The sequence below is a fragment of the Ruegeria sp. L11 genome, assembly GCF_056531755.1.
This window is the reverse complement of the sequence record NZ_JBQFMI010000001.1, coordinates 796,966-852,694: the sequence shown is the minus strand read 5'-3', so window position 1 is coordinate 852,694 and position 55,729 is coordinate 796,966. Positions and strand designations below refer to the sequence as shown.

Here is a 55,729-nt window from a genome sequence, read left to right as displayed (position 1 = left end):
GGCGCCAGTGCCGAAGGGTTGCTCGTGCAGGACTTGTCGCCTGAGGATCTGGCCAGGCTGGATTATTACGAAGGGTCTTTCGACTATGATCTGAAGCCTTTGAAAGTCGAATTAGAAGACGGGACCGAGGCCGAAGCGCAGGTCTTTTTTCCGGCACCCGATGCATGGAGACCGGGTGATTTGTGGTCGCTTCAGAACTGGGCGGACAGATTGGGCGAACTCACAACGCTCGCGGCTGAGGAAGAGATGGCCTATTTCGGGAAGGTCGCCCCCCGGGTCATGGCCCGCAGTATTCGCGCCACTCAAACGCGTGCCTGGTCGAAGATTATGGCCGGGCAGCGGCGAACCGGTGATCCGCGGGACATTGCAAATGACGTGATCGTGCATCGCCATGACCGGGTGTATCTCGATTATTTCGGGATGGAGGAAATCGATCTGCAACACCGGCGGCATGACGGCAGCATGGGTCCGGTGCTGCGCCGTGGAAGCTTGTTGCAGGGCAGTGCGGTCGGCGTTCTGCCCTATGATCCGGTCCGTGATACCGTTTTGATCGTGGAACAGTTCAGACCGCCGGTTTTCCTGAACAACGATCCGGAACCCTGGCTTTGGGAAGCGGTGGCCGGGATGATTGATCCGGGCGAGACACCCGAACAGGCCGCGCATCGCGAGGCGATGGAGGAGGCGGGTATTCGTTTTGACAGGCTGGAATATGCCGGCGGGGCCTATACCTCGAGCGGATCTTCCACCGGGTTCATGTATCTTTATGTTGGTCTGGGTGAGTTGACACACACCACAATCACTGGCGGCCTGGACACAGAAGGTGAAGACATCCGCAGTCAAATCTTACCGTTCGACGAATTCATAGACATGACGGATCGCCATGTTTTTAAGGATCTACAATTGGTGTCTCTGGCTTATTGGCTGGCCCGCCATCGGGACAGATTGCGCGGGTGACTATCCCGCTTGTGGTCGCGGCGGTGCGGCTGTAAATCTTCGATGGTACAAAACGACAAGGGGCCATCATGCGCATTGCACGAGATCTTGCTGACGCAGTAGGAAAAACACCGCTGATCCGGCTGCGCCGCATCAGTGAAGAAACTGGTTGCGAAATTCTCGGCAAAGCCGAATTCATGAACCCCGGTCAATCCGTCAAGGACCGTGCTGCACTCTATATTATCCGTGATGCCATTGCGCGGGGCGATTTGAAGCCCGGTGGCACCATTGTGGAAGGCACCGCCGGCAATACCGGTATTGGTCTGGCGCTGGTGGGGGCGTCAATGGGGTTCAAGACCGTGATTGTGATCCCGGAAACCCAGTCGGAAGAAAAGAAAGACATGCTGCGGCTGGCCGGTGCACAACTGGTTCAAGTTCCGGCTGCACCTTATCGCAATCCCAACAATTTCGTGCATTATTCCCGGCGTTTGGCCGAGGAATTGGCGCAGACGGAACCCAATGGGGCAATCTGGGCCAACCAGTTTGACAACGTGGCGAACCGTCAGGCCCATGTTGAAACCACTGGACCCGAAATCTGGGAACAAACAGACGGTAAGGTCGACGGGTTTATCTGTGCTGTCGGGTCGGGCGGTACGTTGGCCGGGGTTGCCGAAGCGTTGCAGCCCAAGAGTGTGAAAATTGGTCTGGCCGATCCTATGGGTGCGGGTCTCTACTCCTACTACACCACCGGTGAAATCGCGATGGAGGGCGGATCGATTGCCGAAGGTATCGGACAGGTGCGGATAACAAAGAATCTGGAAGGGTTCACGCCGGATCATTCCTATCAGATCACTGACACCGAGGCGTTGCCGTATATCTTTGACCTGCTCCGTGAGGAGGGGCTGGTTATGGGCGGGTCGACCGCGATCAACATGGCGGGCGCCGTGCGTCTGGCCAAGGAAATGGGGCCGGGCCACACGATTGTGACTGTCCTTTGCGACTATGGCACACGGTATCAGTCCAAGCTGTTCAACCCGGATTTCCTGCGCGAAAAAGACCTGCCGGTACCGAATTGGATGACCGAAGCACCGCGCAGCATTCCTGGCGTTTTTGAGGACGTGTGATGCCCAAGCAGGTTCGCCTGTTTCTGACACTGGTTTTCCTGTGTCTTGTCGGGGTCGCAGGCGGCGCTGTTGCGCAGCTGACCGACAGGCAAAGTGAGTATTACCGGGGCTGGATAAAAACTGCGGACCGTGCCGAGTCCGTGATTGAAGCGAACCGTGCGTCAAACGCTGCGTTCGAGAATTTGCGTTCTGAAATAAACGGTTACCGAGAGGACTTTAACAAGGCGCGCAGCGCCAACACGGATCGTATCGCAACGCTGGAAAGCCAGATCAAGGCGCTTGGTCCGAAACCCGAAGGGGACGCGACCGAACCTGAAGACATCGCCAAATTGCGAACTCATCTTAATGATCAGCTCAACAGTTTGCGCGTGCCCCGCATCATTTCCGAAGAAGCGTATAGCCGCGCAAACGGATTGATCAGTGAAATTGACCAGATTATCCGGACACGGCAGACAAAGGAGTTCTTCCAGCGCGGCCCGTCGCCAATCAACCCCGTATATTGGGGACCCGCATGGCAGGATGTAAAAGAAGCGTTTCTGAGCCTGGCGAATGAAACACTTGCCAACCTGCGTTCGGACGTCGTCAAAGAGAATATCCGTGATCGCGGTTTAGCTATTCTGTTTCTCGTGAGCCTGGCGGCGGTTTTACTGGTCTTCGGCAAGCGTTGGTCCGAGCGGGGCGGCGATTATCTCAGGACGCTGGGCGGAGCGGGGACCGGGGCCTGGTCCTTCATCATTTCGCTGTTGCGAATACTGTTGCCCTGGATTGGTGTCGTTGCCGCCATCACTGCGATCAGCCTGTCGGGTGTTCCCGGCCTGCGCGGCAGCTTGTTGCTAGAGAATATCTCGTATTGGGCGGCAATCGCCTTGTTCTACGACTGGATCGGCCGACAGATTTACCTGATTGGCGCCTCACAGGGCTTCAAGCGCCTGTCTGCCGCGCGGATCACCGAATTGCGCATCTACATCGATCTGTTGGCTTTGATGTTGATCCTGCACGAATTGGCGCTCCTGTTTCAGCAGATCGAAAATATTTCGGATGCGACCCGTGCGGTTATCAGCTTTCCAGTGATTGTCGGAACGGCATTGCTTTTGCTCCGCGTGCGGCAAATCCGAACGAACGACCGCCTGCTGGACCAGACGGCGTCTACCCGGGCCGCTGGATTCAGCCAATTGGTAGAATTCCTGCGCAAGGCCATGTTCCTGCTGGGGATCGCAACACCCGTACTGGCACTGGTTGGCTATACTAATGCGGCCGAAGCGATTGTGTTTCCGGCGGTAAAAACACTGGTTCTGATTGCCGCACTGGCAATTTTTCAACGGTTTGTCAGTCAGATATACGGATGGATCACAGGGCAGGGCGACGCTGCGCGCGACTCTCTTTTTTCAGTCTTGGTGGGCTTTGCACTGGCCATCGTCGCGCTGCCTGTTCTGGCGATATACTGGGGCGCGCGCGAAACGGACCTACTTGAAGTATGGTCACGTCTGTTGCTTGGCTTTGACATCGGTGGTGTCACGATCTCACCCAGCAATTTCCTGACATTTATCGCCGTTTTCGCAATCGGTTATACGCTGACGCGGTTGTTGCAAAGCGGGTTGCGCAACTCGCTGTTGCCCAAAACCAGCATCGATCCGGGCGGGCAGAATGCGATTGTCGCTGGCTCTGGGTATATCGGGATCTTTCTGGCTGCGCTGGCAGCGATCATGGTCGCGGGGTTTGATCTGTCGTCTCTGGCAATTGTTGCGGGTGCACTGTCTGTCGGTATTGGCTTTGGCCTGCAAACGATTGTGTCTAATTTCGTGTCCGGCATCATCCTTCTGGTCGAACGGCCGATCTCCAAGGGTGACTGGATAGATGTGAACGGGATGATGGGCTACGTGCGTGACATCTCCGTCCGATCGACCCGGATCGAGACGTTCGACAGAACGGATGTGATCATTCCAAACTCGGACCTGATCAGCGGCGTCGTCACCAACTACACACGTGGCAATACCATCGGTAGGGTGATTGTACCGGTCGGTGTCGCCTACGGAACAGATACACGGCTGGTCGAGACCATTCTGGGCGAGGTCGCAAACAACCACCCGATGGTTCTGGCCAACCCGGCGCCCAGTGTAGTGTTTCAGGGATTTGGAGCGGATGCGTTGGATTTCGAGATCAGAGCGATCCTACGGGATGTGAACTGGGTTTTATCCGTCAAATCCGACATGAACCACGAGATCAATCGGCGCTTTCTGGAAGCGGGTATCGAGGTGCCGTTTGCACAGCGTGATATCTGGTTGCGCAATCCCGAAGCTTTGCAGACCTCGAACAAGGTTAAAGAGGCAGGCCTTGCGCCCAAACAGAACACAACCGATTCAACGGCAGGAAAGCCAGTTGAACTGACAGAATCTGATCTGGACCCTGACGCGGGCGATGAAATCTGACGACCAGTCCGACAGCTGAAAGGTCGCGTTTCTGGTCGCTTGACGCTCTGGGTAGACTACCGGATTTAATTGATCCTTTCCGGTGATTTCACCGAATTGGGGCCTTGCAAATCTCATGACATTGGTCCAAACATCGCCGGCACGGAGAGGTGGCCGAGTGGTCGAAGGCGCACGCCTGGAAAGTGTGTAGGCGGGGAACCGTCTCCAGGGTTCGAATCCCTGTCTCTCCGCCATTACCCCCTTAGACAGAAACCCAAACCAGCCCCGGCGTCTTGGCTGTGTACAACTTGGTTTCGTGTACCACGCCGGGTCTTCGAAAGCGCAGGATTTTAAATCCCGGACACTTTTGCTTTTCCTAAAATGAACGCGCGTTAAGCCGGAAAACGAAAAAAATACCATAAACATTAACAAAAATGTCCATTTGATATAGAATTACAGTGTTTTTGTTCGGTAACTCTTGGGTTTTCGTGTGGCGCAAACGCTTTATGATAAATACGGTGGCTTCAAAACAATCAGCCGTGTCGTGATGACCTTCTATGAAATGGCGTTGGATTCGGATGACATCGGCCATTATTTTGAAGATATTGATATGCCGCGGTTGATTGATCATCAGACGAAGTTTGTATCGTCCCTGATTGGCGGACCGGCGTCATTCAGTGATGACAGGATCGAAGCCGTACACAGGCATCTGAGTATTTCACACGACGAATTTGATGTGATGGCTGAGCTGTTTGGCGAAGCGCTGAGCGTGCATGGTATGTCCGATCAGGATATCAAAACCGCGCTGGCTGCAATTGAAGGGAAGCGTTCAATTATCGTCGCCCGAAACGCGGCATGAGCATTCATGCAATAAACGAACAGCTGTTACGCGCCATCGGTGTCGGCATTGCCGTGGTGCGCGCCTCGGATCTTCAGTTCGTTTTTCATAACGGGCCGTTTTCGGAGTGGTTTGGAACCCCCGAGAACGGCAGTACTCTTACGGACATTCTGCCGGCCCTTGATCCCAAAGAATTGGAAGACGTCAAGCAATCGGGCTTGAGATATTCGGTTGAATTGCAAATCAAGCCGAAGCGGCGGACCTTGATCTTTGCAGTCGCAGTTTCGTTGGCCAAAGGGCTGTCCGAGCAGGTTCTGATTGTCGAATGCCAGAACATCACGCGCATTCGCGAGCTGGAAAGCATGATCGACAGCTATTCCACCATGGTCGAACGCAACACGCGCGAGCTGGAGCGCGAGAAAGAACGGGTTGAACGGCTGCTTCTGAACCTGATGCCACGGGCCGTTTATGAAGAGTTCAAAACCTTCGGTGTTGTCACTCCGCAGCTCTACAAGCAGGTGTCTGTTGTTATGCTGGACTTTGTGGGTTTCACCGATTTCGCGGCCAAGACCGACCCGACAGTGACCTTGAGTGAGTTGAACGACATTTTCACAGCGTTTGACAGGATCGTTGAGCAATTCGGGTGTGAAAGGATCAAAACAATTGGTGACGCATATCTTGCGGTCTCAGGCATGCCTGACCCGACACCCGATCACGCGACTGCTGTGGCCCATTGCGCGGTACGTTTCCTGCGCTATCTCGAACGCCGTAACGAAAGCCACCCGCACAAATGGCAGGCCCGGATCGGTTTGGGGATGGGGGCCGCGGTCGGGTCTGTCGTGGGTATTCAGAAATACGTCTACGACGTTTTCGGTCCGGCGGTAAATATCGCGTCCCGACTGCAAATTTTTGCCAATCCTATGAAAATCGTTGCGCCGGAAGAGATGAAATACGCCCTGATTGACGAATTTCAGGTCTCGGACCTGGGACGTGTTGATATAAAGGGAATGGGCGAGATGAATCTGATCAACGTAACGTCCGGGCTGAGCTTACCGCAAAGCAGCCGAATGTTTTGACAGGTGTCAATCGTCTTGCGGGATCAGACCCAACCCTCGCAGGTAGATACCAATGCCGCTTTCCAGCAGGTCTTCCGGGGGGAAGGGTGACGTCGCTCCGGTATTGCGCGCGTATAATTCAACCACACCATGGCTCATCGCCCAGATATGTGCGCTGAACATCGACGCGGGCGGGCGCTTTTCAGGTGGAATATGTTGTGACAGGTCGTCGGCGGCTTTTTCAAGAACCGATTTGGCCCGGTTGGCGGCCATTGATAGTTCGGGGGTGCGATTCAACGAAATTCCGCTTTCGAACATGGCGATGTAGTGGCCGGGGTTCTTCCGCGCAAAAGCCAGATAGGCCCGCCCGGTTGCCTCGAAGGCGGCAAGGGCAGAGGGTTGGCCCTTGTCATAAGCGTATTGCATCAGGTCCGCGAACATCTCGAACCCTTGCCGTGCAGCTTCGGCGATAAGGTCTTCGCGCCCTTCAAAATGGCGATAGACAGCGGCGGGTGTTACGCCAGCGGTTTTGGCGGCTTCAGATAACGTAAAACCTGTCGGCCCCTTTTCTTCGATCAGGGACAAGGCTGCCTCGATCAGGGCTTGCTTTAGGTTTCCGTGATGATAACCGCGTTTCGACATCCCGGCCTCAGGTTCTTTGATTAGGTATTGGAAGACAAGGGGATAGACCAAATACACACGGTCGTCCAACGCTTGCCCTTGAAATCCTTGGCCGGGCAGGGTGAAAACGCAACCTAGGCTTCCCAGACATCCGGACCACCGCAGATCAGGGGATCAATGTCGCCAATGCTTTTTGCGTCCTTCTCATCATAGTCCAGCGTGTGCAAAACCGTTTGGATTGCTGCAAGACGGGCGCGTTTCTTGTCGTCCGACCGGACAATTGTCCAAGGAGATACGTCTGAATGTGACCGGGTCAGAGTTTCCGAAATCGACTGTGTGTATTCGTCCCACTTGTCCAACCCAGCCACGTCAATCGGGCTGAGTTTCCATTGCTTTAAAGGGTCGGTTTCACGGGCCAGAAAGCGGTTCAGTTGCTCAGCGCGGCCGACATTGAGCCAGAACTTGAAGAGTTTGATGCCATCATTGACCAGACCCGTTTCAAGCGGCAGAACCTGACGAAAGAACCGCTCGCGCTCTTCCTGGGTGCAGAAACCAAAGACGTTCTCGACCACGCCGCGATTGTACCAACTTCGGTCAAAGAAAACGATTTCCCCGGCGGCGGGCAGGTGAGGGATGTAGCGCTGGAAGTACCATTGACTGCGTTCAGTCTCTGAGGGTTTGCTGAGCGCCACGTTGCGCGCGCCGCGTGGGTTCAGATTTTCGCGAAACCGTTTGATCGTTCCGCCCTTGCCGGCGGCATCGCGGCCTTCGAAGATGATGGCGATCCGTTGGGCGGTGTCCTTGACCCAAGACTGCATTTTGACCAGCTCGATCTGGAGCAGTTCCATCTGCTCATCATAGTCCTTGGTCTTCATCTTCTCGCTATACGGGTAGGTCGGATTCAGGATATCGCCTTTCTTCGAATTCTCGATCTCATCCCGCACAGCTTTGGGCGCGCTTTCCTGAAAATACTTCTCGATAGAACCTTTTTCGGTCCGGGCCATATGTCACCTCGCGATAAAACCCATATCCGACTATGGATTAGAGCTTGGATTAACGCAAACCTGCACGCCGCGCTGCACGATCAATTGCGGTGGCAACCTCGGGCGCTGCGACAACCTGCGGCATGTGACCGATCCCCGGTAACGCGACCAGTTCGGCCTGCGGGATTTGCTGGATCAGACGTTGGGAATGCCATTCAAGGCCGACAGTGTCGTCGGCGGTGCCGTGAACGATTTCGGTTGGCACTGAAATCTCACCGTATTTCGGCTGCAATTGGGTTATCTCATCCAATAGATTGGCCCGTTGCTTGGCATTAGCATGCATGGAACTGCGCCGGATGGTCAGGCCGGGTCCGAAATGTTCGGCGTATCCAGCGGGGGCCGATTGGGGCGCAAATACAGTGTCCAATGCCCGTGTCACGTACCAATCGGGCACGAAAGAAGAGATCAGGGGCAGGGCGAGCGCGTTGCCGACCGTGGTAGATGCCAATTGGTTAAACCCATCCAGCGGCGTTTCCCACGGAATGGCAGCAGGTGCGATCAAAACAAGCGCCGAGAGATCCTCGGGCCTTGTGACCGCCCATGCAAGCGCCACTGAACCGCCATAGCTTTGGCCCGCAACGACAGGCTTTTCCGCCCCAAGTTGGGCAGCAGCTTTTTGCAGGATATCCGCTTGTTCCGTGATCGTTTCACCGTCAGGGTTGAAACTTTCTGAAAACCCCAGGCCGGGCCGGTCAAAAACGATGACGCGGTAGTTTTCCGCCAGAATGGGTGCCAGCGCAAAGGTCATGTCGCGGGTGTTGCCGCTTGAGCCGTGAAGAAGGACAACATCCGGCCCATTCCCTATGACAACCGCATGAACCGCGATTCCGTCGACATCAAGAATCTGGCCTTCGGGTGGGAAAGCCGCTTCTGCATGTGCTTCATTCCGGGCGCTGCGCCACGCAGTCACAGCGATAAGGCCCAGAATGATGAGGCTAAAGGATATCAAGGTTTTAGTGGCCAATTTTGCTCATATCAAAAGGCGTCGTCTGATAGATTTCGTTTATCCAGTTTCCGTAAAGAAGATGCGCGTGACTGCGCCAACGGTTTTGAGGTGTCTTGGATGGGTCATCATCCGGATAATAGTTGATCGGCACGTTGATGGGCGTGTCATTGGCGACGTCGCGGTCATACTCCTGTTTCAGCGTGTCGCTGTCATACTCAAAATGATTGAAGATATACAGTGCGCGGTGGCTGGGATCTTCGACCAGACAGGGACCCACATCATCACTGCCCAGCAGGGTCGTCAAACCCTGCGCGGCGTCGATCTCATCTTGTTTCATTTCCGTCCAGCGGCTGACCGGTATAACGCAATCGTCAGAGAACCCACGCAAAAAAGGTGATGCAGGGTTCAGGTTGCGGTGGCGGAAACAGCCAAAGGCCTTGGCATCCAGCATGTGTTTTCGGACACCGTGAAAATGGTTGATCATCGCCATCCCGCCCCAGCAAACACCAAAGGTTGAATGAACGTTAGTTTGGGTCCAGTCGAAGATCTCGCTGATTTCATCCCAATAGGTGACATCACCAAATTCCAGATGCTCGATCGGCGCGCCAGTAATGATCAGGCCGTCAAATTTCTGGTCCTTGACCTCCTGAAAAGGTTGATAGAACTCGGACATATGCTCGGCGGCAGTGGTTTTTGTCTGATGTTCCGTCATACGGATCAATGACAGTTCGATCTGCAACGGGGTTGCGCCGATCAGGCGCGCAAACTGGTTTTCCGTCTGAATCTTCTTCGGCATCAGATTCAGCAACCCGATGCGCAGGGGGCGAATATCCTGACGCATTGCCTGATCCTCGGACATGACCATAACGCCCTCTTTGTTCAGGACGTCGAAAGCGGGCAGATCTGAGGGGATTTTGATGGGCATGTGTCTGACTTCGAAGAGATTAGGGAAAACTGGTAGTTAGGCGTTATTGCGTCTGGCCTCAAGGGTACGTTCGATCAACTCATCGAAATCGGCCGCATCGCGGATCTTGCCGATGTCATTGGCATCAATCGTCACGCCCCAGTTCTTTGCCATCGCCTCGTACCGGGGCTGACGATGGGCCAGGGCTTGTGCATAGGTCCAGCGGACAAAATCATCGGGGTTGACCTCGGTCTCTGCACAGCCGTGTTGATCCAGATACTCTGTCCAGGAACGGGTCAGGAAATCGGCCTGATAGGACATGGGTTTTGGGGCCTTGTCGAAACGGCGCACAAGATCGGCCGTATGACCCTCGTCACCCTTCAGCCAGATCATGAGGGTGTGCCGCGCGAGTTCGGACAAAACCTGATCCCTTGGGTCTTTGGGATCCACCCACTCGCAGATGGATCCGCCCGTATCGCAGATAAAGTGAGGATATTTGTACAGACGCTCGGCGCGGTCGATGAAGTATTCGGTGTCCAGCAGCGCATGAATTTCGGCCAAGCGAAACTGTTCCTGCCTGCGGCGGTATTCCGGCATGTCCAAGCCGCCCAGATCGGGGTTTCCCGGCTTGCCCAGATAAGCAGCAACAGGTGTCAGATTGGCGAATGAAATATTCGAACCGATATAGATCGAATCCGACAACAGCAGTTCACGCAAGAACGGAACTTTCATGGCCTCGGCCTTGGCATTGTCGGTGATGTACTCGCCCATATAGCGCGTTCCGATCCGGTAATCGATCGAGTAGTGGAACCAGTTCCCGGAATCTCTGAGGATGTTGGATACGTAGGTCTTGCCCAACCCTGACATGCCAAAGAACAGCACTTTCTTGCGGCTTGCTGTACGCCAGTCATTGGCTGAGGTGTAGATCATTTTGCGCTGTCCTTTTTGCCCTAGCTAAATCGGGCAGCGCACGGCGTCAATTGGGCCGGGACGAACGATTCAGAACCAATAGGCCAATCGCCAGAACGGCAAAGCCCAGAAAGGCGTTGGGGGGCAGGGACTCTTCGCGCAGCAATGCGCCCAGAACAATAGCGACCGGGGGTATGACAAGCGTCACCAGCATAAGATTGCCACTGCCGGCCATTGCCAAAACCCGATAGTAAAGCAGATATGCGCCGGCCGTTGCGACGATCGCATAGTACCCGATGGCCGCCCAGGTTATTGCGGGTAACGCCAAGCTGGGTACTCCATCAACTGCTAGTGTTATTGGCAATACCAACACTGTCGAAGCCGTCAGCATACCGGCGGCGGCAACCACCGGTGGAAGGTGCGATAATGTCTGCCTCGCCCAAGCCGCGGCACATGCGTAGGAAACTGTTCCGGTCAACACTGCAATCTGAGCGGTGCTTTGCAGGCTGAAATTCAAGAAATTCTGCACTCCGATCGCGATTGAGACACCAAGAAAGCCCAGGCAGACACCCAGTAGCCGGGTCTTTGTCAATCGTTCGTCGCGAAAAAACAGTGCTGCAATCAGAACGCCGAAGATCGCAGTCGCCGCGTTCAGGATCGCCGTCAGACCCGTGTCAATGTACAGCTGCCCCCAAGCCATCAGGCTAAAGGGGATGACGTTGTTCAATAGCCCCATGACCAAAAAAGCGCCCCAGATACCGGGCGAGCGCGGCACCTTGATCCCCTTGATCCAAGTCACCAGCCACAAGACAAGCATGGCCCAGAATGCGCGATGCAAAACCGACGTCATCACGGGAAGCGTGTCCAGAGCGACCCGGATGGAAACAAAGGAGGCGCCCCAGATCAGTCCAAGCAACAAAAGCTCGGACCAGGCGCGAAGAGAGAGGTGTTTTTGTGCATCCATACGGGCACTGTTTCATTGAAGTTAACCAACGGCGACCCGGTTAATGCGAAAAAGCCCCGCAGAAACTGCGAGGCTTTGTGGGAACATATGATACTCAGATCAGTTCAGAGCGTATGTGATCTGGAAACCAACGCTCCAGGCGCTGTTGCCTGTGAATGTACCACGTGCCGCCGGACCGGCGCCATTCGCGGTGGCATCTCCGATATCCGTGTAACGTACACCACCGGAAATTTTGGCATTCTCAAGAGAATAGGTGCCACCCAGACCGATGCTCCAGAACCCATCTGTCGGGCCGAGGTTCGACACCGGCGTACCTTGGGAAGATTCGTAGCCCAGTGTCACAGCACCAGAAAACTCATCCGAGAACTGATAGCCCAAACCCAGCGAGTAGGTGAACGTGGCTTCGTCATAGTCAACCAGGTTGCTGGTCGGCGGATAGTTTGGCGGGTTATACACAAGCTGTGGCCAGTCGACCCAACGGATCGAGCCAAACAACAATGTCTTGGGCGCCACGCCGGTCTGGAAATCCAGGTTGATTGACTGCGGTGTTTCAATCTCACTTGTGGTGTTGAACGTTGCCACAGTCCCCGGCGGAATTGGTGGGATAGGAGGCGGATTGAGCGATTCTGTCTGCGAAAGGTCGTGGCTGATCTTGGAGTTATAAGTCAGCGATACACGTGCTGCGATTTCGGGTTTTTCCCAGGCGACACCAACAACATACCCAAATGCGGTATCAGCGCTGGTATCCACCTGATAGCCTGCGGTAATGGGAACAGTTATCGAGGCCTTGACGCGCTGCGCGCGAATACCACCGATCGCACTGAACCCGCCATCGAATTTGTAGCGCAGCAGCGCTGTGATGGCATCTGTATCCGCTGTCGCCCTCAGGCTGTCGGTTCGACCGCCGGGAATTGGGTTGATAGACAGGGGATACGTGCTCGCGTACTGAATATCGGCACCGAAGGGCTGATCATACATGATGGCGAAATCAAGCTTTTCTGTAAGCGCCGTTTTGTACCCCAAGTGCGGTGTAAAAAAGTCGTTCGCAACTTCACCTGAATCAACGGGTTGGCCACCATTTGTGCCAAAAACGTCTGGCATCGTACCGGTCACGCTTGGGTCGGTATACCCCAACCGAAACTGAACTGCAGAGCCTTCTTCAAAGATCAGGTTGATACCCTGACCGCTGCGGTCCAGGCCGCCTGCAAAACCAGCCGTTGCTCCAACGCACAAAGCGCACGTTGCGAGTAGTGTTGTTTTCATTCTGTCCTCCCGAACTTTTTCGAGTATTTGCCTGGCGAAGAATTGAGTGAGTCCAGCGCCTACTCGTGTGTAATGCGCGATACTTTCTTTTCAGTTAGTTTAAGGTCAACTGGTGACGGTGCGTTACTTGTTGCCACTACAGTTCTGAACTGTTGCTAAACTGTTACGATTTTCGGACCAGATGTTCAGGAAAATGCCTGCAAAGATGATAGCGGCGCCGATCAGCACCCAATGGTCGATGGGCTCGTGATAGAGGATCATTCCGATCACCGCGATTGTCGGAAGGCGTGCAAAATCAAAGGGAATTACGACGGTTGCCGGGGCGATAGACAGGGCATTGGTAATGCAAAAATGCGCCAGCAAACCCGCCAACCCAACCAGAATCAAGTAGGGCGCGGTTTGCATTGTCGGAAGCACAATCTGACCGTCGATGCCAGCGGCTGTGGCCCCAAGGACCGCTTGCATTGCAGTTAGCCAGAAAACGATACACCCAATACTGGCAAATCGCGTAAGCTTCTTGGTGGTAATCGTTGTAAACGCAAAGAAAACCGCTGATGCCGCTGCTGTTATTAAGCCGGGGCTCAGGGGGGCAGCGCCTGGGCGTGTGACGATCAGAACCCCTGAAAACCCAATTAGCGCCGCAATCAACTTGAGCGGGGTCAACCGTTCGTTCAGAAACAGCGGCGAAAGCAGGATCACCCAAAGCGGTTGAGTGAACTCCAGCGCGAAAACCTGTGCCAAAGGAGCCACTGCCACGGCGTAGAACCAGAGATTTTGCCCTGTAAAGTGTAAGGTGTTTCGTAAAGCATGCAATCCCAGCCGTTCGGCTGAAACCTGCTGCCAGTTGCGCGTTAAAGTCAGGACTGTTGCAACAACAACGAACCCCACGATGCTGCGATACATCATGATTTCAAAGGTATCATGCGCAGAACTCAGCTCACGCCCTGCAACCGCCATGGATGAGAATGAGGCGATCGCACCTGTCATCCATAGACCGGCCTTCAACACGTCTTTCTGCGCATGGCTCATTTCGGGCGTCCCTCAGGTTCGTCGCGTAGCCGCGCGGCCAAAAGACCGCAAGGCCAAGAGCTTATGATAAGCAGGCTAGGTTTGCCCGGCCATTCAAACGTCGAAGGTGCACCAGATTCAAGGTCGTATAGATGACTGCCCCGAACAAAGGCTTGAACGAGAAGGACGTTTTGCAGCTCAATCAGTTAAGTTTTACGCAGACACCCACCGGTTATTCCCACTCGATGGTGCCGGGTGGTTTCGATGTGATGTCATAGGTGCACCGGTTGATGCCCTTAACCTCATTGATGATCCGCGTTGCCGTTTCGCCCAGGAACTCATGGCTGAACGGGTAGTAGTCTGCGGTCATGCCATCGACAGATGTGACGGCCCGCAGCGCACAGGCGTAGTCATAGGTGCGTCCATCACCCATGACGCCTACCGTGCGCACTGGCAAGATGGCGACAAAAGCCTGCCAGATGTCGTCATAGAGGCCGTGTTTACGGATCTGGTCGATATAGATCGCATCGGCTTCCCGCAAAATACCCAGTTTTTCACGTGTGATTTCACCGGGGCAGCGGATTGCCAGACCGGGGCCGGGGAAGGGGTGGCGTCCGATGAAGCTCTGCGGAAGGCCAAGTTCGTGGCCAAGTGCGCGCACCTCATCCTTGAACAGCTCTCGCAGGGGTTCGACCAGTTTCAGGCCCATCTTTTCCGGCAAGCCACCGACATTGTGGTGCGATTTGATGGTTACAGAAGGCCCGCCCGAGAATGACACCGATTCGATTACATCCGGATAAAGCGTTCCCTGGGCCAGGAACTCGGCCCCTTCAATGGTATCGGCGTGTTTCTGGAACACGTCGATGAACAGTTTGCCGATGATCTTGCGTTTGGTCTCCGGGTCGCTTTGCCCTTCAAGCTCGCCAAGGAACAGTTCGGATTCGTCCGCGTGGATCAGTTGGATATTGTAGTTGTCGCGGAACATGCCGACGACTTCTGTCGCCTCGTTCTTGCGCAACAGCCCGTGGTCAACGAAGACGCAGGTCAACTGGTCTCCAATCGCCTCGTGGATCAGGATCGCCGCGACCGAGCTGTCAACGCCGCCCGACAAACCGCAGATGACCTTCTTGTCACCAACCTGCTCGCGGATCTTGCGGATCATCTCCTCGCGATAGGCTCCCATGGTCCAGTCGCCCTTGAAACCGGCCAGCTTGACGAAGTTCTCGTACAGCTTCGCGCCCTTGGGCGTGTGGTGCACCTCGGGGTGGAACTGCACGGCATAGAAATGGCGCGCTGGATCGGCTGTGATCGCAAAGGGCGCGTTAGGCGATGTGCCAAAAACCTGAAATCCCGGCGCGATTTCACTGACGTGGTCACCGTGGCTCATCCAGACCTGTTCATCCCCGTCGTCAAACCAGCCCTTCAGAATTTCCAGTTCGTCTTTTGGCGTGACAAAAGCCCGACCGAACTCGGCGGTGCCATGGCCACTTTCGACCTTGCCGCCAAGCTGGTGCATCATCACTTGCTGGCCATAACAGATGCCCAGAATCGGCACGCCGTAGTCAAAAATCTCTTGCGGAGCACGGGGCGACCCTTCGCGCGTCACACTGTCCGGCCCGCCCGAGAAGATCACGGCGCGCGGGGCCATTTCCCGCACGAAATCCATCGTGACATTCTGGTAAGGGTGAATTTCGCAATAGACATTCAGTTCGCGCAGGCGGCGGGCAATAAGCTGCGTAACCTGGCTGCCGAAGTCGATGATCAGAAGGCGGTCGTGGGATGTCTGGGTCATGTCAGCGCCTTAGGGCAAGCCTGCACATTTCGCAAGAGCGAGGTCCGATTCCGGCGCGGGATTCGATGAAGATCGCCACACAGGCCTTCGGCACTCGTGTTTCCCGCCGTTCGTGATCCGAAGTAGACAGGTGCGGTAACAATTGGGCCGCACTTTCCAAAATCCGATTATCCCCAATGGCAGCCCGTTGGCGGGATTGCAGAACGGCAATGTCGCTTTTTCCCCCAACGTGCCGCAATCCCTATGCTTGCGTTCCGGCAAACCTGTATCAAACGCTCAATCTAACCAACAACACGGGATCTTCTCATGACCGAGGCAAACACCCGGCGCAGGGCGAGAGGTGGCGGTGGCGCTGCCCGCCGTGCCGAGCGGACTGCAGTTCGTATCGAGACCGCGAAATACATCGAACGCAACATTCCGAACTTCGAAATCCTCAATGAAGAGGCACTGGAGATCATCGAAAACAATGCGGAAACCGTGTTGGAAGAGATCGGTGTTAACTTTGTTGATAACCCTGCCGCTCTGGAACGCTGGCGCGACGCTGGCGCGGATATCGACGGTGAACGCGTGCGCATTCCGCGCGGCCTTGCTCGTGAGCTGATCAAAACTGCGCCCAGCGAGTTTACCCAACATGCCCGCAACCCCGAGAAATCGGTCGTAATCGGTGGTCGAAACATGGTTCTGGCCCCGGTTTACGGCCCTCCTTTCGTGCGCGATGCACAGGGCGGCCGTCGTTACGCGACGATGGACGACTTCAACAAGTTCGTGAAACTCGCCTATATGTCCAAGTGGTTGCACCATTCGGGCGGTACTGTGTGTGAGCCGACCGACATTCCGGTGAACAAGCGCCATCTGGACATGTTGAAGGCGCACATGACCCTGTCGGACAAGCCTTTCATGGGTTCTGTGACCGATCCCAGCCGGGCGCAGGATTCGGTCGAAATGTGCGAAATCCTGTTCGGCAAGGAGTTCGTTCAGCAAAACACGGTGATGACGTCGCTGACCAACATCAACTCGCCGATGACATTCGACGATGTGATGATGGGCTCGCTGGAAGTCTATGCACGTAACAATCAGGCCTGCATCATCTCGCCCTTTATTGTGGGCGGCGCGATGGCGCCGGTCTCGGTAGCCGGTACTTTGACACAGGTTCTGGCCGAGGTTCTTGCCGGTGTGGCTTACAGCCAGATCGTCCGTCCCGGTGCACCCGCGATCTTTGGTGCATTCGTGACTTCGATCGACATGAATTCAGGTGCGCCGACCTTCGGAACACCAGAAGCTGCGCATATCACCTATGGCGCGGGTCAACTGGCGCGGCGTCTGAACTTGCCCTATCGGTCCGCAGGATCGTTCTGTGGCTCGAAACTTCCGGATGCGCAGGCGGCTTATGAAACAGCGAACTCGCTGAATATGGGACTGTTGGCTGGCGTGAACTTCATGTTGCATGCCTGCGGCTGGCTGGAAGGCGGCCTGGTGGCCGACTTCGAGAAATTCGTTATGGATGCCGACCAGTTGGGTGTTTTGCATTCGCTGGCCAAGGGCGTGGCCTATGACGAAAACGCGCAGGCCATGGATGCGATCCGGGAAGTTGGCCCGGGCGGGCATTACCTAGGATGTGCCCACACGCAGGCGAACTTCAAGGAATCGTTCTGGAAGTCCGATCTGCTGGACTACAAGCCATATGAAACCTGGCAGGAAGAAGGCGCGCGTGATACGCGGGCTCTGGCCTCTGCGCGGGTTGAACACCTGCTGGCTAATTACCAGCAACCGCATATGGAACCGGATACAGCCGCAGCGCTGGAAGCCTATATCGCCGAGAAAAAGGCCTCCATGCCGGATGCGTTCTCCTGATTACTGAAGGACCGGGGCGCGGCTGGCCTGATACAGCCGCGCCTCACCCAACAGCGCGATAAGAATGTCGAGATGCCGGACCAGAGAGTATGCGGCATCATCTTCTTTGCGCAGTTCATTTACCTCTTTTTCCATCTCCATCAGTCGCAGCAGGGCCTGACCTGAACCCGGCAATGATCCGTATCCCAGAATACGTTGCAGATGCCTGTCCCGGTTGTACTCTCTCGCTCCGAAATTGGCGGCTCTTGCCAACATGCGTGGGCGGTGAAGCGTTGAGATCATTGTCATCAGGTCCTGCATCTTATGTGTCCTGTGTCTGAGGGTTTACGGGACCATTAAATGCACAACCTAAGCGGGTGTTGCCTGCGTGACAGCCTCTCCGAACGATGGTTTCACGACTGTTTATCTTTTTGAATCAAATCTGGTTCGTGCCTTGTGAGGTTAACGAACGAGTAACGAATGGACCTCTAGTTAGATTTGGTTAACCCGCAATCCGAGGGCGAAAAGTGACATTTTGTTTTGTCGACGAGGGCAAATAATCATGGAAAACAACATGGCTTTCACCATTCCGGCATGGGTTCCAGAGGGGGCGCAAAGATACCTTGCTCATACCGAAACCGGACGCTCGATCCGCGATATCGCGAGATCGGCAGGCTGCCATGCGTCAACCATCCTCCGGCAAATCCGGCGTATCGAGATGCGCCGTGACGATCCATTGGTGGATGCTGCTTTGCAATCGCTGGCAGAAACACATTTTTCCATGTCCGATGACGCAGGCGACGCGGTCGTGATCGCGGATGAAGCTGCCCAGGAAGAAGCGTTCGAAAGAGAAGCATTGCGCATTTTGCGCCGCCTGAGTGAAACCGGTTCGGTTCTTGCCGTGGCTGAAGAAATGGACAAAGCGGTAGTCGTTCGCGACACCGGCAACGCCGGAGCGACCAGAACCGCGGTCGTCGATTGCGAGATCGCTCAGGCTCTGGCCTTAAAGGACTGGATTTCCTGCGATAACCCCGGTCGTATTTCACGGTATCGGATTTCTGCAGCTGGCCGAACGGCCCTGAGCCACCTGATTGCGAAAGCGGAAAACAAGGCGCGGGTGGGGACTGAATTTGGATTTGCCGAAGCCCAGTCGTTGTTTCAGTCTAAGACGTCGGCCGGGGCGGCTGACCGGATCAAGCGCATTCGCTATAGCGCCACGGAAAGCCCGTTGGTTGCCCTTGCACGCAGGCGTGACCGCGATGGCAAGCCTTTTCTGGATGAATCGCTTGTCAGCGCCGGAGAGCGTTTGCGCGAAGATTTCGAATTGGCGCAGATTGGCCCACAGGTTTCACAGAACTGGGACCGGTTTCTTACGGCTGGTGGCCGTGGCTGTTATGACAGTGAAAGCCACGGAGGAAAGGGGTCATCCGATGCGCGGGATCGCGTGGCGCGGGCCTTGTCTGATCTTGGCCCCGGACTAAGTGACGTTGCCCTGCGGTGTTGTTGCTATCTCGAAGGGTTGGAACTGGCGGAAAAGCGTATGGGCTGGTCTGCACGATCCGGCAAGATTGTTCTGCGGATCGCATTGCAGCGGCTGAAACGCCACTATCAGGATCAGGCTGAACGCGACCGCATGATTGGCTGAAGGCACAAAAAAGGCCCGTCATAACGGGCCTTTATTCGTCTTGTTAATACTCAGGCCAGTTCGGGCTCTGCCGTCGCCTGAAGATGTTTCATCAGGTTTTCGGGCGAAGACACGCCATAGGGATCTTCGGGGCAGTTATCCATCAGGCCAGGTTCTTCGAACCAAGCTTCGACAACGCCGTCGTTTACGATGGCCGCATAGCGCCATGACCGCATGCCAAAGCCCAGATTATCCTTGTCAACCAGCATACCCATTTTGCGGGTGAACTCGCCCGATCCATCCGGAATGACCTTTACGTTGGTCAGGCCCTGATCTTGCGCCCATTTGTTCATCACAAAGCTGTCGTTGACAGACATGCAGTAGATTTCATCGACGCCCCGGGCAATGAAATCGCTATACCCGTTTTCAAAGCCGGGCAGTTGATATGTCGAGCAGGTGGGCGTGAACGCACCGGGCAACGAGAACAGGATCACGCGTTTTCCTGCAAAATAGTCAGCGGTGGACTTGTCTTCCCAACGGAATGGGTTTGGTCCTTCGATTGAGTCATCACGGACACGGGTGTGAAAGGTCACGTTGGGCAGAATTGCGCCGGATTTCATGGTCAAGCTCCTGTGATTCACTTGTGATTTTGTTGTGACTTAAAACAGTTCCAAACTACCTTCAATCGACGAAACGCCGCATTTTGAACTAATAATCTCTTCTCATTAGGCATTGAAAACATGCGGTAAAACGGGAATTTGCAATCGTGCTCTTGCTTATGCACGGCGGCGTTGCATAGCGGCTATGCGCCGCTGGTGTAACACTGCGCATCTGTCTATGTTATGAGCGACAGGATTGACCCAAAGTCAGGAAAATTGCCCGTGCGAGATCTGAAGATCCCCGAACAGCGCCATCCGGAAAAAGCGCACCGCCCGGATAATGCGCAGCCCAAGAAACCGAACTGGATCAGGGTCAAGGCACCCGGCGGCAAAGGTTATGCAGATACGCGCCGGATCATGCGCGACAACAATCTGGTCACCGTCTGCGAAGAGGCAGGATGCCCCAATGTCGGCGAATGCTGGAGCCAGGGTCACGCCACCATGATGATCATGGGCGAGATTTGTACCCGTGGCTGCACATTCTGCAATATCGCTACCGGTCGCCCAGACGACCTTGACGCCTTTGAACCCGGCCGGGTGGCACATGCAGTCGAAAAACTTGGCCTGAACCATGTGGTTATCACCTCTGTCGACCGGGATGATCTGAGCGATGGAGGAGCCGAGCATTTTGCGCAGACCATCCGCGCGGTGCGGCACCGCTCTCCCAAAACCACGATCGAGATTCTGACACCCGATTTTCTGAAATGCGATGCGGATGTTCTGGAAATTGTGGTTCAGGCGAAGCCGGATGTCTTCAATCACAATCTGGAAACCGTACCGGGTTTGTACCCCGAGGTTCGCCCCGGTGCGCGGTACTTCCATTCCCTGCGTCTTTTGCAGCGGGTGAAAGAACTTGATCCGTCGATCTTTACCAAGTCTGGCATCATGGTTGGGCTTGGCGAAAACGAACAGCAGGTGCGCCAGGTCATGGATGATATGCGCGCGGCGGATATCGATTTTTTGACGATTGGCCAGTATCTGCAACCAACGCCGAAACACCACGGCGTTGATCGTTTCGTTACACCCGACGAGTTCGCGTCATACGAAAAGGCGGCATACGGCAAAGGCTTTCTGATGGTATCTGCGACACCTTTGACCCGGTCTTCTTATCACGCTGGTGACGATTTCACCCGACTGCGCGCGGCGCGTCTAGAAAAGCTACAAAAAGCGTGACACCGGATAAGATCGCGCGACTGACTCGTCTGCGCCACGAGCTGCATCAACACCCCGAACTTTCGGGACAAGAAAAGAAAACCGCGGCGCGGGTGGCTGAATTTCTGCGCGACGCTGGTGCTGACCATGTTATGACCGGAATAGGTCGGCACGGGATCGCTGCTGTTTTCGAAAGTGGCCAACCCGGTCCCACGCTGGGCATTCGCTGCGAACTGGATGGGCTGCCGATCCAGGAGTTGGCGAACCATTCCCATGTATCACAGGTCGCGGGCAAAGGGCATTTGTGCGGCCACGACGGGCATATGACAATGGTTCTGGGCGTGGCAGACGTGTTGAATCATCAACGCCCCAAGAAGGGCCGCGTCGTATTGATCTTCCAGCCAGCCGAAGAGACCGGCCATGGTGCAATCGCTTTCCGAGCTGATCCCCAATACGCCGAGGTTGCGCCCGACCTGGTGTTGTCTTTGCACAACTTACCGGGATTGGAGTTGGGGGCGGTCGAAATTTGCAGCGGTTCTGCCAATTGTGCCTCACGCGGGATGCAGATTGTTCTGACCGGAAAGACGTCACATGCTGCCGCTCCGCAAGATGGGGTGTCGCCTGCCGGTGCGCTGGCTAACCTGATGCCGGCTTTGACCGCGTTAGGCGGCGGCGGGGATCTGAATGACGGCTACGCGTTGACGACCGTCACACATGCCACGTTGGGTGAGCGCACGGTCGGAGTAGCACCGGGGCGGGCCGAGCTGTGGGTGACACTTCGCACGGTCACAGACGCGCGAATGGTGCAGCTGATCAGCGACGCTGAATCGTTGGTCCGTGAAATGGCCAAAGCCGAAGGACTGGCGGTCGAAATCAGTTATGACGAAGTGTTTGAGGCTTGTGCCAATCACCCGGAAGCAGTTTCGATCCTGTCCAAGGCCTGCACAGTGCAGGGCGTTTCTTGCAAGTTGGTCGATCAGCCACAGCGGTTTTCAGAAGATTTCGGCCAGTTTGGAAAAAGTGCGAAGGCCGCCATGTTCTGGTTGGGGTCGGGGAGCGACCATCCTCAGTTGCACAACCCGGACTATGATTTCCCGGATGCGCTTATCCCGATTGGGACCGGGATATTTCTTAAGGCCATAGAATCTATGCTCGGAAAAGCCATCTAGGGGCTAATTTTTCATTTTTATTAATAATTACAAGAGGTTGGAGCGAAGTATTCGTGCAGCGCGACGTCAACTTTTTCTTCAGTTCAACCATGCTGTTGGTTGGACTGTGACAGATTCTTTATAGTAATCGAAAGAGTTACAACTCGGGTGTCTGGCCCGAAAGGAGCGGCAAATTGCCCGCTCAGCTATTCGTCTGTAAAGCGGACTTTGCCAATATAGGGCAGGTTGCGATTGCGTTGGGCGTAGTCAATTCCATATCCCACGACAAATTCGTCTGGTATCTCAAAACCGATCCAGTCTGATCGGAAGTCCACTTCGCGGCGGCTCGGCTTGTCCAGCAGGGCAATGGATTTCAGGCGCGCGGGGTTACGGCTTTGCAGCAACTTGGTGACATGGTTCAACGTATGGCCGGTGTCAACGATATCCTCGACAACCAGCACGTCGCGCCCTTCAATTGCGCCGCGCAAGTCTTTGAGAATACGAACTTCCCGGCTGCTCTCCATCGCGTCTCCGTAAGAAGAAGCTTCAAGGAAATCCACCTCGATCGGAAGGTCAAGTTCGCGCACAAGGTCGGCGATGAATACAAAGCTGCCGCGCAGCAGACCCACGACCACCAATTTGTCGGTGTCTTTGAACTCTGCCGAAATGTCGCGACACAGCTCCTCGATTCGAGCAGCGATGGCCTTTGCCGAGATCATCTCATCTATCATATATGCGCGGTCAGTCATCGCAGCCCCCTTGATCTTTGGCGCGCAACATACGACATGACGCGCCATTGTCACCTGCAAATACCGGACGCCATGCCTATCCATTCGGAAACCCGCCACCTGCCGTATACAGCCCAGCAGATGTACGACTTGGTTGCCGACGTGGCCAAGTACCCCCAATTTCTGCCGTGGTGCGCTGCTGCCCGCATTCGTAAGACCTATGCGCTGGAAGAGGCTGAGGTGATGGAGGCGGATCTGGTCATCTCGTTCAAGGTTTTCCGGGAACGATTTGGCAGCAAGGTAACCCTGTTTGCGGATCAAAGGAAAATCGACACTGAATACCTGGACGGCCCCTTCAAATACATGAAATCCGATTGGCAGTTCGAGGACGCGCCTGATGGGGGCTGCAACGTCTCGTTCCATGTGGACTTCGAATTCAAGAATGCCATCCTGCAAGGGATTATCGGCGTGGTATTCAACGAAGCCATGCATCGGATCGTGCGCGCGTTTGAGGCGCGCGCGCAACAACTCTACAGCTAGGTCTTTACCCTTGTCAGGCGCACGCTAGACTACGCGCATGACGGAATTTACAGCATCATTGGCCGCTTTTGCGGCAGGCCCGGTTTCTACGTCGTCTCAGGCAAGAATCGTCACGTCGCTTTCTGTTCTTGACTGGGTCGCTGTGGGCCGGGCAGGCGCGCGCGAACCTGTCTCAATCACGGTTCGTGACATGATACTGTCCGAGGGCGGGAACCCTCAGGCGCATCTCTTTGGCGGCGGCTCGGCGCCGCTGCGTGGTGCGGCGTTGGTCAATGGCACGGTGTCTCACGCGCTGGATTACGATGACACGCATTTCGCCCATATCGGACATCCTTCCGTCGCCATTTTGCCCGCAGCCATTGCGGTGGCCGAATGGGATGATCGTATTCTAGTCGACATGCTCGAAGCCGCTTTGGTGGGTATGGAAACCTCAATCCGAATTGGCTTGTGGCTGGGGCGCGGCCACTATCAGGCAGGATTTCACCAGACGGCAACATCCGGTGCCTTTGGGGCGGCAGTTGCTGTTGGCCGTTTGCTGGGTTTTGACGCAAACCAGATGCGAATGGTTCTGGGTCTGACGGCAACGCGTGCGGCGGGGCTGAAGGCGCAGTTCGGAACCATGGGCAAGCCGTATAACGCCGGACTTGCCGCCTCGGCAGGGGTCGAGACAGCATTGCTGGTGCAGCGCGGTTTTCAGGCCAACGCCGACGCGCTGGAGGGTCCTTATGGGTTTGGCGCAACGCATCAAGGCGCAGCAGACCAAACTGCTCTGGATGGGTTGGGCGATGAATGGCTGTTTGAAACGGTCAGCCACAAGTTTCACGCCTGTTGCCACGGTCTTCACGCCGCGTTGGAAGCCGCGCGGGAGTTGGACATAGCAGAACCCGAGGTCGCCGAGATCCAGATAAAAACGCATCCGCGCTGGATGAGTGTGTGCAATCAGCTGTCACCGACAACCGGACTGGGGGCCAAGTTTTCCTATCGGACAGTGATCGCGATGCAGGCGCTGGGATATGATACGGCTTTGCCAGGCAGTTTCACTGACAAGGTCTGCCTTGACCCGCGTGTTACGTCTTTGCGCGACCGCATCACGGTCGAGGCAGATGACAGCCTGTCAGAAACGCAGGCGCGTCTGTCCCTGCTGCGTCGCGATGGTATTCGCCGCGAAGCAACGCATGATCTGCTGAACCCAATATCGCTGTCTGACCGCGAGGATCGCGTGCGCGACAAAGCGACCAAGCTGATCGGCGCGGATGAGGCGGACACGATCTGGTCGATGCTGCGCACCGGGGGACGTGCTCGCGATTTGGCCGAACAAGTGGCGGGTTAAGCCACGCGCCAGTGCAACGGAAAGCCCGGGTCAAACACAGTGACCGGTCCATCGCCTGTGTCAATCTTTGAGGGATACGAAACGGGCTCACCCTTGGTCAGGGTGATCATCTCCTGGTTCACGGGCAAGCGATAGAAACCTGGCCCGTTGAGAGACACAAATCCTTCCAGCTTGTCCAAAGCACCTTCCCGGTCAAACATCTCGGCGACCAAAGACATAGTGTTGGTCGCTGTGAAACAACCGGCACAGCCACAAGCCATTTCCTTGTTTGCATCCGTGTGCGGGGCGCTGTCTGTACCCAAAAAAAACCGCGCATCGCCCGACGTTGCGGCGGTTAGCAGGGCCAGACGGTGTTCCTCGCGCTTGGCGACGGGAAGGCAATAGTAATGCGGTTTGATGCCACCAACCAAGATGTTGTTGCGGTTGATAATCAGGTGATGCGCCGTGATCGTTGCACCCAGATCAATCGCGTTGGCTTTGACATAATCCACACCATTGGACGTGGTGATATGTTCCATCACCACACGCAGGCCCGGTGTCGATCTGCGGATCGGATCCAGAACACGGTCGATGAACACGGCTTCACGGTCAAATATATCGATCTCGGGATCCGTCACCTCGCCATGTACGCACATGGGCAAGCCGATTTCGGCCATCTTCTCAAGCACCGGGCGCACTTTGTCGAAATCGCGCACACCCGAGGCAGAGTTGGTCGTAGCCCCGGCAGGATACAGCTTGACGGCTTTGATCACACCGCTGGCATGGGCCGCTGCGACATCTGCGGCGTCTGTATCTTCGGTCAGATACAGGGTCATCAGCGGCTCGAACGTCATACCGTCGGGCAGGGCCGCCAGAATGCGGTCGCGATAAGCGGCGGCCTGATCGCCGCGCACAACCGGCGGCACTAGGTTCGGCATAATGATCGCACGGGCGAAATGGCGCGCGGTTTCGGGCAGAACGGCTTGTAGCATCGCGCCATCGCGCAGATGCAGGTGCCAGTCGTCGGGGCGGTGGAGCGTAAGGGTGTCGGTCATGGCCTTCCGCTAACATAGCTGTTGCGAAAGACCAACTGCGTCTGCGCAAGCCACAAAGAAAATCTTGTCAACCGACCTGAACGTCGTAGCTCTGAGCAAGGTTGAGGCCTTGACGGCCAGACGGTTGCATGACCTGTTTATCCCTAAAGCAGAAAGGGGTTCCATGACACAGCCAGTTTCCATCGATGCCGTGCAGCAGATGCTGGGTCGTCAGGGCTATGTCTGTGGTCGCGCCCTTGCGACGGTTGTGTTCCTGTCGCTGAAGCTTGGACGCCCGTTGTTTCTGGAAGGCGAGGCAGGGGTGGGAAAGACCGAGATCGCCAAGGCTCTGGCATCCGGGTTGAACCGGCGCCTGATCCGTCTGCAATGCTACGAAGGTCTGGATGCGTCTTCTGCCGTTTACGAATGGAACTTTCCGGCGCAGATGGTCGCGATCCGAACGGCCGAGGCCGCAGGTGGGGCCGACCGGGGCGCGTTGCAGGCGGAACTGTTTTCGGATGAATACCTGATCGAACGCCCCTTGTTGCAGGCAATGCGCCCGGACGAAAATGGAGCGCCGGTTCTTCTGATCGACGAACTGGACCGGACCGATGAACCGTTCGAAGCCTTTCTACTGGAAGCTCTGAGTGATTTTCAGGTCACGATTCCTGAACTGGGCACTGTTGTAGCACCCGAACCACCGATTGTAATTGTCACGTCGAACCGGACCCGCGAAGTGCACGATGCCCTCAAGCGTCGCTGCCTGTATCACTGGGTTGATTATCCTGATTTCGAACGTGAGATCGAAATTCTGCATGCGCGCGCGCCTGAAGCTGCGGAAGGGCTTAGTCGCGAGGTTGTAGCCTTCGTTCAACGTTTGCGCACCGAGGATTTGTTCAAGAAACCCGGTGTGGCCGAGACCATCGACTGGGCGAAATGCCTGTTGGCGCTGGATGTGTTGAACCTCAGCCCCGAGGTGATCGGCGACACGCTGGGTGCGATCCTGAAATATCAGGACGACATTCAAAAACTTCAGGGGTCCGAGGCCAAACGCATCCTCGACGAGGCCAAGGCCACGCTCGAACCGGTCTGATGTTTCATCTTTTTCCAAATACTCCGGGGGTATGGGGGCAGAGCCCCCATAACGTCTGATGGCCGAACAACTTCCGCTGGATATCCCAGACAACCCAAAGCTGGCGCACAACATCACCCATTTTGCCCGCGCACTCAGAAAGGCTGGGCTGCCAATCGGACCCGGTCGTGTGATCGACGCAATTCGTGCGGTGCAGGCGGCAGGTTTTTCCGAGAAACAGGATTTCTATTGGACCTTACACGCCTGTTTCGTGAACCGCCCGGAACACCGCGTGGTTTTTGCGCAAGTCTTCCGAATGTACTGGCGAGATCCGCGTTACATGGAACACATGATGGCTATGATGCTTCCTGCAATTCGCGGCGTTCAGGAAGAACGCAAGGCCGATGCCGGTGAAAAGCGCGCAGCTGAGGCGCTGCTGGACGGGGTTGAGCGTGATTTGCCGGACGCTGCAGGACAAGGGGAAGACGAAACCGAGATCGAAATCGACGCAACCCAGACTGCATCGTCCGAGGAGCGGCTGCGCAATCTGGACTTCGAGCAGATGAGCACGGCCGAAATCGCGCAGGCCAAGCGCGTATTGGCGCGGATGACACTGCCAGTAAAGCCAATTGAATCACGCCGCGGGCAGACCAGCCATCTGGGGCACCGCATCGACCGTGCCCGCACCTTGCGCGCGGCCATGCGGCAAGGGGGTGAGTTGCGCGATATTGCCAGACTACAACCCAAACCGCGCTGGCCAAATCTTGTCGCACTTTGCGATATTTCCGGCTCGATGAGCCAGTACAGTCGGATCATCCTGCATTTCCTGCACACGGTATCGAACACCAAGGGAGCGGGTTGGGCCAAGGTCCATGCCTTCACATTCGGCACACGCCTGACCAACATAACGCGCCACCTGCACCAACGAGATGTAGACGCGGCACTTGCCGCCGCAGGTGCCGAGGCACAGGATTGGGAGGGCGGCACTCGTATCGGCGAGTGCCTGCATCAATTCAATCGGGACTGGTCACGCCGGGTGATGGGGCAAGGGGTGGTTGTTCTGCTGATCACCGACGGGCTCGAGCGAGGTGATCCCGAGCTCCTTAGGAAAGAGATTGAGCGTCTGCACCTGTCCTCAAAACGCCTGATCTGGCTGAATCCCTTGTTGCGTTGGGACGGGTTCGCGCCCAGGGCGCAAGGGGTTGCCGCGATGCTGCCGCATGTTGACAGTTTTCGCGCAGGGCATTCGATTGCCTCACTCGAAGACTTGGCCACAGCGATTTCACAACCCGACGATCATGGGCAGAAAGCGCGGCTGATGGCCGCGCTTTCCGACTAGCAGCTTACGACAGCTGTTCTTCATTGCACTTGCGGGCCATCTCCATGGCTTTGTAAGTGCCTGTCAGATCGACTGTGAAGGCATATGTTGTCTCAGGGAAAACGATCATGACCTTTTTCTTGGCCAGATCATCCGCGAACTGAGGGCTGTCCGACAGGACATATCCACCGGAATAGCCTTTGGTGATGTTACCTTTCATGCCGGTCGCTTCACCCAGATAGATGTTGTCGCCCAGCAGGATAGCAACTTCTTGCGTCTCGCCACGTTTGATATCGGTTTCAGCCTTGGTGAACACGCCGACATATCCGACACCGCGATCTTCGGTCAGTCCCATCTGAACGACGTTTTCCGCATCATCGACGGCCTCGATCAGGCAGGATTTCTTTTCATTGTCGATGAAGACTTTCCAGCCTTCAACCTCTCCAAAGCGTTGGAATGTGTCAGCCCACGCTGCGGTTGAAGTCAAAAGACCAACTGCCGCGCCCAGTGCAAGAATACGTTTCAACTGCATGTCTCCGATCTATGAATTGTTTGGTATGCAAGCCAGACCCGATGCCGGTTGCCTGTACAGGCTAGAACTCGGGTCACAAACAATCAATGCTATGATTTGTTGAATATCTTTCAGGCCGTGGCGTTGCCTTATGGGGTTCAATATAGACCTTTTGGTAAGCCTGATGCGCTTTTCATCCCGCAAATCCCGCTTATGTTGGTGTCATAGGTCATCCGGAGGTTCCGATGGAGCGATTCGACAACAGTCCTGAAACGGCGCTTGACTGGCACCGCAGCGGGCGCGGCGCGGCGCTCGCTACGGTTGTCGAAACCTGGGGCAGTGCACCGCGGCGGGTGGGATCCCAATTGGTGATTGGCGGCGATGGTCGGATAGAAGGCTCTGTTTCTGGTGGATGTGTCGAAGGTGCTGTTATCGTCGAGGCGCTTGAAGCCATTGATGAAGGCGAAGCGCGTTTGCTTGAATTCGGGGTCAGTGACGACGATGCCTTCGCGGTTGGTTTGGCCTGTGGGGGGACCATACGCATTCTTGTCGAACCCATAGGAAAAGTCCTGCCAGAATCTATGTTGGCGGAACTGGTTGCCGCTCGGGCCGCTCGAACGCCCGTTGCCTACGAAGTCAACATCGAGACCGGGCGCAGGGCGCTGCGCCGCAACGCTTATGCCGACAGGCTGCGTATGGATCGGTCAGGGTTCGAAGAGGATGGCCAGACCTTTGTCGCAGTACATAACCCACCGCTGAGGTTGCTGGTTGTTGGGGCGGTTCACATTGCGCAGGCTCTGGTGCCGATGGCGCGGATTGCGGGCTATGATCCAACAATTATCGACCCGCGTGACGCCTTCGCGTCCAGTGCGCGTTTTCCCGGTGAAACGATCCTGACGGATTGGCCGGATGAAGCCGTTGCGAATCTTGGACTGGACGCGCGGACCGCTATTGTCCTGCTGACACATGACCCAAAACTCGATGATCCGGCGCTACAAGCCGCGTTGGACGCCGATGTGTTCTATATCGGTGCATTGGGGTCAACACGCACCCATGCCAAGCGCATTGAGCGTATGAAAGCGGCCGGTTTCACCGATGCGCAAATCTCTGGCATTCATGGTCCCATTGGCCTGGATATCGGGGCCGCCGGTCCTTCGGAAATCGCGGTTGCGATACTGGCACAGATAACGGCCGTTCTGCGAGGGAAAGCATGAAATTTGGGCCTGTGCCGGTGTCCCAGGCAGAGGGGGCCATTCTGGCGCATTCGGTTACAGCGGATGGGCGAAAGTTTCGCAAAGGGCTTGAATTGCGCTCGGAACATTTGGCGCAACTGGAAAAGGCTGGTCTAAGCGAGGTCATTGTTGCCCGGCTGGATACCGGTGATTGCCATGAAGATCAGGCGGCACGCAAACTGGCGTCTGCGCTGGCACCTGATCCAGCTTCAGCCAACTTGCGGGTAACCGAGGCATTTACCGGGCGGGTAAATCTTTTGTCCGATGGGCCCGGGGTTGCCGTGCTTGATGTTCGCGCACTTGAAATGTTCAATCTGGTCAATCCGATGATTACCGTTGCGACCGTTCCACAGTACCAGCAAATGGGGGCGAAGGGCATGGTGGCGACCATTAAGGTCATCTCATATGCCGTGCCAGAGGCTGATGTTCAGCGCGCCGCCGGGCTGGCACAAGGAGCTGTGCGTTTGGCGCGGCCAGTTCATCGGACAGCCGGTCTTGTTGTCTCAGAGATACCCGGTGGGCCACCGAACGAAAAGGGGATTGCCGCCATTCGGGGACGGGTCGAGGCATTGGGAATGGAGCTTTCGGATGTGCAGATTGTTCCGCATCGAACAGATTCCTTGACCAGCGCGATTTCTAAGGGGAAGGGTGATCTGCTAATGATATTGACGGGTTCGGCCACCTCGGACCCAAACGATGTCGCACCGTCGGCCGTTCGGCAGGCCGGTGGGACGATTGATCGCTTTGGTATGCCGGTTGATCCGGGAAACCTGCTGTTTCTGGGAGACCTGCAAGGCCGACCTGTGATCGGTTTGCCGGGATGCGCCCGCTCTCCGGCGTTGAATGGGGCGGATTGGGTGCTGTCGCGTGTCGCATGCGGGATTGAAACAACAGGCGCAGATATTGCCGGAATGGGTGTTGGCGGATTGCTGAAGGAAATCCCAACCAGACCCCAGCCGCGGGCGAAACGAAACGACTGACCGCCGCCAAGGTCCGCTATATTGCGTATGTACTATTCATATTCTAGGGTTTTCTCATCCTTGGCAACACGCCGGGCCGCCAATACGCGCCGGTGTCCTCCCGCGCCTTTTGAAACTGTTCGACCCTGTCCCGTGCAGCGTCTCCTCCTGCATCAAAGAGATGACCGAGCAGGCATTCCAGAACCGCCATCGCGCCGGAAAAGCTTGAAAACGGATGTAATGTGCGGGTGCTGACGGGCAGAACCACATCCGGGTTGACGCCGGGGGCAATCACCTCGCTATCCGAAAGCAGTACAATCTTCATAGACCGATCGCGGGCAAAGCGCATCGACTGGATCGTATCTGCGGAGTAGGGATGGACCGTGATCGCAAACAAACAATCCGCAGACGTGGCCTCGACAAGGTCATCGATGGCCGAGCCCATGTGCCGAGGTATCAGCTGTAACCCGGGATGGGCCATGCGGCCGGCGTAGTGAAAATAATAGGCCAGCGCATGGCTGGCCCTTGTGGCGGTCACATAACAGTGACGTGCAGACACCATGTATTCAACGGCACGCTTGGCCAAATTCGGCTCCATCAGACGCAGAGAGCGGGACACAACATTCATCTCATTGCGCGCGAATCTGGCCTGTGCGCCGTGGAAAGGGTCTTGTCCGGGTGATGTGGTTAGCCACCCATGACCTATCCTGTCTTCGCTGTCTGTTGTGAGGGCAAGGCGAAATGGGTGGCGGAAGGCGTCAAAACTGTCGAAACCCATACGCTGTGCCAGTCGAACAAGAACACTGGTGCTGATGCCGATCCGGTCAGCGGTCACCCGGACCGGGTTCAGGCCGAAATCACCGGGATGGTCGATGATATATTTCGCCGCGACTTGCATCTGCGCAGGCATCTCGTCGATCTCGCGCCGAATTTGGCTGGTCAAGGCTGCAAGGGTGGGTGCCATGCCAAAAAGAAACATATGTTTTCTTTAGTGTAAATTGAAAACGTCATCCAGCGAATCTAACTGAAGGCAAAGACTTGGGTGGTGCTATGACATCAAAAACAACCGACAGCTTGGACAGGCCCTACATTCTGGTTGCGCCAAACGGCGCCCGGCGGAGCGCGTTGGATCATCCCGCCTTACCGCTCAGGATTGATCAGATCGTCACGTCAGCACGGGATTGTCATGCTGCGGGTGCGGACGGGTTGCATCTGCATATTCGAGATGCAGACGGACTGCATTCACTGGACGCCGGATTGTACCGGGAAACGCTCGCGGAATTGCAGCGAGAGGTTCAAAAAATGGAGCTACAGATCACGACCGAAGCCGTTGGGCGGTTTGACGTAGCATCGCAACTGGACTGTTTGCAAAAGGTGCGACCTGAATGGGCCTCAATCTCGGTGCGTGAAATCGCCCGCGACCTTAACCTTGCACCCAGGGTCTATGCACAATGCGCGGATCAGGGCACGCGGGTTCAACATATACTGTATGATGCTGACGATGCACGATTACTGGACCATTGGCGCGCTCAGGGCATCGTACAGGCGAACCAGACAGACCGTTTGCTTGTTCTGGGGCGATACAGCGATGGACAGCAATCTATGCCAGCCGATCTCGAGGCTTTTCCAAAAAGCCCGGCTCGTTGGATGGTGTGCGCCTTTGGTGCGCAAGAACATGCCTGTCTGGCCGAGGCTGCACGACGCGGTGGTGACGTGCGGGTTGGGTTTGAAAACAGTCTGACGGGGCCGGATGGCAGACCTTGGGCAGATAACGCGGCTTCGGTCGCAGCATTAGTTGAATTGCTTGGAAGGGCAAAGAAATGAGTCATGTTTTCCCACGTCACACGAAATCGGACCTCCCCGTCGCGGTTGGCGGCGATGGCTGTTATCTGATTGATGCAGAGGGCAAGCGATACCTGGATTTCGGTGATGCCGCGGTATCATGTCTGGGTCATTCGAATCAGGCCGTGATCCAAGCGGTACAGCAGCAGGTGGAACAGATCGCCTTTGCACATACCGGGTTCATGACATCGGAACCGGCCGAGGCTTTGGCCGAATTGTTGATCCGGCATGCACCGGGGGATCTGGACCGTGTGTATTTTGTTTCGGGCGGGTCCGAAGCGACCGAAGCGGCAATCAAACTGGCGCGCCAATATTTCCTTGAAATCGGACAACCTGAACGCCGTCACGTTATCGCGCGAAAGCAAAGCTATCACGGCAACACTTTGGGGGCTTTGTCCGCAGGGGGTAACGCATGGAGACGGGCACAATTCGCCCCGATGCTGATCGAGATGACCCATATCTCTGCCTGCTACGAATATGCCGAAAAACCGGAAGACGAGAGCAGTTTTGACTACGGCCAGCGTGTGGCGAATGAATTGGAAACCGAAATCCTGCGGCTGGGTCCCGATACGGTCATGGCATTTATGGCCGAACCAGTGGTCGGGGCCACCCTTGGCGCAGTTCCTGCGGTTGAAGGATACTTCAAGCGTATTCGCGAGATTTGCGACCACTATGGTGTGTTGCTGATCTTGGATGAGGTGATGTGCGGTATGGGCCGAACCGGTCACCTGTTTGCCTGCGATCATGACGGTATCGAACCAGATATTCTTTGTATTGCCAAGGGGTTGGGGGCTGGATATCAACCAATCGGGGCCATGCTGTGCACCGGCAAGATTTATGACGCGATCCGCGATGGATCAGGGTTTTTCCAGCATGGGCACACCTATGTCGGTCATCCGGTCGCCACAGCCGCCGCATTGGCGGTGGTCCGTGAGTTGACCGAACGGGATTTACCTGCGCGTGCCGGGGTCATGGGCAACAAGCTGCAATCCGCCCTTGAGGCAGCATTCGGACAGCACCCGAACGTGGGAGATATCCGTGGTCGTGGGTTGTTCCGAGGTATTGAACTGGTCGTTGACCGTGACACCAAGGAACCTTTTGATCCATCACGTGGCATCGCAGGAAAGGTGAAAAAGGCAGCACTGGCTGAAGGGTTGATTTGCTATCCCATGGCAGGCACGCGGGATGGCCGGAACGGCGATCATGTCCTGCTGGCGCCGCCTTTTATCATCGAAGCGGAACAGATAGGCGAACTCGTCAGTAAACTGGAACGCGCCATTTCCGCCGTGCTTTGACATTACCGTGAACGCACTGTTCGCCCGCAGCTTATTTGTTAGTGTCGCGGGAGAAGTATCTGAAAAGGCGAAATCAATGGTGCTGGATATTTGGCGCAGCTTCCGCGCGCTTCCCCTTTGGGTTCAGATCTGGGTGGCCGTAATATTGGTGCCGGTTAATTTGGTTCCGCTTGCTTTCCTGGATCAGCCGCAGGGGATGCTCATCGCTGTTCTGGCGATGACCGGTATGGCGCTGAACATACCCATCATGGCGGTTGCGCGCGGGATGAGCGGTGCGATGGCTTTGCCGCACATTCTGTGCTGGGTTCCACTGGTTGTCATCGTAACGCTTTTGTTTTTTTCCGATGCGACCCTGAGCATTGCCTTTATCAAGTTTCTTTGGGTGCTTCTGATCGTTGACATAATTTCCTTGCTTTTCGACTTCAGAGATGCGGTCAACTGGTTACGAAGCAGACGCGCGACCTGAACAAAAAAGCCCCTTCGGCAGCGAAGGGGCTTTGATCGTTTCTGTCTTTTAAGCAGATTACTTATGCGGAAGCGGGCCGATCATCATGACCATCTGACGGCCTTCCATCTTCGGCATGTTTTCGATCTTGCCGACCTCTTTGATGTCTTCGGCCACACGTTCCAGCAATTCGCGACCCAGGTTCTGGTGCGCCATTTCACGGCCACGAAAGCGCAGGGTGACTTTGACCTTGTCGCCCTTTTCCAGAAACTTAAAGACGTTCTTCATTTTGACGTCATAGTCATGCGTATCGGTGTTCGGTCGGAATTTGACCTCTTTCACTTCGATGACTTTTTGTTTTTTGCGCGCTTCGTTTTCGCGTTTTTGCGTTTCGTACTTGTACTTGCCGAAATCCATGATCTTGCAGACCGGTGGGTTCGCATTGGGCGAGATTTCGACCAGATCAAGACCTGCATCTGCGGCCATCTGCATGGCTTTGGCGGGATGAACCACCCCGACGTTTTCACCTTCGGCGCCAATCAGGCGAATTTCGGGGGCACGGATCTTATCATTGACGCGCGGGCCGGTGTCTCTTTGTGGCGGCGCGTTGTGAGGTCTGCGAGCTATGGGTTCATTCCTTTGATGATTGCAGAATTTCGAGCCCGGAATTTAAACCGGGCAGGGCCGCACTTCAAGCGGCATAAATACAGGGTAATGCGAAAAAACTTGTTTTCTGCCGGTGTTTTTCGCGTTCAGGGTGGCAAAGCCCTGAACGCAGGGTTGCTTTAGCCGACAAAGGCTTTTTCGATCACGAACTCCTTGGGTTCCGAGTTGGCACCTTCACGCAATCCAAACCCTTCGAGGATTTCCTTGATATCCAGGTTGAAAGCCAGCGAACCGCAAACCATTGCACGGTCGGTTTCGGGCTTGATGCCACCGTCAATACCCAAGTCGGAAAACACGGTGCCGTCCTGTAGCAAAGTGGTGATGCGACCCATCTTTGGGCTCTCTTCCCGTGTGGTGGTCGGGTAATAGCGGATCTTGTCGGCAAATCCTTCACCGATCAGTTCGGCCAACAGTTCGTCCTGACGGATGCTGTCGATCAGTTGACGGCCATATTCCAGCTCTGCCACTTCGCGACAGGTGTGGGTGATGATGACCTCATCATAATCCTCATAGGTCTGCGGTTCACGCAGCAGCGAGGCAAAGGGCGCAAAGCCGGTGCCGGTCGCAAAGAACCACAGGCGTTTGCCGGGCAGCAGGGCGTCATGCACCAAGGTGCCAACCGGTTTTGGACGCAGGATGATCTGGTCACCCGGTTTGATATGTTGCAATTTTGAGGTCAGCGGGCCGTTCTGAACCTTGATCGAATAAAACTCCAGCTCTTCATCCCACGAGGGCGAGGCGATGGAATAGGCGCGCAGCAACGGCTTGCCGTTGTCGCCCAGAAGACCAATCATCACAAACTCGCCCGAGCGGAAACGCAGCGAGGCCGGGCGCGACACCTTGAAAGAAAACAGGCTGTCGGTCCAGTGTTTGACATCGGTTACAGTTTGCGCGTCCGGCAGGACGGGGACTTTTACGGCGGTTGCTTCGCTCACGGGCTTCATCTCTGTCATCGTTTACCTGCCGGTCTGCTAAACCGACATCTCCGTTTAATCTTTGATCCAAGTCAGGAAAAGGGGACAGATTGCCCCCTTTGCGTCACAGGCTGGCAATCGCGGGATCAGCCGCGCAGGCGAGCCTGATAGTTATTCTCTTTCCAGTTCGCGCGGGCCAGCCACTGATCCTCGGGTTGGCGGTCTGCCAGTTCTCCGTCGATCTCGACCTCGTCAAAGCCGCTGCGGCGCGCCATGGCGTATTGATCGGCAAGCACATGCCCTTTGGCGCGCAGCCGGCCTTTGTAGCCCTTCAGGCGCAATGTGCGAGCGATGGTAAATCCGCGACCATCTGCGAAAGACGGGAAGTCTACCCGAACCAGCCTCGTGCCGCCCAACCGGTCAAACAGTTCGTCCGGGTCTGTCTCCGAGCTCACGTCTAGCGCGACCACGTCATTGGCGGCATCATCCAGAGTGACAAAGCCGTCGGTCCAGTCATCAGGCGAAAAGCCCTCATCCGTTACGATTACGTTCATGTTTTCTCTCCGATGCGCATCATCTTGCCATCGACAAAATGGATGCCGCATTCTTCCTTGTTCTGGTCGCGCCACCGTCCGGCGCGGGGGTCTTCGCCCTCTTTGACAGGCGAGGTGCAGGGCGCACAGCCGATCGAAGGGTATCCTTTGGCCACCAGCGGATGCCGGGGCAGGTTGTTTTCTTCCATATAGGCCCGCACATCCTCGGGCGCCCAATGGGCGAGCGGGTTGACCTTGATCCGGCCTGTTCCGTCCTCGACCTCGAAGAATTCCAGCGCAGCGCGCGTGCCTGCCTGAAACCGCTTGCGTCCGGTTATCCAGCCATCGAACCCCACCAGTGCCCTTTGCAGCGGGAAAGTCTTGCGCAGGTTGCAGCACGCGTCCGTGTCGCGCAGGCGCAATGCGCCGTATGGGTCTTCGCGTTCAACCTCTGCATCCTCGGCCCGGATGATGCGAATGTTGGTAAGCCCCAGACGCTCGCTCACCTCCTGCTGGTATTCCAGCGTTTCGGTGAACAGCATCTGCGTGTCCACGAAAAGAACGGGCGTTGCCTTGTTCACCACCGCCGCCATATGCAACAGCACGACGGATTCCGCGCCAAAGCTCGAGACCAAGGCAAGCTCGTCGATCTCGTCAATCGCTCCATGCATGACATCATGAGCGCTGTGGTGCCGGAACTGGGCATTCAAGCCTTCGACACGTTCAGTCAGTTCGCGTCTGTCCCGGCCCAGTTCCGTCTGGATCAGGTCAAGCGGCATTTGCGCGGGCCTCGGGGTAGAGGGCGTCTTTGAACGGCGCCATGCCCACCCGGCGATATGTTTCCAGGAATGTCTCCTCTGCGCTTGCACGCTGGTTCAGATAGGTGTCGACAATGCGCTCCACGGCAGGAACGATTTCGTCATAGGCAAAGCCCGGACCGGTGCGATCACCAATTGCCGCAGTTTCGGTCGCATCGCCACCCAAAGTGATCTGGTAGTTTTCGACACCTGCGCGGTCCAAACCCAGAATGCCGATGTGGCCAACATGGTGATGACCGCAGGCGTTGATGCAGCCTGAGATTTTGATCTTCAGGTGGCCGATGTCATGCTCAAGCTTCAGGTCCTCGAACCGTGTTGCAATTTCCTGAGCAACCGGGATCGAACGCGCCGTCGCCAGCGCGCAATAATCCATACCCGGGCAGGCGATGATGTCGCTGATCAGACCGATGTTGGCGGTGGCCAGTTCGTATTCCTTCAGCTTGGCGTGGATCGCGGGCAGGTCCGATTTGTGGACATGCGGTAGGATCACGTTCTGCTCGTGGCTGATGCGCAGCTCGTCATAGGCGAATTCTTCGGCCAGATCGGCCATAACGCGCATTTGCTCGGCAGTTGCATCGCCCGGTGTTGCTCCATGCTTCTTGATCGAGATCGTGACGATCGCATGGTCCGCGTTCTTGTGCGGCGCGATGTTGGTGTCGACCCACGACCGGAAGACCGGATCGTTGGTATAGGTGCTTTCAAACGACGCGACCGAGCCTTCACGGTAGGCAGGTGGTGCAAAGTGGCCCTTGATCTCTTCCAGCAGGTTCATATCCGCGCCTTTGAACTGCGGGCGGACCTTCAGGAAGCGTTCGTTGACCTTGGCGCGGATAGCGTCGATGCCATGCTCGTGCACGGTGATCTTGATACGTGCCTTGTACTTGTTGTCGCGGCGACCAATCTGGTTCCATACGGAAACGGTGGCCTCCAGATAGGCCAGCAGGTCGTCAAAGGCGACGAACTCGGACAATTCCTTGCCGATCATGGGCGTACGGCCAAGGCCACCACCAACAATGACGCGAGCGCCCAGAACGCCGTCACGTTCGACCAGTTGCAGGCCGATGTCATGCGCTTTGATCACTGCGCGGTCGTTTTCACTGCCAGTGATGGCGATCTTGAACTTTCTCGGCATGAATTGGAATTCCGGGTGGTCGGTCGACCATTGGCGCAGCAATTCGGCGTAAGGGCGGGGATCAGCGACCTCATCTGCAGCGGCACCGGCAAAGTGGTCGGCGGTCACGTTGCGAATGGTGTTGCCCGAAGTCTGGATGGCGTGCATGCCAACCTCGGCCAGCGCGTCCAGCATATCCGGCACGTCGCTCAGCTTTGGCCAGTTGTACTGGATGTTCTGACGGGTGGTGAAATGGCCATAGCCTTTGTCCCACTTCTCGGCCAGCAGCGCCAGTTGACGCATCTGTGCACTGTTCAGCGTGCCATAGGGAATGGCGACGCGCAGCATGTAGGCGTGCAGCTGCAGATACAGCCCATTCATCAGGCGCAGCGGCTTGAATTCGTCTTCGGTCAACGAGCCGTCGATGCGGCGTTCCACCTGGGCGCGGAACTGCGCGTTACGTTCTGCCAAAAATGCTGTGTCGAACTCGGAGTAGCGATACATGTCTAGCTGTCCTTGTTTGCAGCCCCGAACCTTGGGGCCTTGAAGGGGAGAGAGATGGCCAGAGGTCAGGCCCGGGGCTGCTGGGAAGTTTCCTGTTTGCCGTGGGCATAGTTGGACGGACCAGTCCGGCGGAAATCTTCCCGAAAATGGGTGGGTTCTGGGCCGTTTTTGCCAGCAACGGCATCAGCCAGATAGGCGCCCACGACTTTACTTGCCTGACGCGCCGCATCTAGCAGACGCACCTGTGCATGTGCTTCGTCAGTGATCAGTTCCGCCTGCGACAGTTCACGCGTCCAACTGTCATCTTCGGTCTGGTAAATGACGTCACCTACCAGCAAGTCATTTGCGGTGACGACTTTGGGGGTAAAAGCGCGGGCCATCAGGCAAGCTCCTTGTTGAATTCGGTTACGGCCTGCGCCGCTTCGCGCGGGGCAAGGCCATAGAATGTCAGGGCCGGTCCATCCATTTCGGCGGCGGCCAGATCGGCGGGCAGTTGATCCAGTGTGGTGGCCAGTATCCGCTGGTTCGGGCGCGAGGCGTTTTCGACCAGTGTGACAGGGGTGGCGCGATCGGCGCCATGCATGATCAGGCGACCCTGGATAAAGCGGGCAGATTTCTTGCCCATATAGATCGCAGCAACCGAACCGGCCCGTGCCAGGGCATTCCAGTCATGATCGGCAAAACCTTTCATGTCGTGCCCGGTCAGAAACCGCACCGAGGAATTCCGGCCGCGTTGAGTCAGACTTTGGCCGATTCCAGCCACCGCGGCAGATGCCGCCGTGATACCGGGAACGATCTGCCACGAAATTCCAGCCGCCTCGACGGCCTCGATCTCTTCATCCAGACGGCCAAAGACAGTGGGATCGCCGGACTTCAGGCGGACCACGCGGTTACCTTTCAAGGCATATTCGACCAAAAGCGCGTCGATATCACTTTGCTTCCAGGATGGGCCGAACCCGGCTTTGCCGACATCAACCAAGGCGGCGCTTTGACCGGCTATGTCCAGTACGGGTTCACTGATAAGGCGGTCATGCAGCACAACATCAGCCCGCTCAAACGCAGTCAGCGCCTTGAGTGTCAGCAACTCGGGGTCGCCCGGACCTGCGCCGACAAAGTCGACATGCCCTTTGGTGCCTGTTGTGCGAACGTCCTGCATCGGATCATCTCGGGTGTGGTTTGACTTGACCCTCAATATAGGAAATATTCCCACCAAAGTGCCATATGGGCGCTCAAAAAAGGACAAACGTTCCATCGAAACAAAATTTTGGAACGAAAGCTTCGATGTGGAAGGAATATTGGAATGTCGGTGCGGATAGATGATACGGATCGGAAAATTCTGGCCGAGCTGCAACGTGATGCAGGGCAGTCACTGGACGAAATAGCGGCTCGGGTCGGCAGTTCAAAGACGCCTGTCTGGAATCGTATTCGTAAGCTCAAGAGTGCGGGAATCATTGGTCAGCAAACGGTTTTGCTGGATGCCGAAGCGCTAGGGTTTGAGGCGACTTTCTTTGTTTTGATCCGCACGTCGGAACACGAGGCTGAGTGGCAGCGCAAGTTCCTTAAGGCATTGCGCGAACATCCCGAAGTGCAGGAGGCGCATCGGCTGGCAGGCGACATTGATTATATTCTCAAGGTTCGGGTCAAGAACGCGCGCGCCTATGATCAATTCTACCAGTCGCTGATTTCGGAGGTACGGGTGCACAATGTGACCGCGCTATTGTCGATGGAAGAAATCAAGTCCACAACGATGCTTCCCCTCAACGCATTGGTTGAAGGGGCATAGAAGGCAGGTACTGCCAGCGCCGGATCGATCCGCGCCTTATACAGGTCAGACCTGAACCATTAACCGTTCCAGACCATGGAAGTGATAGCTGTCTGAATAGGTCGGCGGATCGGCAAGCCGCAGGTTCGGGCAGCTGTTGAACAGAATGGGCAGAGCTATGCGCATTTCCAACCTTGCCAAAGGTGCGCCGACGCAAAAATGGATGCCTCCACCAAAACTTGTGTTGACCTCAATCGAGCGCGTCGGATCAAACCTGTCGGGTTCATCCCAGACCGCAGGGTCGCGGTTTGCAGCGCCAAGCAAAAGTGCGATCTGATCACCGCGTCTGAACGAATGCCCAAACATATCAACGTCTTCATACGCATAGCGTGTGAACATGTGTAGGGGCGGGTCATAGCGCAGGATTTCTTCAATCGTTGCGTCGATCTGGTCCGGGCCTAGAACGTCGGGGCTGGTATGTGTTTGCAACAGGGTTTTCACACCGTTCGCCAGCGAATGCACCGTTGCTTCGTGACCTGCATTCAACAGCAAGATGCATGTTGCGACCAGTTCGTCGATGGACAGCTTTTCGCCTTCCTTCTCGGCGCTGATAAGCCGGGTGATCAAATCGTCACGCGGATCGTTGCGTCGTTGTTTAATGTATCCCAACAGGAAATCCGTGAACTCCTGAGAGGACTTGGCGGCCTTATCCTCGGTCGCCTGTGTCCGGTTGGCCTGATACATCGCGACCATGTCATGCGACCACTGCAACAGGTTGGGCGCCATGTCTTCGGGAACGCCCAACAGTCGGCAGATAGTTACCACCGGGACCTGAGTGCAATAAGCGCTCAGCAGATCGAAAGGTGTATTCGGAAACGCCTCGACAAGACTGTGGCATAGCGATTCTATGGAAGGCTGCAACGCAGATATTTCCCGCGACGTGAAAGCGCGCATAACAAGCGCCCTTAGGCGGGTATGTCGCGGGGGTTCAGCTTCAAGCAGCGAATGGGCTTCGATAGCCAGCCAGGGGGCCAAATGGGCGGGGCCCTGTATCGCGCATTCAGGCGGAACTTCCCGCCCAAACCGGCGGTCGCGAAGAAGTGCCCGCACGGCACGGCAGGACGTCGCAGCAGCCATATCGTAGTCGCGCCAATAGAACAGATCACCAGCAGCGCGGGCCTGATCATAGAAAGGGTAGGGGTTCTGAACGAAACCCGGGTCTGTCGGGGATTGCGAGAATGACTTCATGCGACGCACACTTGCCACGAGCCGCGTTGAATGCAAGACCCTGTCTATGCAGAGAGTTTGGATCATTGTCGGTTTTTTGTCCGCTGTCGGGCTGCTGTCAGGTTTTGTTTGGTCTTATGGCTATCGTCAGGCGCTGTCTCAGCTAAGCGACAAGGCCGAAGCCGACCTTGAACTGGCGGCGGATCGGCTCAGCACCCAGATGCAGGTCTACCAGGAACTGGCGGTTCTGATGGCGACACATCCCGCCTTGCACGCGTTGGATACACCGACACAAATACATGACGCGCAAGCGATGTTGCTGGACGTTGCCGACAAGACAGCGGCCGTCAACATGATGTACCTGGATCGCAGCGGTCGGGTTCTGGTCGCCGCACAGCCAGTGGCACAGCGAGACATGTCCGCACATCCAGCGTTCAGGCGCGCCATGCAGGGTGCGGCTGGCACAGCGCATGAGGTGGCTCCGGACAGTGGCGACCGGATATATTCCTATGCCGCTCCGACTTTTGCCGCCTCCGGGCAAGTCGAAGGTGCAGTGATGGTGGTTGCCGATGTCCAGGATATTGAACAAACTTGGCGGGGCAGTACCGAAGCCGTTTTCTTTGTTGATTCTGACGGCGTCGTCTTCATCTCAAACCGGTCGGACTTGCTGTTCTGGAGCCGCGAGGTTGGCCAGTCCGGGCTGACACCGCCAGAGGGTGCCTCGGTGGATTTTGCCGCGACGCGGGTCGGCCAGCATGAATTGTGGCGGCTGAACTGGGGGCGGTATTTGCCACGCGATGCGTTGCACCTAACGCTTGAATTGCCTGTGATCGATATGACCGCCGAGGTTTTGGTGGACGTGGCCCCGGCCCGGCGACTTGCCGGGTTGCAGGCGGCGGCGGTCGCCGCGATCTGTCTGGCGTTTGGTGCGATGCTGTATCTTGCGATGGAACGGCGACGGACGCTGGCGAATGCCAACACGGTTCTGGAAAGCCGGGTGGCGCAGCGTACCCGTGCTTTGACCCAAGCAAACACCGCATTGCGCCGCGAAGTTGCAGAACGTCAGGAGGCCGAAGCAGCACTGAAAAAAGCGCAGGCAGAGCTGGTGCAGGCAGGTAAGCTCAGCGCGTTGGGGCAGATGTCGGCGGGGATCAGCCACGAACTCAACCAACCGTTGATGGCGATCCAGCAATTCGCCGACAATGGTACGGCCTTTCTTGAACGCGGCAAAGGTGACAGGGCCAGTGAAAACCTTGGGCGTATTTCGGAAATGGCCGCCCGCATGGCCCGGATCATCAAGAACCTGCGCGCGTTCGCTCGCAATGAAAGCGAACCGATGGGTCGGGTCGATCTGGTGCAGGTTCTGAAAACTGCCGTCGAATTGACCGAAACCCGTTTGCGTGACGATGATGTGACGCTGGAATGGGAACCGGGACAGGCTGCGGTTTATGTTTGGGGGGGGGAAGTCCGCTTGGTGCAGGTCTTTGTTAATCTGATCAATAACGCGGCGGATGCGATGCTGGGGCGACCCAAGCGGCACATTTCGATTGTGATGCACGAAGAAGACCGGTTGCGCGTTTCTGTGCAGGATACCGGCCCGGGGATTGAAGACCCCGACCGGGTGTTCGAGCCGTTTTATTCGACCAAAAGCGTAGGTTCCTCTGAAGGTCTGGGGCTTGGTCTTTCTATATCATATGGTCTTGTTCAAAGCTTTGGGGGTGAAATCCGCGGGGCAAACACGGCTGATGGCGCAGTGTTTACCGTCGAGCTGGAGCCCTACGGGAAAGAAGAGGCAGCATGATGCGCAGGGTTCTGTTGGTCGATGATGACGCAGCTGTTCGCGAGGCATTGGCGCAAACCATTGAACTTGCAGATTACGCACCGACAACAGCCGGTTCTTTTGTGGCGGCCAAGGATCATATTCGGCGGGATTTCCCCGGTGTGATTATTTCGGACATTCGAATGCCCGGGCGGGATGGCTTCCACTTGTTGGCGTATGCTCGGGACATCGACCCCGAGCTTCCGGTGATCCTTTTGACCGGAGAAGGTGATATCCCAATGGCCGTAGAAGCCATCGGAAAAGGAGCGTTTGATTTTCTCGAAAAACCCTGCGCTGCGTCTGACCTGATGGACGTTCTTGAACGCGCATTCGCAGCCCGCACCCAAGTGTTGGAACAGCGCGCCCTGAAATCCGAACTTGAAAGGGGGGACCCGGCCGCACGTTTGCTGTTTGGTCTGTCTCCGCAAGCCGAGGCGCTGCGAGATCGTGTGCGGACCGTCGCACCGACGGGGGCCGAAGTCCTTGTTACCGGCCCGCCGGGCAGCGGCATATCCAAAGTAGCCGAAGTGGTTCACCTGATGTCGCCCGCTGGTCAGGGGCCTTTTGTCAAACGTCCGGCTTCAAGTCTAAGCCCCGATGACCTTGCCCAAAGCTGCGGCGATGCCGTGGGTGGTTCCCTGTTTCTGGACGAAGTGTCCGCCATGCCCCAAGCCACGCAGTTTGCGGCGTTGGAGATCATCGAGCGGGGTCCGGGGGGGCGCATTATTGCAGGAACAACCGCTGATCTGTCTGCGTTAAGTTCGGAGGGGCGGTTCAACGCTGATCTGTTTTATCGTTTGGATGTAATGCGGGTGCGTGTTCCTTCACTGGCGGAACGCCCCGACGACATTCCGGTTATCTTTCGTCACTATGTGGCGCAAGCGGCCGAGCAGGCAGGCATCGCAATTCCCGAGATTTCGTCTGAACATCTGGCGGCCTTGATGGCCAGCGACTGGCCGGGCAACGCCCGTTCGCTGATGTCAGCAGCGATGCGGTTTGTTCTTGGGATGCCTGAGGAGGTTGCGCAGGCTACGGATCTGGGGTTGAGCGAACAGATGGCGCGGGTTGAACGATCTTTGTTGATTGCAGCTTTGGGCCGCCACAATGGAAAAGCGTCAGATGCGGCCAAGGCGCTGAAGCTGCCGCGCAAGACCTTTTACGACAAGCTGGCGCGCTACCAGATTCGTCCCGAGGATTACCGCAGATAAGCAGGAACCGGATTGGCACATCTGATTCGAAGAAGTGATTCGGAAATTGTGCGGAAATCCGCACAAGCCGCTCTGAGGATGTGCGAGTTTTCGCACGGCTCGGACCTGGGAAGCGCAGAACCTGAACCAGCAACGGCGTAACACTTTGGTATTAAACAGGTAATCAGACACTTTCCGCAATCGCAGTCAAAAGTTGTGTGCTTTACCCTGAGTCGCTTCACTGCACGCCATACGGCGCTTACCCGGCGTCGACTGCAAGTTTCAAGGAACTCTGGGAGGATATCAGATGAAGCTTCTGACAACGGCAGCAACAGCGCTTGCTCTGACAGTAACCGCAACGGCTGGTATGGCTGCATGCGACGAAGGTGAAATCGTCGTTAAGTTCGCGCATGTGACGAACACCGACAAACACCCCAAAGGTATCGCGGCATCGCTGTTGGAGCAGCGGGTCAACGATGAAATGAACGGCACGATGTGTGTTGAGGTCTACCCGAACTCGACGCTCTACAACGATGACAAAGTTCTCGAAGCGATGTTGCAGGGCGACGTGCAACTGGCCGCGCCCTCGCTGTCGAAATTCGAGAAGTTCACCAAACAGTTCCGCCTGTTTGACCTGCCGTTCATGTTCAAGAATGTCGACGCTGTAGACGCGTTCCAGGCCTCGGCCGAAGGGCAGGCGATGAAAGACAGCATGCAGCGCCGCGGCCTGCAAGGGCTGGCGTTCTGGCACAACGGCATGAAGCAGATGTCGGCCAATAAGGCTTTGGTTGATCCGTCGGATGCAAACGGTCTGAAGTTCCGCGTGCAGTCGTCAGATGTGCTGGTGGCACAGATGGAAGCCATCGGGGGCAGCCCGCAGAAAATGGCCTTCTCGGAAGTGTATGGCGCGCTGCAACAGGGCGTTGTGGACGGGCAGGAGAACACCTGGTCGAACATCTACGGCAAGAAGTTCTTTGAGGTGCAGGACGGTATCACCGAAACCAACCACGGCATCATCGACTATCTGGTCGTGACATCGGTGGATTGGCTGGACAGTCTTGATCCGGCGGTGCGGGATCAGTTCCTGACTATTCTGGCCGAAGTTACCGAGACCCGGAACAAAGAAGCCTTTGCTGTGAACGAAGCGGCCAAAGCCTCGATCATCGATGCGGGCGGCGTCATTCGTGAACTGAACCCTGAACAGCGTCAGGCCTGGGTCGACGCAATGAAACCGGTCTGGGACAAATTCGCTGGTGACGTGGGTCAGGACAAGATCGACGCGGCGCAGGCCATCAACGCCGGGTTCTGATCCGGTCAAAGGCCGCGCGTCAGGGGACTGGGGAGTATTCGACGCGCAGGCCGGGCGGGCTGAAATGGCCCGCCCCATTCTCAACTCTCTCTTCAATAAAATGCGGGGACTGAAAGATGTCTGGTGCGAACTCCGGCCAGGGCGGGCTGATCGACCATATCGAAGAAACCCTGATCGCGTTGCTTTTGGGCCTTATGACGGTCGTTACATTTGCCAACGTGATCGCGCGGTTTGTCTTTAATTCAAATATCCTATGGGCGCTTGAGTTGACAGTGTTCACGTTTGGCTGGCTGGTGCTGCTGGGCGCATCTTACGCGGTCAAGAAACATGCTCATCTGGGTGTGGATGCAATCCTGAACATGCTGGCGCCAGCACCGAGGCGCATTATGGCGCTGGTCTCGGTCGGGTTCTGTCTGATGTTCTCGCTGCTGATGCTCAAAGGGGCATATGACTATTGGGCCGTCTTTGCAGATCTGCCGCCAACATCGGGCCGCTGGTTCCCGACCGGGTTCGATTTCGGCGCACGCAGCCAGAGTTTCTACGAGGTAGACGACATCCCCATGGTCGCTCCGCTGCGCTTTCTGGAAGACCTGATCAACTATGGCGAGGGGTATGAAAAACTGCCCAAGGTCGTACCTTACCTGGTTCTGCCGGTGTCCATGCTGCTGCTGGTGATCCGGTTTTCGCAGGTCGCCGTTCAAATTTGGCGTGGTGAGACCGATCGCCTTGTCGCCAGCCACGAAGTCGAGGACGAGATTGAAGAAGTCCGCGCACAACAAGGGGTGCATGACTGATGGACGTTATCCTTCTTTTCTCGATGGTCATCGGCCTGCTGCTGATCGGGGTTCCGATTGCGGTTGCACTTGGCCTCAGCTCGACCCTGTTCCTGCTGATCTATTCCGACAGTTCGCTGGCTTCAGTTGCAGGCACGCTGTTTGAGGCGTTCGAGGGGCATTTCACCCTGTTGGCGATCCCGTTCTTCATTCTGGCCTCGTCCTTTATGACGACAGGTGGTGTAGCGCGTCGGATCATCCGTTTCTCGATTGCTTGCGTGGGGCATCTGCCCGGCGGTCTGGCGATTGCGGGCGTGTTTGCCTGTATGCTGTTTGCCGCGCTGTCAGGATCGTCCCCGGCCACGGTTGTGGCGATCGGGTCGATTGTCATCGCAGGTATGCGCCAGGTTGGGTATTCCAAGGAGTTTGCCGCCGGTGTGATCTGTAACGCGGGTACGCTGGGCATCCTGATCCCTCCGTCCATCGTGATGGTTGTGTATGCTGCCGCCGTCGAAGTTTCAGTTGGGCGCATGTTTCTGGCTGGCGTTATTCCCGGTCTGATGGCTGGCTTCATGCTGATGGTCACCATCTATGTCATGGCAAAGGTCAAGAACCTGCCCAAGGGTGAATGGAAGGGGTGGGGTGAGGTCTTTACCTCGGCCCGCGAGGCCGGTTGGGGCCTGTTCCTGATCGTTATCATTCTGGGTGGCATTTATGGGGGTATCTTTACCCCGACCGAGGCTGCCGCGGTTGCTGCCGTCTATGCCTTTTTCATCGCCAGTTTCGTCTACAAGGACATGGGTCCGCTGAGTACGGAAGGGGACGCACAGAACCTGCCGCTGCTGAAAAAGCCTTACGCGTTGGTCGCGGCGTTCTTTCACCCGGATACCAAGCATACACTGTTCGAGGCGGGCAAGCTGACGGTGACGTTGTTGTTCGTGATCGCCAACGCGCTGATCCTTAAGCATGTTCTGACGGACGAACAGGTGCCGCAGCATATCGCCGAGGCGATGCTGACCGCAGGGCTAGGGCCGGTGGCGTTCCTGATCGTTGTGAACGTGATCCTTCTGATCGGTGGACAGTTTATGGAGCCGTCGGGCCTGTTGGTGATCGTCGCACCGCTGGTGTTCCCGATTGCCATCGAGCTGGGCATCGATCCGATCCATCTGGGCATCATTATGGTGGTGAACATGGAAATCGGAATGATCACGCCTCCGGTTGGTCTAAACCTGTTCGTAACCTCGGGCGTTGCAGGTATGCCGATGATGAGCGTTGTTAGGGCAGCGCTGCCGTTCCTCGCTGTTCTCTTCGTCTTCCTGATTATGGTGACGTATATACCGTGGATCTCGACATTCCTGCCCAACACTTTCATGGGCCCGGAAATCATAACCAATTAAGTGGTTTGACGATGTACGTAGCCGGGCGGTTTCGACTGCCCGGTTTTTTCGTATCTTGAACCCCGGCATCAAGTGCTTAACTCGGGTTCAGAGGACGACCTCCCCATAATGGGACATCTTTCGGGACGACCCGAACGAATACGAGGTTGTCATATGCCCTGGATCTTTCTTCTTTTTGCTGGCCTGTTGGAAATCGTCTGGGCTGTAGCGATGAAGCAATCGGCTGGTTTCACCCGATTGTGGCCTACGGCCTTGATGGCTCTTTCGATGATCGGCTCTTTCGGCCTGTTGGCGCTGGCGATGCGCGACCTGCCATTAGGCACGGCTTACACCATCTGGACGGGTATTGGGGCAGTGGGGGCGTTCTGTGTCGGTATCCTGTTTCTGGGCGAAGCCCTAAGCCCTGCGCGGATTCTCGCGGCCCTTCTGATCGTGACGGGTCTTATCCTGATGAAGCTGGCATGCGCCCTTTATTGACCAAGCTATTGCGCTTGGGCAGGGTTCAGGAAACACGGGAAATGGAGACCGGAATGCTGACCGAGACCGACAAGCGCCTGCTACGCGTTGCTTATGACGAGGCCAAAGCCGGGTTTGACGAAGGTGGATGCCCGATCGGGTCAGTTCTGGCGCGGGGTGGCGATATTGTTTCACAAGGGCGTAATCAACGTGTGCAGGGCGGGGATCCGATCGCACATGGCGAAATGGATGCCTTGCGTGAAGCGGGACGTCAGAAAACCTATCGGGATACGGTTCTTTACACGTCGTTGTCACCTTGCATGATGTGCTCGGGCACTATCGTTCAGTTTGGTATCCCGCGTGTGGTGATCGGCGATACCCAGAACTTTGGTGGCAACGAAGACTTCCTGCGCGAACGCGGTGTCGAGGTGGTGATAGTCAACGATCCTGACTGCATCGCACTGATGCAGCGGTTCATCGAAGAAAAGCCAGAGCTTTGGGCCGAAGATATTGCCGAGTAAAGGCGAATCCTAGACGCTCTCCAGCGCCTGAATAATGCCCGTGAAATCCCCGGCCTTCAGGCTGGCGCCACCCACAAGCGCACCATCGACATTTGAAACCGCAAAGATCTCCGCCGCGTTGGAGGGTTTGACCGACCCACCATACAGAAGACGGACAGAGCGGCCCACACCTTCGCCAAAGCGGCGCTCTAGCCGGGCGCGGATGAAGTCGTGAACTTCCCCAATCTCATCAAACGTCGGAACCTTGCCGGTGCCGATGGCCCAGATCGGCTCATATGCAATGATCAGGTTCTCGCCGGTTGCCTGATCCGGGATCGACCCCGACATCTGACCGCCGATTATGTCGAGCGTATTTGCCGCCTCGCGTTGCTCCAGACTTTCGCCTACGCAAATGATCGCTTTCAACCCCGCGTCCATCGCTGCACGGGCCTTGGCGCGTATATCCTCGTCATGTTCTTCATGGTCTACGCGACGTTCGGAATGACCCAGGATGACTGACGTCGCGCCCGCGTCCAGCAGCATCCCGGCGCTGATATCGCCTGTATGCGCGCCCGCGCTTGCCGCGTGACAATCCTGCCCGCCAACGGTAACTGCTGACCCTCGTACGGTGTCTGCGGCGCGGCTGAGCAATGTTGCCGGAGGGCAGATCAGGATATCGACCGAAGCGTCTGGGTGAGACTTGCACAGTGCTTCAAGCTCGCTCAGCGCAGCACCGGTTCCGTTCATTTTCCAGTTTCCTGCCGCAAGCCTGCGCCGCATACCCGTATCTCCCTGATCATTCGATGATTTAGGATGCGGATAGCATTGTCGACGCGATCTTACAATTCCACGGATCGGGTGGGTTCAAGCGCTATGATCGACAATACGTCGTTCGGTCGGGCCCGTGTCACAGGATTACCCGGCGCAAACTAGGATTGCTGCGTGATGCTTTCATCGAATTTGATGGATTCACCACAACCGCAAGCGTCGACAACATTCGGGTTCTTGAACTTGAAACCTGATTCCAGCAACGACACCTCGTAATCGATTTCAGTGCCGAACAGGAACATCTGCGCCATTGGCGCGATCATGACGCGTGCTCCATTCTGTTCGACAACTTCGTCATGCGGATCGGCTTGATCGACATATTCCATGGTATATTCCATACCCGCACAGCCGCCTTTCTTGACGCCAATGCGCAAGCCAGCGTGGCCACCCGAGTTCATCAGGCGGGTGATTTGTTCTGCGGCTTTGGGCGTCATGGTCACAGCCTGTTTGCCGGGAATGCCGAACATGTAAGTCTCCGTTGTCGCGCGTTGCGTTTAATTTAGGGCTCAGGAGGTCAAGGCTCAAGACGGTGTGTTATAAAGAGTTTTATCCGGATGAAACAACCCGGCATTCAGAATGGGTTCGCTGAAGATATCCAACCGTGAGACCGTGGAACTGAATGGGTTCAAGTTGGTCAGCCGTTAACTCGGTTTGCTTTGAAATACTATCAGAAAGGATAATATTGTGAATGATTTACAGGCGATTGTTAATTCGATCTTGATGCGCGCGGTGCTTACCATTGCAGTTCTTCTGTTTGTTCCGGATGATGCGGCGGCCACCAATGATGGAGAGAGGCATCCAGTAAACTGCGCGACCGCCGAGGGCGATTTGCGCGCCATCGCGGCCGAGAAAAAGCACGCGCAGGACCAACAGTTGGAAAGTGTTGCCGCCATTACTCCTGCCGGGGCACTTTTGGGGCTGGTCACAGGAACGGAACACAAACGGCTGCAAATGCTGTCGGGGGACTACATCAATCAACTTGACGCCAGATCTGCGAAAATCAAAAAGACCTGCAATTTGAACTGATTACCCGACGTTCGGGTATCTGGGTAAGAAAAGGACCGTTCTCGGGCAAGAACGGTCCGTGTTTCGGGGCCGGAACTCGGGGGGCGGTCAAATCATGTCTGGCCCGAGGCGACACTGATTGGTGCCGTCCACAGGTCTTTTCCTGCAACATTGTGACAGGGACAGCACGAGCAGGTAACAAAAACGCCAATGTTTTGTGACAAGTACCCGGGAAACTGTGGCAGGTGCCTACATAAATCCTAATTCCAGACGTGCTTCGTCTGACATCATCTCCATACCCCAGGGCGGCTCCCAGGTCAGTTCCACGTCGACTTCTTTGACGCCTGCAACAGGCTCGATCGCTTCCATGATCCATCCGGGCATGTCGCCGGCAACCGGGCATCCGGGGGCTGTCAGCGTCATGATCACCTTCACGGCGTTGTCCGAGGAAATGTCGATCGTGTAGATCAGGCCGAGGTCATAGATGTTCACCGGGATTTCCGGATCGTAGACCGTGCGACACGCCTCGACCACGGGCTCGTACAGGGGGTGCTCAATGGTTGACGGCGCAATCAGCGGTGTGCCTTCAAACTGTTCGCTCGGGTGAGTCATCTTTGCCTCGGGTCAGTTGCCTGAGCGATTATATAGGGAATAGGAGCAACAGGGTCCAGTAGGGCGGCGGCGCCGATTGGGGCGCCGCGGCAATTTAGTCGTTGATGTCGTGGTTGAAAGTTTTGACCTGACCGTTCGGCAACGCAAACAGTTTCCGCAAAACAAGCCACGCAATCAGTGACATCACTGCAAAGATCAGCGCCAATACATTCAAAGACAGAGCCATTCCGGGTACGGCAAGGATAAGCCCCGTGACTGCGGCTCCGATTGCAAAGCCCAGAAAGATGAAACCGGGCAGGAAAATCTCAAGGATACCCAGCGCCAATGCGGCGGCCAGCCAGATCCACCAGATCAACCAGAAGGGGTCTGCCATCATTTTCCTCCTTTTAACATTTTGAATGCGTCACCAAAGGCTTCCAGTGCGTTGGCAGGCACAACAATGGTCTGTTTACCAGTACCATTTCCAAGCGCGTTCAAGGCTTCAACCTGTTTCAGCGCAACCTGATACTGCGCAGCTTCGATGCCGTTATCCTGAATGGCCTTGGCGACCACACCTGTCGCGAACGCCTCGGCTTCGGCCTGAATACGCCGCGCCTTGGCAGTTTGTTCAGCCGCGTAAAGCTCGGCGTCGGCATGCAGTTCGACAGCACGCTTCTTGCCCTCGGCTTCTGTCACCTGTGCGCGGCGGGCTCGTTCGGCGTTCAGCTGTTGCAGCATGGCGTCACGGGTGGCCTGATCCAGATTTACGTCCAGAATCTCGGCGCGGGTGACTTCGATGCCCCAGTCATCGACAGCTGTTTCAACGCTTTCCTGAATACGCGTGATCAGTTGTGACCGGTTCGACTGAACCTCATCCAGATCCATCTTACCAATCTCGGCGCGAACGATCCCGGCGACAGTGGTGGCAATCGCGCCATCTACATCGCGAATCCGGTAAACCGTCTTTTCAGGTTCGAGAATACGGTAGAAGACCGATGTATCGATCTGCACCAAAACGTTGTCCTTGGTGATTGCGTCCTGCGTCGCGTTTGGCAGCTGGCGTTCCAGGATCGAGATCTTGTGACGCGCAATGTCCAGTAGCGGAACAATAAAGTTGATGCCGGGGCCAAGCACGGAATGCAGGCGCCCAAACCGTTCAACTACGTATTTTTCGGACTGAGGCACAATCTTGATGCCCTTGAAAATGATAACAACTACCAGCACCGCAGCCAGCAGGTAAATGATGTTTGACGAAAGCAATCCGATGATTTGGTCTTCGGTCATACTGTCCTCTTGTTTTTGTGTACTATAGTATACATGTGGCGATTGAGTCGCCCGATTTCAACTCTGGTATGAGTGGAAAGCAGCCCCATGCAAATGCTCCAATAGTAAAACGCTGTATCGAAAAATAGTGCTGTGACCGCTTTGCATCCCTAATTGTTTGCGGTATCGGGCTTGGATGAAACTGATAATCGATACAGATCCTGGCATCGATGATGCCATGGCAATCGCCTATGCCGCCGCAGCGCCCGAGATCGAGCTGATCGGCCTGACCACCGTGTTCGGAAACACGCATGTTCACCAATCCAGCCGCAATGCCCGGTTCCTGCTTGATAAGCTGGGTCTGGATCTGCCTGTCGCGGAAGGGGCTGCGGTTGCCTTGGGTGCCGATACGCATTCGCCCTCCGAACATGTGCATGGTCCCGAAGGATTCGGTGACCTGACTGAAATTCCCGAAATTGGAAGCAACCACGCCCTGCCAGCTGCTGAATTTCTGGTTGATATGGCGCGAACCCACAAGAAAGAGCTGGTGGTGTGCGCCGTGGGCCCCCTGACCAACATCGCCAACGCCATTCGTCTGGATCCGGAATTCGCCGACAATCTGGGGCGTTTGGTGATCATGGGCGGGGCGGTGTACTGCCCTGGTAATATTTCAGTACATGCCGAGGCCAACATCTATCATGATGCGATTGCCGCTGAAGAGGTCTTTGCCACACCGCCGGAAACCGTACTGGTCGGCTTGGATGTCACGCTGAAAACGCTCTACGAGACTGCGGATTTCGAAAGCCTGGCAATGCGATCACCTGACATGGGGTCCTTTCTGCGCGATATCTCTCGCTTTTACCTGAAGTTCTACAAGGACGTCGGTGGTCTGGAAGGTTGCGGCCTGCACGATTCGACGGCTGTGATCGCTTGTTCTCATGGTGCCATGTTTGACATGGTCGAAACGGGTCTGCGGGTTGTCACCGAAGGCGACCAGAAGGGGGCAACGCGACCTGATCCGGAACGTCCCGTAGTTCGGGTCTGCCGCGACGTGGACGGGGCAGGGGTTGTTCAACTGTTTACAGACCGTGTTGCCTCGCTACCCTGACGGGTTGCAAAGACCAAACGGATCGGGCAAAGCCTGCCCGGTTCGGCGACCCGAGGGATGACATGACCCAACAGTTTTCTTTTGATCTGAAGGCAACAGACGGCAAAGCCAGGACCGGAGTGATCAGCACACCGCGCGGCGACGTGCGAACGCCTGCCTTTATGCCGGTTGGCACTGCGGCAACGGTCAAGGCGATGATGCCGGAAAGCGTTCGCGCGACGGGGGCAGACATCCTGCTGGGGAACACTTATCACCTGATGCTGCGCCCGACCGCTGAGCGTATTGATCGACTGGGTGGACTCCACAAGTTCATGAACTGGGATCGGCCCATTCTGACAGATTCCGGCGGATTTCAGGTCATGTCGCTGGCCGGTTTGCGCAAGCTGACTGAAAAGGGCGTGACCTTCAAATCCCACATCGACGGGTCAAAGCACGAATTGACGCCGGAACGATCCATGGAGATCCAGCGCCTGTTGGGCTCGGACATTGTCATGTGTTTCGATGAATGCCCTGCGCTGCCAGCGGATCGTGACCGCATTGCCGAGTCAATGCGCCTGTCGATGCGTTGGGCCGAACGGTCGCGCGATGCGTTTGGCGATCGTCCGGGGCATGCGCTTTTTGGCATCATGCAAGGTGGGCTGGAAAAAGACCTGCGCGAAGAAAGCGCCGAGGCGTTGAAATCTATCGGTTTCGAAGGCTACGCAGTTGGTGGCCTGGCGGTCGGCGAAGGGCAGGAGGCCATGTTCTCTTGTCTCGATTATGCCCCCGATTTCCTGCCATCGGACAAGCCGCGCTATCTGATGGGCGTTGGCAAGCCCGACGACATCGTCGGTGCTGTTGCCCGCGGGATCGACATGATGGACTGTGTGTTGCCCTCGCGGTCTGGGCGAACAGGGCAGGTTTTCACCCGTTACGGTGTGGTGAACATCAAGAATGCCCGTCACGCAGACGATCCGCGGCCGCTGGACGAACGCTGCACTTGCCCGGCTTGTTCGAATTATTCCCGCGCTTACCTGCACCACGTGTTCCGCGCGAATGAGATGATCTCTGGCATGTTGCTGACATGGCATAACCTGCATTATTTTCAGGAGATCATGGCCGGCATGCGCGACGCGATTGCGGATGGTGCGTTCGAAGCCTGGCAGGCCGATTTCCACGCGCAACGCGCGCAGGGGGATATCGAACCGCTGTGATATTTTGCCCTCTCCAGGAAGAAATCTGCCAGTTCTGCGCAGCCGGGCTGTTTTCTGGCGACTGATCGCGCAAGACCGGGGCGTATCCTACTATTTTGGTGGATATGTTCCCGGCACGCCTTGCAGTCCGCCAAACCTCGGTTCATTCTGATTGGTGATACATGGCGGTAAGGTTGAAAATGGGCGATGAGGCCCCACCTTTATCGTCCAAGACAGGAGACGGACAAATGTTGCCTCGATGAGGGACAAGTTCCGTCTTGCC

The 55,729-nt window shown here is 56.2% G+C and carries 56 protein-coding genes, 1 tRNA gene and 1 pseudogene (1 of these 58 cut by a window edge); 30 read left to right on the top strand and 28 right to left on the bottom strand.

The window, feature by feature from the left end:
- The 6 genes from ACR0CE_RS04235 to ACR0CE_RS04210 form a co-directional block, all read left to right on the top strand.
- Nucleotides 1-954: the 3' portion of an NUDIX domain-containing protein gene (locus tag ACR0CE_RS04235; RefSeq protein WP_480831065.1), read on the top strand. It extends 162 nt beyond the left edge of the window; 954 of the gene's 1,116 nt are visible here — the last part of the coding sequence; its start codon lies off the left edge, out of view; its stop codon occupies nt 952-954.
- A 68-nt stretch (nt 955-1,022) separates the two neighbouring features.
- A complete protein-coding gene (locus tag ACR0CE_RS04230; RefSeq protein WP_480831063.1) occupies nt 1,023-2,057 on the top strand; it encodes a cysteine synthase A in 1,035 nt (344 codons plus the stop codon).
- Nucleotides 2,057-4,483 carry a DUF3772 domain-containing protein gene (locus ACR0CE_RS04225; protein ID WP_480831061.1) on the top strand — a complete coding sequence of 809 codons (2,427 nt, stop codon included), beginning with the start codon at nt 2,057-2,059 and terminating at the stop codon, nt 4,481-4,483. The genes ACR0CE_RS04230 and ACR0CE_RS04225 overlap by 1 nt, the downstream gene beginning before the upstream one ends.
- A 143-nt stretch (nt 4,484-4,626) precedes the next feature.
- Nucleotides 4,627-4,716, top strand: a tRNA-Ser gene (locus ACR0CE_RS04220).
- 236 nt (nt 4,717-4,952) lie between these two features.
- Complete coding sequence (locus tag ACR0CE_RS04215; RefSeq protein ID WP_209596705.1) at nt 4,953-5,321, top strand: group I truncated hemoglobin; 369 nt, start codon at nt 4,953-4,955, stop codon at nt 5,319-5,321.
- On the top strand, nt 5,318-6,376 hold the full coding sequence (locus ACR0CE_RS04210) for an adenylate/guanylate cyclase domain-containing protein (RefSeq protein WP_480831059.1): 1,059 nt from the start codon (nt 5,318-5,320) through the stop codon (nt 6,374-6,376). Before ACR0CE_RS04215 ends, ACR0CE_RS04210 begins: the two co-directional genes overlap by 4 nt.
- A 6-nt stretch (nt 6,377-6,382) precedes the next feature.
- On the opposite strand, the gene ACR0CE_RS04205 is transcribed toward ACR0CE_RS04210, so the two are convergent.
- The 9 genes from ACR0CE_RS04205 to guaA all read right to left on the bottom strand — a co-directional run bounded on the left by ACR0CE_RS04205 (nt 6,383) and on the right by guaA (nt 15,805).
- Entirely contained in the window at nt 6,383-6,997 is a 615-nt protein-coding gene (locus ACR0CE_RS04205) for a TetR/AcrR family transcriptional regulator (protein WP_209504101.1), read from the bottom strand.
- A 113-nt stretch (nt 6,998-7,110) separates the two neighbouring features.
- A complete protein-coding gene (gene ppk2 / locus ACR0CE_RS04200; RefSeq protein WP_480831057.1) occupies nt 7,111-7,980 on the bottom strand; it encodes a polyphosphate kinase 2 in 870 nt (289 codons plus the stop codon).
- Nucleotides 7,981-8,029: 49 nt separating this feature from the next.
- Entirely contained in the window at nt 8,030-8,968 is a 939-nt protein-coding gene (locus tag ACR0CE_RS04195; protein ID WP_480831055.1) for an alpha/beta fold hydrolase, read from the bottom strand.
- A 4-nt stretch (nt 8,969-8,972) separates the two neighbouring features.
- Nucleotides 8,973-9,890, bottom strand: coding sequence for a homoserine O-acetyltransferase MetA (metA, locus tag ACR0CE_RS04190; protein ID WP_480603834.1), 918 nt, complete (start codon nt 9,888-9,890; stop codon nt 8,973-8,975).
- Between the two features lie 36 nt (nt 9,891-9,926).
- Nucleotides 9,927-10,799, bottom strand: coding sequence for an ATPase (locus ACR0CE_RS04185; protein ID WP_480472449.1), 873 nt, complete (start codon nt 10,797-10,799; stop codon nt 9,927-9,929).
- Between the two features lie 46 nt (nt 10,800-10,845).
- Nucleotides 10,846-11,742, bottom strand: coding sequence for a DMT family transporter (locus tag ACR0CE_RS04180; RefSeq protein ID WP_480831053.1), 897 nt, complete (start codon nt 11,740-11,742; stop codon nt 10,846-10,848).
- Nucleotides 11,743-11,841: 99 nt separating this feature from the next.
- On the bottom strand, nt 11,842-13,005 hold the full coding sequence (locus tag ACR0CE_RS04175; protein ID WP_480831051.1) for an OmpP1/FadL family transporter: 1,164 nt from the start codon (nt 13,003-13,005) through the stop codon (nt 11,842-11,844).
- 123 nt (nt 13,006-13,128) lie between these two features.
- A complete protein-coding gene (locus tag ACR0CE_RS04170) occupies nt 13,129-14,034 on the bottom strand; it encodes a DMT family transporter (protein WP_480558544.1) in 906 nt (301 codons plus the stop codon).
- 211 nt (nt 14,035-14,245) lie between these two features.
- Nucleotides 14,246-15,805, bottom strand: a complete 1,560-nt coding sequence (gene guaA, locus ACR0CE_RS04165; protein WP_480831049.1) for a glutamine-hydrolyzing GMP synthase — start codon at nt 15,803-15,805, stop codon at nt 14,246-14,248.
- 306 nt (nt 15,806-16,111) lie between these two features.
- Here guaA and ACR0CE_RS04160 point away from each other — a divergent pair, with 306 nt between their 5' ends.
- The gene (locus ACR0CE_RS04160; RefSeq protein ID WP_267366259.1) at nt 16,112-17,656 is read left to right on the top strand and encodes a trimethylamine methyltransferase family protein; all 1,545 of its coding nucleotides are present in this window, start codon (nt 16,112-16,114) and stop codon (nt 17,654-17,656) included.
- On the opposite strand, the gene ACR0CE_RS04155 is transcribed toward ACR0CE_RS04160, so the two are convergent.
- Nucleotides 17,657-17,956: a DUF6477 family protein gene (locus ACR0CE_RS04155; protein ID WP_480481181.1), complete on the bottom strand. Its 300-nt coding sequence runs from the start codon at nt 17,954-17,956 to the stop codon at nt 17,657-17,659.
- Between the two features lie 241 nt (nt 17,957-18,197).
- Between ACR0CE_RS04155 and ACR0CE_RS04150 the strand changes: the two genes are divergently transcribed.
- Nucleotides 18,198-19,280 (top strand): DUF6456 domain-containing protein, encoded by a 1,083-nt coding sequence (locus ACR0CE_RS04150; RefSeq protein ID WP_480481179.1) that lies wholly within the window; start codon nt 18,198-18,200, stop codon nt 19,278-19,280.
- 50 nt (nt 19,281-19,330) lie between these two features.
- Here ACR0CE_RS04150 and ACR0CE_RS04145 read toward each other — a convergent pair whose 3' ends face one another.
- On the bottom strand, nt 19,331-19,879 hold the full coding sequence (locus ACR0CE_RS04145) for a redoxin family protein (protein ID WP_480481177.1): 549 nt from the start codon (nt 19,877-19,879) through the stop codon (nt 19,331-19,333).
- 261 nt (nt 19,880-20,140) lie between these two features.
- Between ACR0CE_RS04145 and lipA the strand changes: the two genes are divergently transcribed.
- Both lipA and ACR0CE_RS04135 read left to right on the top strand, forming a co-directional pair.
- Entirely contained in the window at nt 20,141-21,091 is a 951-nt protein-coding gene (lipA, locus tag ACR0CE_RS04140; protein WP_480481175.1) for a lipoyl synthase, read from the top strand.
- A complete protein-coding gene (locus ACR0CE_RS04135; RefSeq protein ID WP_480831046.1) occupies nt 21,088-22,239 on the top strand; it encodes an amidohydrolase in 1,152 nt (383 codons plus the stop codon). The genes lipA and ACR0CE_RS04135 overlap by 4 nt, the downstream gene beginning before the upstream one ends.
- Before the next feature lie 185 nt (nt 22,240-22,424).
- Here the strand turns inward: ACR0CE_RS04135 and hpt are convergent, their stop codons facing one another.
- Nucleotides 22,425-22,967, bottom strand: a complete 543-nt coding sequence (gene hpt / locus ACR0CE_RS04130; RefSeq protein WP_209504085.1) for a hypoxanthine phosphoribosyltransferase — start codon at nt 22,965-22,967, stop codon at nt 22,425-22,427.
- 72 nt (nt 22,968-23,039) lie between these two features.
- Between hpt and ACR0CE_RS04125 the strand changes: the two genes are divergently transcribed.
- A complete protein-coding gene (locus tag ACR0CE_RS04125; RefSeq protein WP_480545622.1) occupies nt 23,040-23,486 on the top strand; it encodes a type II toxin-antitoxin system RatA family toxin in 447 nt (148 codons plus the stop codon).
- 37 nt (nt 23,487-23,523) lie between these two features.
- Nucleotides 23,524-24,816: an MmgE/PrpD family protein gene (locus tag ACR0CE_RS04120; RefSeq protein WP_480831044.1), complete on the top strand. Its 1,293-nt coding sequence runs from the start codon at nt 23,524-23,526 to the stop codon at nt 24,814-24,816.
- Here the strand turns inward: ACR0CE_RS04120 and pyrC are convergent.
- Nucleotides 24,813-25,850 (bottom strand): dihydroorotase, encoded by a 1,038-nt coding sequence (pyrC, locus tag ACR0CE_RS04115; RefSeq protein WP_480505376.1) that lies wholly within the window; start codon nt 25,848-25,850, stop codon nt 24,813-24,815. The genes ACR0CE_RS04120 and pyrC overlap by 4 nt on opposite strands.
- A gap of 163 nt (nt 25,851-26,013) precedes the next feature.
- On the opposite strand from pyrC, the gene ACR0CE_RS04110 reads away from it, so the two are divergent.
- Together ACR0CE_RS04110 and ACR0CE_RS04105 are read left to right on the top strand one after the other, a co-directional pair.
- Entirely contained in the window at nt 26,014-26,922 is a 909-nt protein-coding gene (locus ACR0CE_RS04110; protein WP_480481163.1) for an AAA family ATPase, read from the top strand.
- A 58-nt stretch (nt 26,923-26,980) separates the two neighbouring features.
- Nucleotides 26,981-28,240 carry a vWA domain-containing protein gene (locus tag ACR0CE_RS04105; protein ID WP_480537740.1) on the top strand — a complete coding sequence of 420 codons (1,260 nt, stop codon included), beginning with the start codon at nt 26,981-26,983 and terminating at the stop codon, nt 28,238-28,240.
- A 4-nt stretch (nt 28,241-28,244) separates the two neighbouring features.
- Here the strand turns inward: ACR0CE_RS04105 and ACR0CE_RS04100 are convergent, their stop codons facing one another.
- Complete coding sequence (locus ACR0CE_RS04100) at nt 28,245-28,751, bottom strand: hypothetical protein (RefSeq protein WP_480537742.1); 507 nt, start codon at nt 28,749-28,751, stop codon at nt 28,245-28,247.
- A 224-nt stretch (nt 28,752-28,975) separates the two neighbouring features.
- On the opposite strand from ACR0CE_RS04100, the gene ACR0CE_RS04095 reads away from it, so the two are divergent.
- On the top strand, nt 28,976-29,944 hold the full coding sequence (locus tag ACR0CE_RS04095; RefSeq protein ID WP_480537744.1) for an XdhC family protein: 969 nt from the start codon (nt 28,976-28,978) through the stop codon (nt 29,942-29,944).
- Nucleotides 29,941-30,942 carry a molybdopterin-binding protein gene (locus tag ACR0CE_RS04090; RefSeq protein ID WP_480831041.1) on the top strand — a complete coding sequence of 334 codons (1,002 nt, stop codon included), beginning with the start codon at nt 29,941-29,943 and terminating at the stop codon, nt 30,940-30,942. The genes ACR0CE_RS04095 and ACR0CE_RS04090 overlap by 4 nt, the downstream gene beginning before the upstream one ends.
- Nucleotides 30,943-30,985: 43 nt before the next feature.
- On the opposite strand, the gene ACR0CE_RS04085 is transcribed toward ACR0CE_RS04090, so the two are convergent.
- Nucleotides 30,986-31,885, bottom strand: coding sequence for a MurR/RpiR family transcriptional regulator (locus tag ACR0CE_RS04085; RefSeq protein ID WP_480558525.1), 900 nt, complete (start codon nt 31,883-31,885; stop codon nt 30,986-30,988).
- A gap of 86 nt (nt 31,886-31,971) precedes the next feature.
- Between ACR0CE_RS04085 and ACR0CE_RS04080 the strand changes: the two genes are divergently transcribed.
- Genes ACR0CE_RS04080 through ACR0CE_RS04070 form a run of 3 tightly spaced genes read left to right on the top strand, consistent with a single transcriptional unit; the run spans nt 31,972 to nt 34,524 of the window.
- On the top strand, nt 31,972-32,745 hold the full coding sequence (locus ACR0CE_RS04080; RefSeq protein WP_480831038.1) for a beta-keto acid cleavage family enzyme: 774 nt from the start codon (nt 31,972-31,974) through the stop codon (nt 32,743-32,745).
- Nucleotides 32,742-34,058, top strand: coding sequence for an aspartate aminotransferase family protein (locus tag ACR0CE_RS04075; RefSeq protein ID WP_480831036.1), 1,317 nt, complete (start codon nt 32,742-32,744; stop codon nt 34,056-34,058). The genes ACR0CE_RS04080 and ACR0CE_RS04075 overlap by 4 nt, the downstream gene beginning before the upstream one ends.
- A 7-nt stretch (nt 34,059-34,065) precedes the next feature.
- Nucleotides 34,066-34,524, top strand: coding sequence for a hypothetical protein (locus ACR0CE_RS04070; RefSeq protein WP_480831035.1), 459 nt, complete (start codon nt 34,066-34,068; stop codon nt 34,522-34,524).
- 57 nt (nt 34,525-34,581) lie between these two features.
- Here ACR0CE_RS04070 and infC read toward each other — a convergent pair whose 3' ends face one another.
- The 7 genes and pseudogenes from infC to cobA form a co-directional block, all read right to left on the bottom strand.
- A complete protein-coding gene (gene infC, locus ACR0CE_RS04065; RefSeq protein WP_480481680.1) occupies nt 34,582-35,043 on the bottom strand; it encodes a translation initiation factor IF-3 in 462 nt (153 codons plus the stop codon).
- Between the two features lie 245 nt (nt 35,044-35,288).
- Complete coding sequence (locus tag ACR0CE_RS04060) at nt 35,289-36,122, bottom strand: ferredoxin--NADP reductase (protein ID WP_209504075.1); 834 nt, start codon at nt 36,120-36,122, stop codon at nt 35,289-35,291.
- Between the two features lie 107 nt (nt 36,123-36,229).
- On the bottom strand, nt 36,230-36,637 hold the full coding sequence (locus ACR0CE_RS04055; RefSeq protein WP_267365587.1) for a DUF934 domain-containing protein: 408 nt from the start codon (nt 36,635-36,637) through the stop codon (nt 36,230-36,232).
- Complete coding sequence (locus tag ACR0CE_RS04050; RefSeq protein WP_480831033.1) at nt 36,634-37,395, bottom strand: phosphoadenylyl-sulfate reductase; 762 nt, start codon at nt 37,393-37,395, stop codon at nt 36,634-36,636. The genes ACR0CE_RS04055 and ACR0CE_RS04050 overlap by 4 nt, the downstream gene beginning before the upstream one ends.
- On the bottom strand, nt 37,385-39,049 hold the full coding sequence (locus tag ACR0CE_RS04045; protein WP_480772639.1) for a nitrite/sulfite reductase: 1,665 nt from the start codon (nt 39,047-39,049) through the stop codon (nt 37,385-37,387). The genes ACR0CE_RS04050 and ACR0CE_RS04045 overlap by 11 nt, the downstream gene beginning before the upstream one ends.
- A gap of 65 nt (nt 39,050-39,114) precedes the next feature.
- Complete coding sequence (locus ACR0CE_RS04040; protein ID WP_480505356.1) at nt 39,115-39,429, bottom strand: DUF2849 domain-containing protein; 315 nt, start codon at nt 39,427-39,429, stop codon at nt 39,115-39,117.
- A pseudogene (cobA, locus tag ACR0CE_RS04035) lies at nt 39,429-40,175 on the bottom strand (uroporphyrinogen-III C-methyltransferase); the annotation flags it as partial. The gene ACR0CE_RS04040 and the pseudogene cobA, both read right to left, overlap by 1 nt.
- Before the next feature lie 174 nt (nt 40,176-40,349).
- Between cobA and ACR0CE_RS04030 the strand changes: the two are divergent.
- A complete protein-coding gene (locus ACR0CE_RS04030; protein ID WP_267365581.1) occupies nt 40,350-40,832 on the top strand; it encodes an Lrp/AsnC family transcriptional regulator in 483 nt (160 codons plus the stop codon).
- A 45-nt stretch (nt 40,833-40,877) separates the two neighbouring features.
- On the opposite strand, the gene ACR0CE_RS04025 is transcribed toward ACR0CE_RS04030, so the two are convergent.
- A complete protein-coding gene (locus tag ACR0CE_RS04025; RefSeq protein ID WP_480481137.1) occupies nt 40,878-42,059 on the bottom strand; it encodes a cytochrome P450 in 1,182 nt (393 codons plus the stop codon).
- 46 nt (nt 42,060-42,105) lie between these two features.
- On the opposite strand from ACR0CE_RS04025, the gene ACR0CE_RS04020 reads away from it, so the two are divergent.
- The 7 genes from ACR0CE_RS04020 to ACR0CE_RS03990 all read left to right on the top strand — a co-directional run bounded on the left by ACR0CE_RS04020 (nt 42,106) and on the right by ACR0CE_RS03990 (nt 49,500).
- Nucleotides 42,106-43,839 carry a sensor histidine kinase gene (locus tag ACR0CE_RS04020; protein ID WP_480528423.1) on the top strand — a complete coding sequence of 578 codons (1,734 nt, stop codon included), beginning with the start codon at nt 42,106-42,108 and terminating at the stop codon, nt 43,837-43,839.
- Nucleotides 43,836-45,065 carry a sigma-54-dependent transcriptional regulator gene (locus tag ACR0CE_RS04015; RefSeq protein WP_480831030.1) on the top strand — a complete coding sequence of 410 codons (1,230 nt, stop codon included), beginning with the start codon at nt 43,836-43,838 and terminating at the stop codon, nt 45,063-45,065. The genes ACR0CE_RS04020 and ACR0CE_RS04015 overlap by 4 nt, the downstream gene beginning before the upstream one ends.
- A 286-nt stretch (nt 45,066-45,351) precedes the next feature.
- Nucleotides 45,352-46,353 (top strand): DctP family TRAP transporter solute-binding subunit, encoded by a 1,002-nt coding sequence (locus ACR0CE_RS04010; protein WP_480558509.1) that lies wholly within the window; start codon nt 45,352-45,354, stop codon nt 46,351-46,353.
- A gap of 116 nt (nt 46,354-46,469) precedes the next feature.
- The gene (locus ACR0CE_RS04005; RefSeq protein ID WP_480485779.1) at nt 46,470-47,147 is read left to right on the top strand and encodes a TRAP transporter small permease; all 678 of its coding nucleotides are present in this window, start codon (nt 46,470-46,472) and stop codon (nt 47,145-47,147) included.
- Nucleotides 47,147-48,523, top strand: coding sequence for a TRAP transporter large permease (locus tag ACR0CE_RS04000; RefSeq protein WP_480564953.1), 1,377 nt, complete (start codon nt 47,147-47,149; stop codon nt 48,521-48,523). The genes ACR0CE_RS04005 and ACR0CE_RS04000 overlap by 1 nt, the downstream gene beginning before the upstream one ends.
- Before the next feature lie 153 nt (nt 48,524-48,676).
- Nucleotides 48,677-49,000: a DMT family transporter gene (locus tag ACR0CE_RS03995; protein WP_480831027.1), complete on the top strand. Its 324-nt coding sequence runs from the start codon at nt 48,677-48,679 to the stop codon at nt 48,998-49,000.
- Entirely contained in the window at nt 48,985-49,500 is a 516-nt protein-coding gene (locus tag ACR0CE_RS03990; RefSeq protein WP_480831025.1) for a nucleoside deaminase, read from the top strand. The genes ACR0CE_RS03995 and ACR0CE_RS03990 overlap by 16 nt, the downstream gene beginning before the upstream one ends.
- Before the next feature lie 9 nt (nt 49,501-49,509).
- On the opposite strand, the gene tpiA is transcribed toward ACR0CE_RS03990, so the two are convergent.
- Nucleotides 49,510-50,259, bottom strand: coding sequence for a triose-phosphate isomerase (gene tpiA / locus ACR0CE_RS03985; RefSeq protein WP_480831023.1), 750 nt, complete (start codon nt 50,257-50,259; stop codon nt 49,510-49,512).
- Nucleotides 50,260-50,408: 149 nt separating this feature from the next.
- On the bottom strand, nt 50,409-50,774 hold the full coding sequence (locus ACR0CE_RS03980; RefSeq protein WP_480831021.1) for a HesB/IscA family protein: 366 nt from the start codon (nt 50,772-50,774) through the stop codon (nt 50,409-50,411).
- Between the two features lie 217 nt (nt 50,775-50,991).
- Between ACR0CE_RS03980 and ACR0CE_RS03975 the strand changes: the two genes are divergently transcribed.
- Nucleotides 50,992-51,333 carry a hypothetical protein gene (locus tag ACR0CE_RS03975; protein WP_480831019.1) on the top strand — a complete coding sequence of 114 codons (342 nt, stop codon included), beginning with the start codon at nt 50,992-50,994 and terminating at the stop codon, nt 51,331-51,333.
- Between the two features lie 228 nt (nt 51,334-51,561).
- Here the strand turns inward: ACR0CE_RS03975 and ACR0CE_RS03970 are convergent, their stop codons facing one another.
- The 3 genes from ACR0CE_RS03970 to ACR0CE_RS03960 all read right to left on the bottom strand — a co-directional run bounded on the left by ACR0CE_RS03970 (nt 51,562) and on the right by ACR0CE_RS03960 (nt 53,187).
- Complete coding sequence (locus tag ACR0CE_RS03970; RefSeq protein WP_267364500.1) at nt 51,562-51,924, bottom strand: SUF system Fe-S cluster assembly protein; 363 nt, start codon at nt 51,922-51,924, stop codon at nt 51,562-51,564.
- Between the two features lie 94 nt (nt 51,925-52,018).
- Nucleotides 52,019-52,297 (bottom strand): NfeD family protein, encoded by a 279-nt coding sequence (locus tag ACR0CE_RS03965; protein ID WP_480831017.1) that lies wholly within the window; start codon nt 52,295-52,297, stop codon nt 52,019-52,021.
- Nucleotides 52,297-53,187 carry an SPFH domain-containing protein gene (locus tag ACR0CE_RS03960; RefSeq protein ID WP_480831015.1) on the bottom strand — a complete coding sequence of 297 codons (891 nt, stop codon included), beginning with the start codon at nt 53,185-53,187 and terminating at the stop codon, nt 52,297-52,299. The genes ACR0CE_RS03965 and ACR0CE_RS03960 overlap by 1 nt, the downstream gene beginning before the upstream one ends.
- A gap of 175 nt (nt 53,188-53,362) precedes the next feature.
- Between ACR0CE_RS03960 and ACR0CE_RS03955 the strand changes: the two genes are divergently transcribed.
- The gene (locus ACR0CE_RS03955) at nt 53,363-54,274 is read left to right on the top strand and encodes a nucleoside hydrolase (protein WP_480831013.1); all 912 of its coding nucleotides are present in this window, start codon (nt 53,363-53,365) and stop codon (nt 54,272-54,274) included.
- Nucleotides 54,275-54,336: 62 nt separating this feature from the next.
- Nucleotides 54,337-55,467, top strand: a complete 1,131-nt coding sequence (gene tgt, locus ACR0CE_RS03950) for a tRNA guanosine(34) transglycosylase Tgt (protein ID WP_480603768.1) — start codon at nt 54,337-54,339, stop codon at nt 55,465-55,467.
- Nucleotides 55,468-55,729: the final 262 nt, after the last annotated feature.

Excerpts from the sequence above, each read along its gene's own strand:
- ACR0CE_RS04230 (WP_480831063.1), top strand. The coding sequence starts at position 1,023 with ATGCGCATTGCACGAGATCTTGCTGACGCAGTAGGAAAAACACCGCTG.
- ACR0CE_RS04225 (WP_480831061.1), top strand. The coding sequence starts at position 2,057 with ATGCCCAAGCAGGTTCGCCTGTTTCTGACACTGGTTTTCCTGTGTCTT.
- ACR0CE_RS04210 (WP_480831059.1), top strand. The coding sequence starts at position 5,318 with ATGAGCATTCATGCAATAAACGAACAGCTGTTACGCGCCATCGGTGTC.
- ACR0CE_RS04205 (WP_209504101.1), bottom strand. The coding sequence starts at position 6,997 with ATGTCGAAACGCGGTTATCATCACGGAAACCTAAAGCAAGCCCTGATC.
- ppk2 (WP_480831057.1), bottom strand. The coding sequence starts at position 7,980 with ATGGCCCGGACCGAAAAAGGTTCTATCGAGAAGTATTTTCAGGAAAGC.
- metA (WP_480603834.1), bottom strand. The coding sequence starts at position 9,890 with ATGCCCATCAAAATCCCCTCAGATCTGCCCGCTTTCGACGTCCTGAAC.
- ACR0CE_RS04185 (WP_480472449.1), bottom strand. The coding sequence starts at position 10,799 with ATGATCTACACCTCAGCCAATGACTGGCGTACAGCAAGCCGCAAGAAA.
- ACR0CE_RS04180 (WP_480831053.1), bottom strand. The coding sequence starts at position 11,742 with ATGGATGCACAAAAACACCTCTCTCTTCGCGCCTGGTCCGAGCTTTTG.
- ACR0CE_RS04175 (WP_480831051.1), bottom strand. The coding sequence starts at position 13,005 with ATGAAAACAACACTACTCGCAACGTGCGCTTTGTGCGTTGGAGCAACG.
- ACR0CE_RS04170 (WP_480558544.1), bottom strand. The coding sequence starts at position 14,034 with ATGAGCCATGCGCAGAAAGACGTGTTGAAGGCCGGTCTATGGATGACA.
- guaA (WP_480831049.1), bottom strand. The coding sequence starts at position 15,805 with ATGACCCAGACATCCCACGACCGCCTTCTGATCATCGACTTCGGCAGC.
- ACR0CE_RS04160 (WP_267366259.1), top strand. The coding sequence starts at position 16,112 with ATGACCGAGGCAAACACCCGGCGCAGGGCGAGAGGTGGCGGTGGCGCT.
- ACR0CE_RS04155 (WP_480481181.1), bottom strand. The coding sequence starts at position 17,956 with ATGCAGGACCTGATGACAATGATCTCAACGCTTCACCGCCCACGCATG.
- ACR0CE_RS04150 (WP_480481179.1), top strand. The coding sequence starts at position 18,198 with ATGGAAAACAACATGGCTTTCACCATTCCGGCATGGGTTCCAGAGGGG.
- ACR0CE_RS04145 (WP_480481177.1), bottom strand. The coding sequence starts at position 19,879 with ATGAAATCCGGCGCAATTCTGCCCAACGTGACCTTTCACACCCGTGTC.
- hpt (WP_209504085.1), bottom strand. The coding sequence starts at position 22,967 with ATGACTGACCGCGCATATATGATAGATGAGATGATCTCGGCAAAGGCC.
- ACR0CE_RS04125 (WP_480545622.1), top strand. The coding sequence starts at position 23,040 with ATGCCTATCCATTCGGAAACCCGCCACCTGCCGTATACAGCCCAGCAG.
- ACR0CE_RS04120 (WP_480831044.1), top strand. The coding sequence starts at position 23,524 with ATGACGGAATTTACAGCATCATTGGCCGCTTTTGCGGCAGGCCCGGTT.
- pyrC (WP_480505376.1), bottom strand. The coding sequence starts at position 25,850 with ATGACCGACACCCTTACGCTCCACCGCCCCGACGACTGGCACCTGCAT.
- ACR0CE_RS04110 (WP_480481163.1), top strand. The coding sequence starts at position 26,014 with ATGACACAGCCAGTTTCCATCGATGCCGTGCAGCAGATGCTGGGTCGT.
- ACR0CE_RS04105 (WP_480537740.1), top strand. The coding sequence starts at position 26,981 with ATGGCCGAACAACTTCCGCTGGATATCCCAGACAACCCAAAGCTGGCG.
- ACR0CE_RS04100 (WP_480537742.1), bottom strand. The coding sequence starts at position 28,751 with ATGCAGTTGAAACGTATTCTTGCACTGGGCGCGGCAGTTGGTCTTTTG.
- ACR0CE_RS04095 (WP_480537744.1), top strand. The coding sequence starts at position 28,976 with ATGGAGCGATTCGACAACAGTCCTGAAACGGCGCTTGACTGGCACCGC.
- ACR0CE_RS04090 (WP_480831041.1), top strand. The coding sequence starts at position 29,941 with ATGAAATTTGGGCCTGTGCCGGTGTCCCAGGCAGAGGGGGCCATTCTG.
- ACR0CE_RS04085 (WP_480558525.1), bottom strand. The coding sequence starts at position 31,885 with ATGGCACCCACCCTTGCAGCCTTGACCAGCCAAATTCGGCGCGAGATC.
- ACR0CE_RS04080 (WP_480831038.1), top strand. The coding sequence starts at position 31,972 with ATGACATCAAAAACAACCGACAGCTTGGACAGGCCCTACATTCTGGTT.
- ACR0CE_RS04075 (WP_480831036.1), top strand. The coding sequence starts at position 32,742 with ATGAGTCATGTTTTCCCACGTCACACGAAATCGGACCTCCCCGTCGCG.
- ACR0CE_RS04060 (WP_209504075.1), bottom strand. The coding sequence starts at position 36,122 with ATGACAGAGATGAAGCCCGTGAGCGAAGCAACCGCCGTAAAAGTCCCC.
- ACR0CE_RS04055 (WP_267365587.1), bottom strand. The coding sequence starts at position 36,637 with ATGAACGTAATCGTAACGGATGAGGGCTTTTCGCCTGATGACTGGACC.
- ACR0CE_RS04050 (WP_480831033.1), bottom strand. The coding sequence starts at position 37,395 with ATGCCGCTTGACCTGATCCAGACGGAACTGGGCCGGGACAGACGCGAA.
- ACR0CE_RS04045 (WP_480772639.1), bottom strand. The coding sequence starts at position 39,049 with ATGTATCGCTACTCCGAGTTCGACACAGCATTTTTGGCAGAACGTAAC.
- ACR0CE_RS04040 (WP_480505356.1), bottom strand. The coding sequence starts at position 39,429 with ATGGCCCGCGCTTTTACCCCCAAAGTCGTCACCGCAAATGACTTGCTG.
- ACR0CE_RS04030 (WP_267365581.1), top strand. The coding sequence starts at position 40,350 with ATGTCGGTGCGGATAGATGATACGGATCGGAAAATTCTGGCCGAGCTG.
- ACR0CE_RS04025 (WP_480481137.1), bottom strand. The coding sequence starts at position 42,059 with ATGAAGTCATTCTCGCAATCCCCGACAGACCCGGGTTTCGTTCAGAAC.
- ACR0CE_RS04020 (WP_480528423.1), top strand. The coding sequence starts at position 42,106 with ATGCAGAGAGTTTGGATCATTGTCGGTTTTTTGTCCGCTGTCGGGCTG.
- ACR0CE_RS04015 (WP_480831030.1), top strand. The coding sequence starts at position 43,836 with ATGATGCGCAGGGTTCTGTTGGTCGATGATGACGCAGCTGTTCGCGAG.
- ACR0CE_RS04010 (WP_480558509.1), top strand. The coding sequence starts at position 45,352 with ATGAAGCTTCTGACAACGGCAGCAACAGCGCTTGCTCTGACAGTAACC.
- ACR0CE_RS04005 (WP_480485779.1), top strand. The coding sequence starts at position 46,470 with ATGTCTGGTGCGAACTCCGGCCAGGGCGGGCTGATCGACCATATCGAA.
- ACR0CE_RS04000 (WP_480564953.1), top strand. The coding sequence starts at position 47,147 with ATGGACGTTATCCTTCTTTTCTCGATGGTCATCGGCCTGCTGCTGATC.
- ACR0CE_RS03995 (WP_480831027.1), top strand. The coding sequence starts at position 48,677 with ATGCCCTGGATCTTTCTTCTTTTTGCTGGCCTGTTGGAAATCGTCTGG.
- ACR0CE_RS03990 (WP_480831025.1), top strand. The coding sequence starts at position 48,985 with ATGCGCCCTTTATTGACCAAGCTATTGCGCTTGGGCAGGGTTCAGGAA.
- tpiA (WP_480831023.1), bottom strand. The coding sequence starts at position 50,259 with ATGCGGCGCAGGCTTGCGGCAGGAAACTGGAAAATGAACGGAACCGGT.
- ACR0CE_RS03980 (WP_480831021.1), bottom strand. The coding sequence starts at position 50,774 with ATGTTCGGCATTCCCGGCAAACAGGCTGTGACCATGACGCCCAAAGCC.
- ACR0CE_RS03970 (WP_267364500.1), bottom strand. The coding sequence starts at position 51,924 with ATGACTCACCCGAGCGAACAGTTTGAAGGCACACCGCTGATTGCGCCG.
- ACR0CE_RS03965 (WP_480831017.1), bottom strand. The coding sequence starts at position 52,297 with ATGGCAGACCCCTTCTGGTTGATCTGGTGGATCTGGCTGGCCGCCGCA.
- ACR0CE_RS03960 (WP_480831015.1), bottom strand. The coding sequence starts at position 53,187 with ATGACCGAAGACCAAATCATCGGATTGCTTTCGTCAAACATCATTTAC.
- ACR0CE_RS03955 (WP_480831013.1), top strand. The coding sequence starts at position 53,363 with ATGAAACTGATAATCGATACAGATCCTGGCATCGATGATGCCATGGCA.
- tgt (WP_480603768.1), top strand. The coding sequence starts at position 54,337 with ATGACCCAACAGTTTTCTTTTGATCTGAAGGCAACAGACGGCAAAGCC.